Origin of the sequence: Afipia massiliensis (assembly GCF_014203115.1) — a bacterium.
In the GTDB taxonomy this organism is placed as follows: domain Bacteria; phylum Pseudomonadota; class Alphaproteobacteria; order Rhizobiales; family Xanthobacteraceae; genus Afipia; species Afipia massiliensis.
Genome location: NZ_JACHIJ010000001.1, coordinates 229163 through 286833 on the forward strand (window position 1 = coordinate 229163; position 57671 = coordinate 286833).

Sequence of the window (57671 nt, forward strand, 5' to 3'; positions counted from 1 at the left end):
GATGTCGCCCGGCTTCCGCCCGGCCAGCGGTGACTTTACGCCGGGCATGAGGCGCACCGGACGCAGGTTCACGTACTGGTCGAATTCCCGCCGAAACTGGATCAGCGATCCCCACAGCGAAACGTGGTCCGGGAGAATCGCGGGCATGCCGACCGCGCCGAAGAAGATTGCGTCGTGGCTGCCGATCTGGGTCTTCCAGTCGTCCGGCATCATCTGACCGTGCTTCAGATGGTAGTCGCAGGAGGCGAAATCGAAACTGTCGAGTTGCAGTTCGAAATTGAACTTCTTGGCCGCCGCCTCCAGCACCCGCAGCCCCTCCGGCACCACTTCCTTGCCGATGCCGTCGCCGGGAATCACGGCCAATCTATATTTTCGGTTGGTCGCGGTTCTGGTGGCAGACATACGGCGCTCCTCGGCTGAGTGCGGTTCAGATGCCGGGAATACTGTTGATCCCGGCATTTTCTAGGGGTACGCGGTGTTCCTACATGAAGCCGGACGGTTTCCAAAATAACGAACAAACAAGAACAGCAACGGCGCACCTTGACTTGGTATGTCCCCCCCTTTAAGTCCCACCACCTGCGGGCCGTTCATGGTCATGCGGGAGTAGCTCAGTTGGTTAGAGCGCCGGCCTGTCACGCCGGAGGTCGCGGGTTCGAGCCCCGTCTCTCGCGCCAGATTTTCTTCTGAAAACAAACACTTCAGCAAAACTGGTTCGTTTCCACCCCGCGTCTCGCGCGGCGTGACGTCTGCTGTCGGCGGCCCTGCTGTGCTGCGCCGCATCGGCGGAAAATCACGAATCCCTCTAAAAAACAGCTACTTTATTCCTGTCGATTCAAAAAATAGGCTATTTACGGGCAAAACTCGTAGGCAGAGCGCCCCCGAATCAAATAAGCCCTGATTTACAAGTAGTTCTACAGCCTAGTATCCACGAGGAGGGCCACACATGGCGAAGAAAGCAGCGACCCCAGCAACCGTTACCCTGAAGCACCTTGCCGCAGCACTGGCCGAAGAGCACGAGTTGTCGAAGAAGGCCGCCGAAACGATCCTCGGCGATCTCGTCACCAAGATCACCAAGCACCTCAAGAAGGGCGAGCGTATCCGCATCGTCGGCCTCGGCATTCTTCAGGTTCGCAAGCGCGCTGCCCGCATGGGCCGCAACCCCGCCACCGGCGAAGCGATCCAGATCAAGGCCAGCAAGAAGGTTGCCTTCCGCGCAGCCAAGGAATTGAAGGAAGCCGTCTAACACCGGCATTCTCGACCTGACGGCCCAACGCCATTCCGGTCCGCCGGGATGGCGTTTTTCTTTTTGTGGCTCCCGTCATTGCGAGCGAAGCGAAGCAATCCAGTCTGCGAATCGCAGAAGGCAAGGTGGATTGCGTCGTCGCAAGTGCTCCTCGCAATGACGAACGGGTGCTCGTACATTGCCGCAACCCCCAAGGTCGCGAAGATAACGGGATACGACATGCAGCCTCCGAACTTCTCCCACACCGTCCTCGAGCGATTCCTGCGCTACGTGCGAATCGATACGCAGTCGGACGCGTCGTCTCCCACCTGCCCCTCCACCGAAAAGCAGAAGGACCTCGGCCGCCTGCTCGCGCAGGAATTGCGCGACCTCGGGCTCAAAGACGCGCATCTGGATGAGCACGGCTACGTCTACGCCACGATCCCGGCGAATACCGACAAGACCGTTCCGGTGATCTGCTTCTGTTCGCACATGGACACCTCGCCGGACTGTACCGGCAAGGACGTCAAACCGCAGATCGTGAAGAACTATCGCGGCGGCGACATCGTACTGCCCGCCGATCCGACGCAGGTCATCCGCGTCACCGATAACCCGGCGCTTGCGGACCAGATCGGCAGCGACATCGTCACCACCGACGGCACCACCCTGCTCGGCGCAGACAACAAAGCCGGCGTGGCCGAGATCATGGATGCGGCACAGATCCTGATCGCCAATCCGCAGATCAGGCACGGCGCCATCAAGATCCTGTTCACCCCGGATGAGGAAATCGGCCGCGGCGCCGACAAGGTCGACCTGAAAAAGCTCGGCGCCGCTTTTGGCTACACCATCGATGGCGAAAGCGCGGGCCACCTCGAAGACGAGACATTCTCGGCGGACGGCGTGACCATCACCGTTCAGGGCGTCAGCATTCATCCGGGTTTCGCCAAGGGCAGGATGGAGCATGCGCTCAAGATCGCGTCCCGCATTGTCGACCGGCTGCCGAAAGACCTGGCACCCGAAACCACCGAAGGCCGCGAAGGCTTCCTGCATCCGGTCGGCCTCGAAGGCGGCCTCGACAGCGCGAGCCTGTCGCTGATCGTGCGCGATTTCACCGAGCAGGGTCTGAAGGACAAGGAAGCCCTGCTTGAGGACATCGTGCGCGGCGTCATGAAGGATTTTCCGCGCTCATCCTACACGTTCGAGGTCAAGCAGCAGTACCGCAACATGAAGGAGGTGCTGGACCGCCATCCGCAGGTGGTTGAGTACGCCCTGGAAGCGATCGATCGCGCAGGGCTGCAGCCTGTCCTCAGCAGTATCCGCGGCGGCACCGACGGCTCGCGCCTGTCATTCATGGGACTGCCCTGCCCGAACATCTTCGCCGGCGAACATGCGTTCCACTCGCGCCTCGAATGGGTCAGCGTTCAGGACATGGAAAGCGCCGTGCGGACGATCGTGCACCTCGCAGCAATCTGGGAAGAGAAAGCATGATCCGGGTTTTGAACCATCTTGTCGCAGTCCTTGCCTTTGCGCTTTTTGTGCCGCCAGGCGCACACGCACAGGAACAACGCTTCGACATCACGGTGACGGCGGACGCCACGAAGATCAACGGTAGCCCGTGGGACGGCGTGCCGCGGCTCGGCAATTCAAAACTCAACATCAACGCAGCGCCCGACATCGCGGTGTGCCTCGTGCGCGCGAATGCAAAGCCAGAATGTCTGTGGCGGCCACAGGGACGCCGCCTGCTCTCGATCTGCCAGAACGCATCGACCTGCACGTTCAGCAATGTCGCGTTGCAGCCGCTGCCGATCGGACTGGTGTTCGTCGATATCGACGCGCGCAACCACGACATCATCGACGTCGCCATCCTCACGGACAGGACCGACACCAAGGCGAACGAGGACATTAAAGATTCGCTGCGTACCGCGATGACGATGCTGACGCCGCACCGCTCTGAGGACACCAAGGAGCACCTCGTTCGCGGCGCGAAGCTGCTCGCCCTCACCGATTGTGCTGGCGGAAAGCCTTGTCGCCTGACGCAATCGCAATTCACGCTAACCAAGCGTTAGGGTACCTCTCTCCCTGCGGCGAATGGGTCCAGCGCTCAGGGCATGGAAGTTGCGGTGCGAGCCACCGCGCACCTCGCCGAGATATGGAAGGAAAAGGCGTGACCCAAACAATCGGAATTTTGCTAGCGCCGCCCCGATGAACAGAGGAAGATACGGTTCAATGGTTCGGCTAGCATCCTTAAAGGCACTCCGATGGATGACGAGGACAAAGACAAATCTATCCTACGGGTAGTGGCCGAAAATCCTCACGCGGTACGCGATAGAAAAATTCTGCATGCGAAGCGAGAAGCCAAACGTACCCTTGCTCTAGCTGCCGCAGAAATGTTGCGAGTAATTGCTGATGGGGGCAGTACCTTCGATTTGCGGCGCAAGATGATCGATGCGCTGGAGGCAGAAGATCATTTTAAAGATTTATCTGACCAATGGCTTTCGGAGGACGAAAAGAAAGAAATACTTGCGCAGCCACTTCGTTTCGATTGGAATTCAAAAACGCATTATGATGAATGGGAATTAAACCGAGAGATTGGATTTGCAAGGATACTGCAAGGATCGCTTCGGCTGGCTGCACACAAGATATTAGAAGAGCGCCCACATTTTGGAGGAAAACATTCAGAGCGACTAATCGAAGACGGCGCGAAAATGATCACGCCACCCCCAGCACCTAAAATCTCAAAAAAGAACAACGCGAAATAGAAGTGGCGCGAAGAGAGTTCCATAAAGCTTATTCACTACCAGCGGAAGAAACGCCGCCGCGCCGCAAGCCGTGGTCTTCGAGAGATTCCAATCCTATCGCGATACAAAGAAAGATAAACCAAGCGAACCGTAGTCGACGGTAGGCGGTAAGAGATTCCTTCTGACAACTGAGTAAAATTCCGCCGGTCCCTAGCCCCTCATCCGCAGCTGGAGCATCGGCAGCACGTCGTAGCGCGCGCCGATATTGGCCTTGATCATCGGGTCTTCCGCGACGATGGCGCGGACATCGTCCGCGCTCTCATCGTCCGCCATCTCGAACAGCGACATGCCCCAGCCGCCCGACGGATCGGCCACCGGCCCGTGCGCGACAACGCCGCCCTTCTCCAGCAGCGCCTGCAGGAACTCGCCGTGCGATTTCATCAGCAGCTTGTCGTCAGGCGTCATGGTCTTGAGGAAATCCGGCCCCGGCGGAACAAAGCGGCACATGAAATACTTCATCGGTCACTCCGCGCAGGAGAACATCGTCACGCGGTTTTCAGACAACATCACCGCGCGACCACAGCTAGATCGCCAAGATGGCGGCATGGTGACGTGACACCGTTTGCCAGACAGCACGGTAAACCGGCCATGAATCCGATCTACAACGGCACCGACTGAGGAACGGCCGGGACCACGCGCCCACGGCCCGTCAAACGATGCCCAAGACGGTTGAACGGCATTTCGATATAGGCCCACGACAGATAAGCCACCGGAATGGTGCATGCGGTCACGACGACTGCGACGCATACGCCCGTCTCCAGTGGATGCGCCACCGCCCACGGATACTGCCGCAGCCGATCGCAAATCAGCTCCAGAAACAGCACATTGAAAAGATAGAAGCTGTAACTGATCCTGCCCAGAAACTGCGAAATCCGGTTCGACAGAAACGTATCGATACCATCCGCCCGCCGGTAGTAGATCGTGGCGACAAGCAGGGCGATGCAAATCTCCCGCAGCGGCCAGCGCAGGATGATCATGACAATTAGCACGGCCGCCCACGACCACCGCGGCAGAATCGATGCCGCCATCTCGCCGATCCTCGTTGGGATCAGCACACCCAGCGCAAACCCCAGCCATGAGATTCTAAAGGAGACCAGGTAACCGTCGAACTGCGGCAGCGTCAGCAGATACATCAAGCCGAAAGCGACAATCGCAAGGCCCCACTCCTTGCCTACCCTGTATCCGGCGTAACACAGGAGGAGGAAGACCGGCGCGATCATCTCCGCGTTGATCGTCCACGTCGCGCCATTGATCTTGAAGTCGTAAAGCAACGCGTTCGCGACGAAATCCTGCATCGTCACGCCACGCCCGGCGACGGCGAACGCCAACCCGCACACGACGAGGCAGGCCAGCAGCGCGGGATAAATTCTGAAGAAGCGGCGAACGTAAAACTTCCCGGCGATGCCGCCGAGCCCGCCGTCTTCACGCATCAGGCTTCTGAAAAGAACAGCGCCGCTCAGGATGAAGAACAGCGTGACGGCCAGTTCGCCGTCGAAAACTTTGAAGAATATCTTTGTCGCGGCTTCGTAGGGGCCGAGATTCGACCAGGCCCCGCGGAGGATTCTATCGAGCTGCGTGCCGTCGAGCCCGAGTATCGAATGATAGATGACGACGACGATAGCGGCGTAGCCGCGAAGACCATCCAGCTCGATCTTTCGTTCGTTCGCCACGATGATCAGCCGTTAGTGAACGTGGCGAAGAAGAATTTCCGCCTGTTGTTTATGGGGGGATCTATCGGCAATCTGGTTCCAACGGCACCATATTGGTAGGCGGTGACGGATTCGAACCGCCGACCCTCTCGGTGTAAACGAGATGCTCTAACCAGCTGAGCTAACCGCCCTCTCGACTGTCATTTGGCGCCGCAGCGCCAGCCCCTCTTTAGCGCCGCCGCAATGTCCGGCGCAAGCCACTCATCGGCTCTTTTCCATATCCCGGTGCGTCAAAAAGAAACGGCGCCCGAAGGCGCCGTTTCCGCTCAATCAGCCGTTTTGTGTCAGTGTGCGGTCAGGCCGCCTGCAGCTTCGTCTGCGTCAGGCTTCGCCAACGCCTTCACATCCTCTTCCCAGACAATCGGGGTCGGGACCCGCACCAGCGCCTTCGCCAGCACTTCGTCCATCCGAGCGACCGGGATGATCTCCATGCCGCCCTTGATGGCGTCGGAAATCTCCGTGAGGTCCTTGGCGTTGTCTTCCGGAATGAAGACCGTCTTGATGCCGCCACGTCCGGCCGCAAGCAGCTTTTCCTTCAGACCGCCGATCGGCAGCACCCGTCCCCGCAGCGTGATCTCGCCGGTCATGGCGACATCATGCCGGATCGGAATGCCGGTCAGCACCGAGACGATGGCCGTCGTCATCGCAACACCGGCCGACGGACCATCCTTCGGCGTCGCGCCTTCCGGCACGTGCACGTGGATGTCACGACGCTCGAACAACGGCGGCTCGATGCCGTAGGTGACCGCACGCGAGCGGACATAGGATGCAGCAGCCGAGATCGACTCCTTCATCACGTCGCGCAGGTTGCCCGTCACCGTCATGCGGCCCTTGCCGGGCATCATGACGCTTTCGATGGTGAGCAGCTCGCCGCCGACGTCCGTCCACGCGAGGCCCGTCACGACGCCAACCTGGTCGTCGCTCTCGATCTCGCCGTAACGATACTTCGGCACGCCCAGGAACTCTTCGAGCGTCGCTTCCGTGACCTTCACCGACTTCTTCTTCGAGATCATCAGCTCCTTCACCGCCTTGCGGGCCAGTGTGGAGAGCTCACGCTCAAGATTACGCACGCCCGCTTCGCGGGTGTAGCGGCGGATCATCATCAACAGCGCGTCGTCGTCGATCGACCATTCCTTCGAGTTCAGGCCGTGCTTGCTGATCGCGTTCGGGATGAGATGCTTGCGGGCGATCTCAGCCTTCTCGTTCTCGGTGTAGCCGGCGATGCGAATGATCTCCATGCGGTCCATCAGCGGTCCGGGAATATTGAGCGTATTCGCGGTCGTGATGAACATCACGTTGGAGAGGTCGTAATCCACCTCGAGGTAGTGATCGTTGAACGTGCCGTTCTGCTCGGGGTCGAGAACCTCAAGCAAAGCCGACGACGGATCGCCGCGGAAATCGGCGCCCATCTTGTCGATCTCGTCCAGCAGGAACAGCGGGTTCGAGGTCTTCGCCTTCCGCATCGACTGGATGATCTTGCCGGGCATCGAGCCGATATAGGTGCGGCGGTGTCCGCGGATTTCCGCTTCGTCCCGCACGCCGCCCAGCGACACGCGCACGAACTCACGTCCGGTCGCCTTCGCGATCGACTTGCCAAGTGAGGTCTTGCCGACACCCGGAGGGCCGACGAGGCACAGGATCGGTCCGGTCAGCTTGTTGGCGCGGGACTGCACGGCGAGATACTCGACGATGCGGTCCTTGACCTTCTCAAGCCCGTAGTGATCGCTGTCGAGCACTTCCTGCGCGGCAACGAGGTCCTTCTTGACCTTGGACTTCTTGCCCCATGGAATCGACAGCAGCCAGTCGAGATAGTTGCGCACGACCGTCGCCTCGGCGGACATCGGAGACATCTGCCGCAGCTTCTTCAGCTCATGCTGGGCCTTCTCGCGAGCTTCCTTCGAGAGCTTGGTCTTGTTGATCTTCTCTTCCAGATCGGCCAGCTCGTCGCGACCTTCGTCGTCGCCGAGCTCCTTCTGGATCGCCTTCATCTGCTCGTTGAGGTAGTACTCGCGCTGGGTCTTCTCCATCTGGCGCTTGACGCGCGAGCGGATCTTCTTCTCGACCTGCAGCACCGAGATTTCGCTCTCCATCAGGCCCATCACCTTCTCAAGGCGCTGGGAGACGGACAACGTTTCCAGAATGGTCTGGCGGTCGGATATCTTGACGGCGAGATGCGACGCCACGGTGTCCGCGAGCTTCGCGAAATCCGTGATCTGCTGAACGACCCCCACCACCTCGGCGGAAATCTTCTTGTTCAGCTTCACATAGCTTTCGAAGTCGGACACGACCGAGCGCGACAAGGCTTCCGCCTCGACGCTCTTGGCATCGACGTCGGCGAGCGCTTCGGCGCTGGCTTCATAGAAGTCCGCACGGTCGGAATACTTGCCAGCCTTGGCGCGCTCGAGGCCTTCCACCAGCACCTTCACGGTGCCGTCGGGGAGCTTCAAGAGCTGCAGCACGCTGGCGAGCGTGCCGATCTCGTAAATTGAATCGGGAGCCGGATCGTCATCGGACGCGTTCTTCTGCGTCGCGAGAAAGATCAGCGCATCGTTCTTCATCACCTCTTCGAGCGCCTTGATCGATTTCTCGCGGCCGACGAACAGCGGCACGATCATGTGCGGGAAGACGACGATGTCGCGAAGCGGCAGCACCGGATAGGAGTGGCTTTCGCCGTGAACGATGACTGGACGAGGCTTTGAGGCAGTTGTCATGCCCATATTCCTTTTGTTGCGCCCCCTTGCACGCAGTCCGCCGTTCTGACGCGACCGCCACAAGGTGCCTTGTGTGCCGGATAAAGAAAGAGCTCTTTTGAGCCAGTGGCCGCGACGCGACCTCTCCCTGCCCGGGTCGATTTGCTGCGACTCGGAAGACTTTCCTTGCCGCAGCACATCATTAGGTGGCTATCGCCCATAGGGGTGTCAAGAGAGCGAAAACCCCCGCCAATCCAGTGTCCTGAATCCGAAGTTCGCTTCATTTTGCAGCACTTTCCGTAGCGAACTTCGGATTCACGAGGACACTGGCAATTATGGATTCCAGTGTGGCTTTGGTTCGCAAGTCCGCAAAAGAAAGCGCCGCAAAATGATGCGGACTTGCGAACCGCCACACTGGCTTATTCTAACGTCGCATAAGACGCAGAACCGGCTGCCGAGAGTGCTCGGCAGCCGGTTCCTGTTGAAAACCTCAACGGTTTCTATGGGCTCGTTCAGGCGCTCGCGCTGCTTTCCGCCTTGAGATCTGAGCGGTCCGCGTAAATGTACAGCGGACGCGCCGTCGCCTCGACCACTTCGCGCGAGATCACGACTTCCTCGACACCTTCCAGGCCCGGAAGATCGAACATGGTCTCGAGCAGAATGCTTTCGAGGATCGATCGCAACCCGCGCGCGCCGGTCTTGCGCTCGATGGCCTTGCGGGCCACCGCGCCAAGCGCCTCGTCGGCGAAGGTCAGCTCGATGTTCTCCATCTCGAACAGCCGCTGGTACTGCTTCACCAGCGCGTTCTTCGGATCGGTCAGGATCTTCTTCAGCGAAACCTCATCCAGGTCCTCGAGCGTCGCCACAACCGGCAGACGGCCGACGAATTCCGGGATCAGGCCATACTTCAGCAAATCCTCAGGCTCGACCTCGCGGAAGATTTCGCCGGTGCGGCGGTCTTCCGGTGCCATCACCTGCGCGGCAAAGCCGATCGAGGTTGAACGGCCACGCGCAGAGATGATTTTCTCAAGGCCCGAGAATGCACCACCGCAGATGAAGAGGATGTTGGTCGTGTCCACCTGCAGGAACTCCTGCTGCGGATGCTTGCGGCCGCCCTGCGGAGGAACGCTAGCCACGGTGCCTTCCATGATCTTCAGCAGCGCCTGCTGCACGCCCTCGCCCGACACGTCGCGGGTGATGGACGGGTTGTCGGACTTGCGCGAAATCTTGTCGATTTCGTCGATGTAGACGATGCCGCGCTGCGCACGCTCGACGTTGTAGTCGGCCGCCTGCAGCAACTTCAGGATGATGTTCTCGACGTCCTCACCGACGTAACCGGCTTCGGTCAGCGTCGTCGCGTCGGCCATGGTGAACGGCACGTCCAGAATGCGGGCGAGCGTCTGCGCGAGCAGCGTCTTGCCCGAACCGGTCGGACCGATCAGCAGGATGTTCGACTTCGCAAGCTCAACGTCGTTGTGCTTGGTCTGATGGTTGAGGCGCTTGTAGTGGTTGTGGACTGCAACCGAGAGCACCTTCTTGGCGTGCTGCTGACCGATCACATAGTCGTCCAGAACCTTGCAAATCTCCTTCGGCGTGGGAATGCCGTCGCGCGACTTCACCAGCGACGACTTGTTCTCCTCGCGGATAATGTCCATGCACAGTTCGACGCATTCATCGCAGATGAATACGGTCGGGCCCGCAATGAGTTTGCGGACTTCATGCTGGCTCTTCCCGCAGAACGAGCAATAGAGAGTGTTCTTTGAATCGCTCGTACCGACCTTGCTCATTCCAATCTCCGTCCGCCGCTCGATCTTGTCTCAGGGGTTTGCCCCATCCCGGCACACACCGGAATAATGTTTAGATAGAGCAAAAACCGTACCAAAAAAGACCCACCACTCCATTTGCCGCACGAATCACGGCTCAATCGAATCCCGATCATCGGTACCTAGCCAACCATGGTGCCACCCGACTATCAAGAATTCGCTAATCACCGAAGTACCCAACACTGTGATCTTGGCGCAATTTTGCGCGTTTTCAGGCGTTTGGGATGTCGAATTCATCGCAGCGTTGCGGGAATAACACGCGTCTTGGCCCGTTGGAACTCCGCCGGCGGCCACCGATGGGCTGCTATGTCCCCAGGATCCCCTTGAGGCCCGCATATATCGAACCTGCGGCTGTGGACAAGATGCCAATTAGGGGCCCTGCCGCCCTCATCAGTTCCTGAATAATCCTGGCGCGGCGGCGAAGCTGGTCCTCTCCGACATAGGGCCCGAGCAGCCGCGCCGCGCGATAGGCTGCGGCATTTGGCCTGTCGCCCTGCGACAGCGAACTGGCCAGAAGCTGCAGCATCAGAATGCCGAGGATGTTTCCGGTCAGGAACGCGAGCGCGATGCTCGCCGAGTATTCCAGCACCTCGCGCCACTCGATCCAGGATGCCGGCAAGATCGGAACGTGGTCATTCAGGCCGGTGACGGTCAGCATGCAGAACACGCTCAGCAGCGCCGTGATGATCCCGACGAGGGCTGCGCCGCGATATCCGACCTTCTGAACCGCGAAGATGGAAAACCCGAACGGAAGCGGAATCAGCACCGAAGCAATGCGCAGATACAGCGGCGACACGTTCAGCACGATGGTGACGATGATATGCGCCGCGACCAGCAGGATCGCCGGGATCAGGATGTAGCCGATGCTGTGGATGGCAAAGGATCTGACCGGATGGCGTCGCCGGTAGAGCCGCGCGCTGACGCTGTCGAACTCACGCCGGATCTTTTCGATGTCCCCAACGATGTCCTCGATTTCGAGGAGCACCGGGCGCACCACGCGCAGGTCGCGCGAGCAGTGCTTGCACACCAGCGCCTCGTCTTTCACCTTCTCGGCGCAGAACGGACACTCCATCAGACGGCCGAAGCGCGAGACGTGAGACTACAGAACTCGAAAGTGCCGACCCCGGACATATCAACTCCGCCGCAGTGAGATGCGCCGGCGGCGCGGGAGCCCTGCAAGCTCCGCTTTCGCCTGCTCCAGTTCCTCGCCGGCCATGGCACGCTTGCGGACAAGGTCGTCCCGTTCGGCAATCAGCGATTCCGGAATGGCGATGTCGCGCGAACAGGAACTGCACACGAGTGCGTGCAGGACATTTGGCTGAGCGCAAAAGGGACAGTCGGCCGGCATGCGCTCAGGGCGCGACTTTGAGGGTGAAGCTGGTGCTCGCGCTGCGGCCTTCGGAATCCTTCACGTCGACACGAATGACGTGATCGCCGGCCGGCAGTTCCGCATCGGGCATATCGATCCCGTCAGGCTTCACAAATGGCTTGAGCCGCGGCGTCAAATCGACCGACGGGCTCTTCACATAAGTCACTTTCAACGAGTCCGTATCGATCTTGGCTCCGCCAAAGGATTCGAACTTCAATTGCAGACGCATCGGCGATTTGGACGGGCTCGTGGCCGCGACATGTGCAACCTTGGGACCGCGCGTGATGCCGCGGGTGGCAACCGCGACCGCGCCTTTCGGCGGCGGCAGGTTGGCCTCTTCAGCGGAAATGAGGACCGTGCCGGCCTTCGCCTCTCCGATTGCCAGAAAAGCCGTAACGACCGCCGTGCACCCAAGAAAAATCCACAAACGTCGCATCGGAAATCTCCTTAACAATGCGGCAACTCTACAACACGCCGCAGCTTTGCGGAAGGCGGTTGCCGTGCTCCCGGAAGGTTGATGGGCCCCCTGTTGAAACCGGTTCGCCGCTCCTCTCCTTCTATGGCAAGATTTTTCTGCGGAACAGGAACGTCGCACCCGGAGAACGAACGATGTCTATATCAAGCAAGTTCGAGCGCAGCCTGCTGAGCCACGAGGAATACGGCGTGATTAAAGGTTCGCATCACCCTAACCTGTATGCCCTTGACCGCGACGGCCTGCTGTCGCTGCAAAGCCAGCTCCGGCAGATGCGCGACAAGGAGCGGACGCTGGCGCGCCAGAAACAGCGTGAGCGCCGCGGGAAAGCTGAGCCGCGGGGCGCTAGCTTTCCCGGCACCGGTGAACAGCCGCAGCAGCGCAAACAGGTTTTCGCCAATGCGTTAAAACGCGTGAACAAGGAAGCCACGCGCATCCGCAATCTTGAAGCGCGCGCAGCCAACGTCGATGCTGCCCATCGCGCCCTGGCACTGCGGCGAGCGGCGAATTTCACCAGTCATCCAGCCCAGGGCCAGACAGCTAACGACGGCATGAGCCCGCGTCCCAACCGTCGCCGCAGAACCATCATCTCGGGCAAGCGGATTGGCAGTACGTCTCAAGCGACCAAATCCGCGCAAGCCCGGCGCGACAACAAGACCTAAACCGGCAACGCCCGGCGGCGCGATTTTAGCGCCCGCCGCCGTCGCCGATAATCGAATACGGCGCCCAGAACAGCGGATGAGCGTAGGCGAATTCGGTCTTGCCGTCGGAGCCGAGGTAGCCCGGTCCATCCGCAAGCGCCATCATCGCCTGCCGCAGCGCCTCTCCGCGCGTCAATTTTGGATCGGTCGCCTGCCGCTTGAACAAATCGGTCACCAGTTCACGCGCCGACTGCGAATGCACCGACCAGTTCGTCACCAGCAGCGCGCGCGTGCCTGCGTAGAAGAACGCACGCCCAAGACCCGAGGCGGCCTCTGCGCCGGCGCCTGCTCCCGCAGCCGTGTTGCAGGCGGACAGCACCACCCAGTCGGCATCGAGCTTCAGCGACAGGATTTCTTCCATCGTCAGCAATCCGTCGCCGTCGGAATCCGACAGCGCGGGCGCGGACAGTGCCAGCGCCGGTTGCGTCAACCCGTCCAGTTCACCGGGCACCAGTCCATGGGTTGCGAAGGCGACGATCTTGAACCCCGAAAGGTCCATCGACTTCACCTTCTTCTCGTTCGCGTCCTTGCCGAGATTGAGAACCTTGGTCGGATCGGCCTGCAACGCCAGTGCAATGGACGTCAGTTCCTCGGACGTGTCGGGCAGACGCGGCAACTGCCCGAGTTGCGCGCTGTCGACGCCGTCAAGCTGCGGGCTGTTGCGCCGCTTCAGCGGCACGCCGCGTGTCGCGATCGATGCGTCGGCGACCTGGATCAGCTTGTCGGTCTTCGCCGCATCGTCAGCCTGCTCCTTGCTGAAGTAAGGATCGCCGAACGCAATCAGATCCTGCCGCGTGGCCTTGCCCGCCGGCAGCTTGCGCAAGGTCTGCAACGCGGATGCTGACGGCACCAGCGTCACCGCGTGGGTTCGCGCCAGCCACGGCACGTGGCGGTAGCTCGCAAACAGCGGATCGTCGTTCGTCTTGACCTCTGCGGCTGCGGTCGGCAGCAGCGACAGCGGGAGCAGACCGAGCGCGCCGTTGGTCACGACGATCAGGCTTTTCGCCGGCTTCCAGCTGCCCTCCAGCGGCTTGAGCAACTCGTCGTAGAGCTGCGCCGCCAGCTTCACGTCGAACGCGGGAATGTCCGAGATCATCGCCGCCTTCGGCTCCAGCGCCTCGCGCAGCTTGGTCACGGTCGTGTTCAGATCGCCAAGCGTCATCTTGATCCGGGCGAACTGCACCGGAGCGCCCTTTCGCACCACCCAGACGAAACTGTCGAAGCGGCCGAAATAGAACGACAGCAGCGCCTCGTCTTCCGTGAGCTGCTTTTGCAGATCGCCCGCGTTCGGCGGCGGCGGATTCACCAGATTGCCGTAGTCGGGGAACTTCTTCGCAATATCGGTCAACGTCTGCGCACGCGCAGCCTGCAACGCCGCGATTTCCGCCTGCGTTACCTTGACTGCCTTCTCCTCGCGTTCGGCAGGCGGAAGCGTCAGCAGGTTGTTCAACGCGGCAACCGCCGCACCGATCCGCTTTTCGCTGTCCTGCGACGCACGCATCAGCTTGGCAAGTTCGGGATTGCTGGTAGACGCGCGGGCCGACGATGCCTGCAAGGCGCGCTGCACCGATTGCCCGCGCAGCAAGTCCGCATAGCCGAAAGTTTCCTCTGCGGCGTTCGCAGGCGCGGCCGCCGGAACGAGCGCCAGCGTGCGCAGATAGCCTTCGACCACGAAACGCACGCGGCCTTCGCGCGCCGCGGCCGTCGATCCGCTGTCGTCGTCGCTCCCGCCGGACGCCGTCTGCAGCACCGGGATCGAGTCCTTGAACGCCTGCAGCGCTTCGGCAGTCTTGCCCTTGCGCGCCAGCGTCACGGCGTAATAGCCGCGCGCGACCGCCGTATTGAGGCTCTTGTCGCCGGAGCGTGCCTTTTCGCGCTCGTACGATCGCTGCGCAATCTCAAGCGCGTTGTCGTAGTTGCCCTGTGTGAGCATGATGGAAACACGGGCAAGACCGCCGCTGACGTTTTCGCGGCGCGACGGCTCCCACTTCGCGGTCCAGACATCGACCTGATCGTAGAGCTTCGTCGCCTCCTCGTACTTGCGTTGCAGGTTCAAAATCTGCGCGAGGAAGACATTGGCGTTGACCAGTTGGCCGGAGTCGTCGGCGTAACCGAGCCCCTTGTAGATATCGACGACTTCACGCTGAAGCTGCTCCGCTTCCGCGTAACGGCCCTGCTCCTGCACCACGTACACGAACACCGAGAGAATTCCCGCGGTATCCGCGTGGAATTTTCCGGACTTGCTGAGGCGGCTGAGAAGCGCGCGCCGCACCTCCGCCTCGCCCTCGCCGACACGCCCCTGCTTGACCTTGGTGCGGCCTTCAAAGGCCATGCCCCAATCGATGAACCGCTCCATCTCGCCTTCGGCGGGCTTGCTCTCCCATTGCGATGAGGTCGCGAGCGCGTTCGTGTAGAAAACGGCGGACTTGCGATACGCGGCCTCCGCGTCGGCATATCGGCCTCTGGCCTCGGCGACCCGCGCCGTGCCGTCCTCCAGAACGGCCTGCCAGGCCATTCCGTAGATCGGGAACACCGGCCACCGGCGCGCCTCTTCCATCAGGCTGCGATTGCGCGCGACGTAGGATTCCGCTGCGTTCACATCGCCGGACTGCAGCGCGAGGATCGTCAGGGCATTATGGAGTCCGAACAGGCGCCCCTTGCCCCTGGGCTGGGCGGAGAACGTGGCGATCTGCTTGGTGTACATGGCCATGGCGCGCTTGTTCTCGCCCTTGTCGCGCAAGCGGCGGATCAGGAACTCCTCATAGCGGCTCCCGACGGTCTTGTAGTCGGCGCCCTTGCCATGCGCGACCGCCAGTTCCGCATCAGCCAGCGCATCGTTGCTGCGGCCGACAAGCGTTCGCGCCTGTCCTCGCTTGTAGTGGAATGCGGCGAGTTCGTTCCCCTTCAAACCAGCCGGCACCGGGGCATCGGCCGTCGCCGTGAGTTCGGCGATCTTGGCCGGGTCCGGCTTCTGCTGGTCGAGAATGGCCGTGATGTCCGAAACGGTGCGCGGAGGCGCCACGAGAACCGCATTGCCCTTCGCCAAAGCCGCTGCGCCCGCGGCAATATCTTCCTTGCTCGGCGCCGACACCTTCGAGGCATCGAACAGCGCAGCCTTCGGCCGCGCGGCCATCATCGCATTACGCACGCACGGCGTCGCGGCAGCCTTCGCCCGCGCCATGCAGCCATCGTGTTGTCCGCCACTCTGCCTGCAGGCCATGTAGGTCGGCTTGCCGATGGAGGCGCGGCAGCGCTCTCGCGCCTGTTCGAGCTCAAGAGCGGAGGCCGGAACAATAGCTGTCAGTGAGCAGAGCGAAAAAAGGATCGCGGCTACGCCGCTTCTTGTGCCTGCAATCATGGCTTGCTCCCGGACATCGTGGTTCTCACCGAAATACGGCGTGTCCGGAGCGCAATTGGATGCCGCCCAAAAATAAACATCGAAAATAAGACGGGCCCAACAATCCCGGATCAATTGGAATAATTAGCTGCCAAGAACGGGAGCCGGTCAAGTACAGCGCGGGGACGGAATCTAAAAAGCCTGCGCCATACCCCAAATGGGTGAAGGCGTTCATGCAAAAACGGACGCCCAAGGGGCGTCCGTTTTTCAACTCGCAACCAGGCCGCGAGTTCGCGTTACGGCAGCTTCGGCGTCGCTTCCTCTGCGCGCTTTTCGATTACCTTGTCGACGATGCCGAAGTCGCGGGCCATCTCGGCGGTCAGGAACTTGTCGCGCTCCAGCGCATCCTCGATCGCCTTGAAGGTCTGGCCGGTGTGCTTGACGTAGATTTCGTTCAGCCGCTTCTTCAGGTTCAGGATTTCCTGAGCGTGCAGCATGATGTCGGTCGCCTGGCCCTGGAACCCGCCCGACGGCTGATGGACCATGATCCGCGAGTTCGGCAGCGAGAAGCGCATGTCCTTCTCGCCGGCTGCGAGCAGCAGCGAACCCATCGACGCCGCCTGGCCTGTGCACAGGGTCGAGACCGGCGGACGGATGAACTGCATGGTGTCGTAGATCGCCAGACCCGATGTCACCACGCCACCCGGCGAGTTGATGTACATCGAGATTTCCTTCTTCGGATTCTCGGCTTCCAAAAACAGGAGCTGCGCGACGACCAGCACCGACATGCCGTCCTCGACCGGACCGGTCACGAAAATGATGCGCTCTTTCAGGAGGCGCGAGAAAATGTCGTACGCCCTCTCGCCGCGGTTGGTCTGCTCAACCACCATCGGCACGAGGTTCATGTAGGTTTCAACGGGATCGCGCATTTATCACCTGAAGGTTGGCGGAGGCAGGGCGTAATGCCTCGTGATGCAGAAAGGTTGGGCACTACAGATATGGACCGGTGGCCCGGCCACAAGAGCGAAAAACCAGCATCGGCAAATGCCGACGGTGCACCAGTTGAAGCCGATTCGGCAGGGCCCGCAAAGCAGCGCGGGCTCGCCGCGCCGCTCATTTCGCCGGTATCGTTAATGCGAACCCAATCCCCGCAACGGGGACCGGGACTCACATTCAGGCGGCGGTCTTGTCTTCTTCTTCCTTGAGCAGATCGTCGCGCGTGACCTTCTTCTCGGTCACGTTGGCGAGTTCGAGAATGAAGTCGACGACCTTGTCCTCATAGATCGGCGCGCGAAGCTGGGCCAGCGCGTTCGGATTGCTGCGATAGAAATCCCAGACTTCCTTTTCACGGCCTGGCGACTGACGTGCACGGTCGATCAGCGCACGGCTGACTTCATCGTCGGTGACGGTGATCTTGTTCTTCTCGCCGATCTCGGAGAGCACGAGGCCGAGGCGAACGCGGCGATCCGCGATCTTCTCGTACTCTTCCTTGGCCTTCTCCTCGGTGGTGTCTTCGTCGGCGAAGGTCTTGCCGGTCGATTCCATCTCGGCCTTGATCGAGTTCCACATCAGCTTGAACTCTTCCTCGACCAGCGACGGCGGCGGACCGAACTTGTGCGTCTCGTCGAGCTTGTCGAGCAGCACGCGCTTGACGCGCTGGCGCGACGCGCCGGCGAATTCAGCCACCAGCCGCTCGCGCATGGCTTCCTTCAGCTTGTCGAGCGATTCCATGCCGAGGTTCTTGGCGAACTCGTCATCGACCTTCGACTCCTGCGGCGCCTCGATCAGGCTCGCGGTGGTTTCGAACTCGGCGTCCTTACCGGCCAGATGTTCCGCGGTGTAGTTCTTCGGGAACGAGGCCTTGACGTTGCGGGTCTCGCCCGCGGCGATGCCGATCAACTGGTCTTCGAAGCCCGGAATGAACGTGCCCGAACCGATCACCACCTGAATGCCTTCGCCGGTGCCGCCGTCGAACAGTTCGCCGTCGATCGAGCCCTTGAAGGCCACGGTGACGCGGTCGCCCTTCTCGGCCTTCGCGCCTTCCGCCTTCGCAGCATAGGGACGGCTCTGATCGGCAATGCGCTTCAGCGCTTCCTCGACGTCGGCGTCAGTGACTTCCGCCACCGGCTTCTCGACATTGAAGCTCTTGAAGTCTGCCAGTTCGATCGCCGGCACGACTTCGATGGCGACCGAGTAGTTCAGGTCGGACTTGCCGGCCAGAATGTCTTCGATTTCCTTTTCCTCGGTCGGCATCGTGACCTTGGGCTCGGTGGCGAGACGGAAACCGCGCTCGGTGAAGATCCCGGCGTTGGTGTCGCGAATCAACTGCTCGACGGTCTCGGCGGCAACCGAACGACCATAGACCTTCTTGAGATGGGCGACAGGAACCTTGCCGGGACGGAAACCGTTCAGCTTCACCTTGTCCTTCATGTCGACAAGACGGGCATCCACCTTGGCATCGATATCCGACGCGGGAACGCTGACCTTGAACTCGTGCTTCAATCCCTCGGCGAGGGTTTCTGTGACCTGCATGGCGTCGATCTTCTTCCAGCTTGACCCGGCGGCGCCGGGTCGTTGTCAATGTGTTGGACGCAGGACCAGTCGGCTATGAGGCCGAGCGGCATGCATCGGTGGCGCGGCGGACGCGTTCCCCGAGGGAACACCTCTTCCAGAATTACTGCGCGAATGCGCCGGGTGCGGGCGGAGAGCCCGGTGCCGCACCACAATCCTTTGATATTGTTGGGTTTTTTGACGGAAAAACGGTCAATCCATCCCAATTTGTATCGCAGTCTGTATCCAGTCTTCCGGCAAGCTGGAATACACGGATTCCGATGCTCATCGCATGATCCAAGCGTTGGTTCAAGCTGACATATGGCAACGTGCATCCGGCGCAAGATGCGATCTCCGGCGGCAAGACCGGCGGTTCCGGATCACGTTCCCGGCCTGTTGTCAGCCTGTCTGCCTCACAAACCGATCGTCACCTCCGCCCACTTGGCGATGGTGTCGCTGTTGAGGAATTCGATCACGCCAGGCTCGACCGCAGCGGGACGATCGTTCCCGACAATGGCCGTCGCAACGATAGCGTCGCAGCGGTCGTTGAACGCCACCGCGAGCGAGGATCTGCGCGTCCATCCGGACGTCGTGACCGTGTAGCCCCGGCTGCGGCCCTTCATCCAGCGGACGCTGATCGGCCGGCCCGGACCCGTTGCCGTCGGCTTCTCGCCCATCAGATTGAAATCACTCAGACGCGCAAGTTCGTCGTCATCCGATACGCCGGTCGTGCAATTGCAGAAGCCGATCTTGGCGCGGATGTAGAGATTAACTTCGACGCCACAGTTAGCAGCCGTGCAGCGGAATGCTTTCCCCTTCCCCCACTCGTCCGCCAGAAACGGCCATTGCACTTCGGCCCACGCCGGCTGGCTTTTCGGGGCTTGCGCCCCGCTCCGGTTCAACAGCGGCCAGGCATCAGACGTGTACGCTCCGGCCAGACCGCCGAGCGCAAGGCCCGCTATCGCGGCGATGGTGACAGTTCGTGTCATCCTCTAGTTGCTCGCAACAAATCTCCTCGCGTCCGCAAGCGCCGGCCTGTCGGAATTCGCGTCGGCCGCCTGCGTCAGCAATTTCCCGTAGACGTCCTTCGCCTTTGCCTTGTCGCCCAGCGCCTCCGCGGCCTTTGCGGCTCCGGCATAGCCGTTGAAGCGGTTAGGCTCCTTGGCCATCGTCGCTTCGAAGGCCACTAGCGCCTCCTTCGCCATGCCGCGATCGAGCAGCATGAAGCCGTAGAGTTCGCGTGCGGGCGCGAGTGGTCCCGGCGTGACCGGCGACTTTTCGGTTCTATCCTCCGCGGCGACGGCGACCGTCATCGCCTTCAGCGCATCTTCGTGCTTACCTTCGGCGTACAGAATCCAGGCGGACGCCACCTGCTCCTGCACATCGACCTGACCGGCCCAGTAATCATTCTTCGCGTTACGCAGTGCGTCGCGCAGTTCGGCAAGCTTTGCGGCATCCGCCTTCGCCGCAGCCGGATTGCCCGAATGCGCCGCGCCGAGCGCCCGCGCAAAATGCGTCACCGCAACCGCGTGCGGGAATTTACTCGGCTCCACTTCGAGATTGGCAGCCGCCGCCCAGTCACCGCGCTCTACAACATAACGCGCAGGCGACGCCGCTCGCGCGAACGCGGCAGGGAAAGCATCGAGGCCGAACTTCATCGCTTTGATATTCTCAACGATGTCACGCGCCTCCTTGTCCTGACCGAGTTGCAGGTAGGCGTACACGAGATAGTCCTCGCCGTGCATCTGGTCGCCGGCTTCCTTGCTGACTTTCGCGGCGGCGACCGAAGCCGCGTTCGCCCCGATCGAATCCCGCCAGTATCCGACACGCGTGAAAATGTGCGACGGCATATGCTGCGCATGCGGCGCGTTCGGCGCGATCTTGGCGTAACGCATCGCCGCCGGCAGACCTTTCTCCGCGATGGGCGGATAATCGTAGAGGTGGATCAGATAGTGGGCGGCGCCAGGATGCTGCGGCGCGCGTTCGAAAATGGGTTGCAGAATGGCCGCGCCCTTGAGCTGGCTCGCATATGTCTTGTCGGCAGGCGACGCACTGACATTCAGCGCGATGGCGTAGAAGATCTGAGCCTCGTCGTCGTCGGGATAACGCGCCGCCACCGCCTCCATCGCCTTGACGTACGACTGCACGCGCGCCTGATGTGGGGTCTTGTCGTAGTCGACAAACATCACCGCCAGTGCGTCGATGTAATCGCGCTCGCGCTGTGTCTTCGCGCCTATCGTCTTCGCCTTTTCAATCGCCGTAAGACCGAGCGGCAGATTTGGCGCGGGCACCGCAATGTGCGGATTGTTCAGAAGCGAGAGCGCGATGCCCCATTGGGCGATGGCGCATTCGGGATCGGCTTTAAGCGTTTCGTCGTAGATTTCCTTCGACGCCGCGTACCAGAACGAATGCTGGTAGCGCATGGCGCGATCGAACCGCCGCTGCGCCGTCTCGTTGCATGATGTGGCAAAGTGAACTTTGCCGAGTCTCTGTTCGGAGTCGTCCTGAGCAACAGCGGGCGCGGCGGATCCAAATAATCCAGCGCAGGCAAGAACAACGGCTATCGGCAATTCACGCATGGACGTTCTCCCTTGGCAGGTGAAGCGGTCGCGGATTTCCATTGCACGTGATGTCGCGAGTTTAGGCGCGAACGGTATCCGGCTCAACGCGCGCGGTGACTCATTTTTTCGGTCAAGGTCGCTGACGGACTTCTGCCACGCGCACGGCGCAGCGCGGCTGTTTGCAACCCCTCCGCGAGATCGATGAGCAAAGAAAGAGAGAGAGAGAGAGATGTGGTGCGGGCGGAGGGACTCGAACCCCCACATCTTTCGACGGCAGAACCTAAACCTGCTGCGTCTACCAATTCCGCCACGCCCGCACGGCGCTTGCATTCAACGGCACAGCCGCGAGCGGCGGGCTTATAACATGACGCAATCGCTTCGCGAGCCAAAAAATGGCTTTCGCTACGTGATGTTGGAAGGCAATTGCGCATCCCGCCAGCGACCAAGCGCCCGCTGGACATCGGGTCGGGAAAATGGTCCGCATCAGCCATGAAAACCACCATGACAAATCGGGTCTTTTTGCCCTCCAGACGCGCTCTGCTGGCAGGGCTCGGCGGTACTGCCCTCGCATCCGGGCTTCGGCTGCCTGCCTTTGCTCAGGGAAAAGCATTGGCCCAGACCGGTCCGGCCCTACAGTTGCGGGCGCGGCCCATGACGGCGACCCTCGGCGCGGGCCTGCCCCAAAGCCCGATCTGGGCGCTTGAACCCGCAACTGGAGTTCCCGCCACCGGTCCCTTCCGGTTCAGCAAGGGTGACCTCGCGGTTACGCTGTCAAATGAACTCCCGGCTCCTATCGTCCTGAGCTGGCTTGGAATTGACGGCGCTCAGGCCGCTGCCCCGCTCACGGGACAGGCACCGATCCCACCGGGCGGTCGCGCCTCCTTCACCCTGCCTCTGCGTCAGGCCGGAACGATTTTGGTCAATGCACAACTCCTTGGCGACGCTGCCGACCGGCCCGTGTCGGCCCGCGCACTCATCGTCGAGGACAGCCCACCGGTTCCGGCCGACCGCGACGAGGTGCTGCTGATCGAGGAATGGCGCGTGAAGCCCGACGGCAGCGCCATCGCGCCGGGCCGCAGCCCGGACGGCACCACCGCAGTCTTTACCGTCAACGGGCAGCCGCGTTTCGACCTGACCGCCAAGGTCAACGAACGGCTGCGCCTGCGCTTCATCAACGGCTGTGCGCGCTCGCCGCTCGGCCTGAGGATCGAAAATCATGATGTGCGCGTCATGGCGATCGACAGTCAGCCGTCCGAACCCTTCCCTGCGCGCGACGGCCAGCTGGTGCTGGCGCCCGGATCGCGTGTCGATGTTCTGATCGACGCTACCCGCGCGCCGGGGACGATCTCGCCGATCATCCTGCACGACGGCACCGGTCCACGGACCATCGCGCAGCTGACGATGTCGAATGATGCGCCGGTGCGCGCCGCGCCGCTGCCGCCCGCAGCCGCGCTTCCGTCCGGCAACCTGCCCGCGCGCCTCGACCTGAAGGGCGCGCTCCGCACCGACCTGCCGCTCGATCCGACCGCGCAGTGGATTGCGCCGGTCAAGTTCGATGCGGCGACCGCGCCCGCCTATCGCGTCAAGCGCGGACGCACCGTCGTGATGGCCATCACAAATCCAACGGCCGCGCCGGTCGTCTTCCGCCTGCACGGCCATCACTTCCGGCTGCTCGACCGGCTCGACGACGGCTGGAAGCCGTTCTGGCTCGACACGCTGATTTTCGACAAGGGCCAGACCCAGCGCATCGCGTTCCTTGCGGAATACACTGGACGCTGGCTGATGGAAGCGACCGCGCTGAATTGGGCCGCGCCGAAGCTCGTGCGCAGTTACGTAGTGGAGTAGCCCACAGCGTCATTGCGAGGAGCGTAGCGACGAAGCAATCCAGTTCTTGCTTGATGATACTTCAGTCTGGATTGCTTCGCTTCGCTCGCAATGACGAATGATATCCATTCGTTTTGATTAATACGCGATACCAAGTTCATCGTACAGATTGCGCAGCACCGCAGGCAGCACCTCGGGAAGATCTTCCGCGATCAGGCCCGGACCGAACTCATGTCCCGCTTCGCCGTGGATCCATGCCGCGATGCAGGCCGCCTCGAACGCCGGCACGCCCTGCGCCAGCATGCCGCCGATGATCCCGGCCAGCACGTCGCCCGATCCCGCTGTCGCAAGCCACGGCGGCGCGTTGGCCGTGATGGCCGCGCGGCCATCCGACGCGGCAATCACCGTGTCGGCCCCCTTCAGCAACACGATGGCACCGGATTGAACTGCAGCTAGACGCGCACGTTCAAGCTTCGACGCATGTGGATAACCAGACTGCAACCCGCTGAACAGCCGTCCGAATTCGCCCGTATGCGGGGTGAGGATAACCTGTGGATCGTTTTGCTTTTTGATCTCCGCAAACAACGTCGCGGGATCGTCCGCAAAGCTCGTCAGCGCATCGGCATCGAGCACCACGCCGCGCCGCGCGGACAATGCTGCACGGACCATGTCGCGCGTGCGCTCGCCGACACCGGCTGCGGGTCCAATCACGCAGGCATTGAGACGTTTGTCGGCAAGCAACTCCGCGAATTGCTGCGGCGTGTCCGCTTCGCGAACCATCACCGCCGTCAGCGCGGCCGCATTGACCGCGAGCGCATCGCGCGGCGAGGCCACCGTGACGAGCCCCGCCCCGGCACGCAGCGCCGCACGGGCAGCCAGCCGCGCCGCTCCCGTCGAGACCGTATCTCCGGACACGACCACCGCATGCCCGCGCGCATATTTGTGGCCGTCGGCCTGCGGCGACGGGAAGATGTCGGCCCACAGCTCAGGGATATTCTCGAACGCTTTCGGCGCGATCGCATCGAGCACATCGGGTTCAATGCCGATGTCGGCCACATCGGTCTCGCCGCAATACGCACGGCCCGGCAACAGCAGGTGCCCCGGCTTCCGCCGGAAAAACGTGACCGTGGCGGATGCCTCCACCGCAATGCCCATCACCTCTCCGGTGTCGCCGTTGATACCGCTCGGCAGATCGACGCTGAGGATCGGAACGCCGCTCGCATTCATCGCCTCGATCATCGCAAAGGGATCACCCTTCACCGGGCGATTGAGACCCGCGCCGAACAGCGCATCGATAATCAGGTTGGGCTGGCCGAGCGCCGCCGGATCGCAGGGCAGCACCGGGCCTTTCCACTCCGCAGTGGCAAGCGCCGCATCGCCCTTCAGCGTCGCGCGGTCGCACAGCAGGACGACGGAGACGTCCCGCCCCCGCGCGGCCAACTCCGCCGCCGCGACGAAACCGTCGCCGCCATTGTTGCCGCGCCCGGCCACCACCAGGATTCGTCCGCGCTCCGCCAGCGCTTCCGCAACCAGCGCCACCGCCTGCCCGGCGCGACGCATCAGCGAAAAGCCGCTGATGCCACCCGCAATCGCAGCCTGGTCGGCGCTTGTCATTTCCGAGACCGTTAGGATTTCCATTCGCCGTCCGCCTGTTCGCTTCGCCACATCTTGAGGCAAATCTGAGTGAGAGAGTCTGGGAGTGTCAGGCTATTTTTTGTGCAATTGCCTAATTGATAGCCTTCCACTCTGGCGGCAGAAGCCGCACAAAGAGGCAAAGCTACTACTAACTGTATGATGTTCTTGCGCAATCCAATGTCTTAATAAACTGGCACAGACCCTGCTTTTAGGGGGTGGCTTTCGGATTGTCTCGCCCACCTGCAAACGCTGGTGGGCGTGGCCGTCATTTCCCGGGCTGTTCACCGGCCCGCGACGATGATGCTAACGGACGAACCGACGTGACGAGCGCATGCATCGCGCGATATGGAAGTACAGACAGGCCAGTTGGAAGTGCCGGGGAGACGCTAAGTGAAAAAGATCGAGGCCATCATCAAGCCCTTCAAGCTCGACGAGGTGAAAGAAGCCCTTCAGGAAGTCGGAATTCAGGGCATCACGGTCACCGAGGCCAAGGGCTTCGGCCGCCAGAAGGGGCACGCCGAGCTTTATCGCGGCGCGGAATACATCGTGGACTTCCTTCCGAAGGTCAAAATTGAGATTGTGGTCGGCGACGATCTTGTCGAGAAAGCCATAGACGCGATAAGGCGTGCCGCGCAAACTGGCCGCATCGGCGACGGAAAGATTTTCGTATCCAACATCGAAGAAGCCATCCGCATCAGAACGGGAGAGTCCGGGCTCGACGCCATCTAACCTGATTTCGGCCTGACTTGATCCTCGCCTCGCCGGCGGCAGCCTCATGCCGCCCGAGGCTTCTCACTGCAATTCTCAGCGCACCTCATTCTCGGTGCATCCAATCCACGACACGACAAACGACCAAGCAGACATAAGGGGTATTCATGAAGACCGCCAAAGACGTCCTCAAGTCGATCAAGGACAACGACGTCAAGTACGTCGACCTGCGTTTCACCGATCCGCGCGGCAAGTGGCAGCACGTCACGTTCGACATCTCGATGATCGACGAGGAGATCTTCGCCGAAGGCACGATGTTCGACGGCTCATCGATTGCCGGCTGGAAGGCGATCAATGAATCCGACATGACGCTGATGCCCGACCCGACCACGGCGACGATCGATCCGTTCTTCGCCGAGACCACCATGGTCATCGTCTGCGACATTCTCGAACCGTCGACCGGCGAGCCCTACAACCGCGACCCGCGCGGCATCGCCAAGAAGGCGGAAGCCCAGGTCAAGGCGCTCGGCGTCGGCGACACCGTGTTCGTCGGCCCGGAAGCCGAGTTCTTCGTGTTCGACGACGTGCGCTTCCAGACCACGCCGTACAACACCGGCTTCAAGCTCGACTCCTCCGAACTGCCGACCAACTCGGACACCGAGTATGAAGGCGGCAACCTCGGCCACCGCATCCGCACCAAGGGCGGCTACTTCCCCGTTCCGCCGCAGGACTCGGTGCAGGACATGCGCTCGGAAATGCTCGGCTCGATGGCCAAGATGGGCGTCAAGGTCGAGAAGCATCATCACGAGGTCGCTTCCGCCCAGCACGAACTCGGCATGAAGTTCGACACCCTGACCCACATGGCCGACCAGATGCAGGTCTACAAGTATTGCATCCATCAGGTCGCGCACATCTACGGCAAGACCGCCACCTTCATGCCGAAGCCGGTCTACGGCGACAACGGCTCGGGCATGCACGTGCACCAGTCGATCTGGAAAGACGGCAAGCCGACCTTCGCCGGCAACAAGTACGCCGACCTCTCCGAGACCTGCCTCCACTACATCGGCGGCATCATCAAGCACGCCAAGGCCATCAACGCCTTCACCAACCCGTCGACCAACTCCTACAAGCGTCTGGTCCCGGGCTATGAAGCGCCGGTGCTGCTCGCCTACTCGGCGCGCAATCGTTCGGCCTCCTGCCGCATCCCCTACACCACCAACCCGAAGGCGAAGCGCGTCGAAGTGCGCTTCCCCGATCCGATGGCGAACCCCTACCTCGCCTTCGCGGCGATGCTGATGGCCGGCCTCGACGGCATCAAGAACAAGATCGATCCGGGTCCGGCGATGGACAAGGATCTGTACGACCTGCCGAAGGAAGAGTTGAAGACCATTCCGACGGTGTGCGGTTCGCTCCGCGAGGCGCTCGAAAGCCTCGACAAGGATCGCGGGTTCCTGAAGGCCGGCGGCGTGTTCGACGACGACTTCATCGACAGCTTCATCGAACTGAAGATGACCGAAGTCGAGCGGTTCGAGATGACCCCGCATCCGGTCGAATTCGAAATGTACTACTCGCAGTAAGCTGCGAGCTTTCACAGAAACTGAAAAGGCGCTCCAAACGGGGCGCCTTTTGTTTTTGAATGCAGCGGAGGCGTCAGACCACCGGCCACCTACTTTGGATTTCCTGAATCAGATGACCGTAGACGCTTCTCATACCGTGACACGTAATCGTCCGACTTCCATTTACAAGCTTAGATTGATGAAATGCGAATCCAACTATTTGTTTGTCTGATATAGACAGTCGGCCGTCGTTATCCTTGTTGATGTAAACGCGCCACAAGGCACCGCCACTCATGCCACCATAATCATATGGCGCCTTTGTATTTTCATCGTAGGTAACCTGAAAATCGACTAGGTCGTATCCGTCGCGCTCAGAGCTTCCAGATACGTAGCCGACACCAAACAATCCCCGAAATCCTTTTAGACGTCTAAACCCAGCCTCACCCGTCAGGTTTTCAATAGTCCACTCAGCAATCACTCCGGATAGACCTTCAAAGTAGTTTTCCGAACGAAGATTGCCTCCAAGAATCGATTCTTCGCGTTTTTTAAGATTGAAGAAGACATTTGTGGCGCTTAACGCCGCAGCTTGATTTGGCGCAAGACGCAAGAAACCCATATCAGGAGCGCGGGGTTCATCATCGTCTTTGTGATCTTCGCCAATGATCAACTTCTCAGCGAGACTCATATCAATGGTTTGTTTTTGGACTAAAGGAGACTTCGTGAATCGAATGAGACCTAGTTCGCCACTGTCAGGTAATTTTCTCAACACGTGTGCCGCCGTTAGAATTCCGCGAATTGATCCAACGGCTATCAAAGCTCCCGATCCCGCAGGCTCAGCATTCTCTTCGTTGCCCTGAACGCTGAGTTTCGCAAATGCTATCGAGAAGTCAGCAACCTGGGCCCCAACTTCCGGAATTAGGGAAGTAATATTGATTTCACTGAAATCTCCTTGCCTAAACTTTCCCCTCGGCTTTCGCTTTAGGCCTTCTTGCTTCGGTGCTTTCGTACGCGTGATCGCAGATGTCTTCTTCGCTACTTTGGCAACCGCTTTCTTCTTCGCTTTTTTGCTCTGATTGAATTCAATCGCCGCACGAACGAGTTTCTTCAGCGCACGCCCATCGATCTTGTCGCCTTCGAAAACATCGATCGCGCGCCACACCTTGCCATCAAGGCCCGCGTTGAACAGCTTGTCGGGATCGGGAAGACTCGCGCCGTGGGCAAAAGTCAGCTTCACCTTGTCCTTGTGGGCGTTACCGACCGCGATGATGCCGTCGCGCTCCCACACCGGGCTTCCCATCCACTTCCATTCCTCGATGATCTCCTTGTCGGCGTCGAGGATGGCCTTGCGGACATTGGCGAGCGTCACGCCCCGCCAATCGCCCAGCTTCCTGATTTTCGCATCGATCATCCGGGATGGAGAGTCCTCTCCGCTTCCGTCCTTCGCGGTCTTCGAGCTTGTCGCTGCTTTCGTCATAGTGACTCTCACATCCGTTCGCCGGGCAATCGGCTGGCTTGCTTCACCCAGTCGGCGAACTGGGCTTCGTCGAGTTCGCCTTCGTGGATGTCGAGGTAGCGCACGTCCTTTTGTTTGGAGGCGCCGGGCGGGACAGGACGCAGCGACGTGCCGCGGAAGAAAGCCACCTTGATGTACTTCGCGAAGACATGAAAGCTGAGGAACCAGACGTGGTCCTCAACTCCGTAGAACGGCGAATTCCATTTGACTGCCTTGCGTACGCCGGGAACGGCGCGCGCAATGAGCGCGTCGAGACGCCGGCCGACATCGCTTTTCCAGCCGGGCATGGCCGCGATGTAAGCCTGCACAGGCGCGTCGCCGTAGCCTTTTGCGATCTGCGGATTGCCGCCTGAAAGCAGTGCCGGCTTCGCCGCCGTCTTGCGCGGCTTGGCTGCTTTTGCAGCAGCCCGCTTGGGAGCGGCCTTCTTTGCAACCTTCGTTGGCTTCTTGGACGTCTTGCCAGTCATTGTGTTCGTTCCTGTCCGCCGCTGCGCCACCTGGCGGCATATGGCAGCATGAACATGTACAGGCCGCTAAACAGCAGCAGGAACAGCGGCAGCAGTGGCGAGTAGACCACCCATGCGGGAGGTTCTCCCATCGCCATGGCAACGAAGTTGGCGATCACGGTCAAGGTAAAGATCATCGACAGCCAACGGTGAATCTGCCGAACCCACATATTCCAGTTCAAATGTGACCTCCTCTTTGAAGACAAGCCAAAGCGCAGCGCGGCAAACGTCAGTCCGCCCGCGCCAGCATTTCATCCAGCTTCGTGAAGAACTGCTGCCAGCCGTGCTTCGCGCCGCCGAAGGCCTGCTTCTGATCCGGCCGGAAGCCCGATTGCTCCATGCGCAGGTGCGTCCCCGTGCTTGTCGGGGTGAGCGTAAAAGTCACCACGCTCGTCAGATTGAACGCCGCATCGTCGTGCGCAAAATTCCAGGTGTAGGACAGCGTCCTGTTCGGCTCGACGGCGAGGACCTCGCAGTCCAGCACGCCGCCCCAGTCTCCGCGAAGATTGAAGCTGTGGCCCACGACGGGCTTGAAGTCGTTCTTCATGAGCCACTCCTCGATCAGGTGTGGTTGCGTGAGCGCGCGCCAGAGCTTCTCCGGCGGAAAAGACATTTCACGTTCGACAACGACAGAGAGCGTTTCGGTCGCAGTGGTGCTCATTGATCCATCCTCTTGAGTAGATTTTCGAGATCGTCGAACCGGTTCTCCCAGAATCCGGCCATCTGGCTTGTCCAGTCGATCAGCGGGGCAAGCGCGCCGAGTTGCGCGCTGTAGTGGGTCTGGCGTCCTTCATGGCGATCGAGCACCAGCCCGGCCTGCTTCAGGACGCCGAGATGCTTGGAAACGGCCGGTTGCGAGACCCCGGCTTGAGCGGTCAGCGCCCCGACCGTCTGCTCTCCGCCGCGGCACAAGCGCTCGAAGATCGCCCGCCGGGTCGGATCGGCGAGCGTTCTGAACAGCATATCGTGAGCGTTTGGCATTCTTGATCAATAACTCTGTGGCTATGGATTGACGTATAACCATCGAGCTATGAGTCAGTCAAGCCGAAACATGGGTGGCGCAACCATCCCAGGACGAGATCACCTCAAACCATGGAACTCAGTGGTCTTCTTTGGCCACCCGCGAACAGAACATCGCCGTGTTTGTGCGGCATGAGCGTCGATTAATTCGATGAATCAAGGACGATAATGAATATCCGGACGATTGCCGTTTTTCTCGCGCTCGCATTGACGCCGTGCGCCACTCTTCAGGCTGCGACCCCTGCGCCGACGCCCGCTCCCCCGGCTGCGAAAGGAGCTGAAAGCCCCGCCACGGCAGCGCCCGCCCCTGCAACGCCCCCGGCGAAGGAAGCGCTTCCCGAAGTTCCGGCGCCGACCTATCCGAGCGCGGTCGCCAGTCTCAACGGCTGGAAGCAAACGCTCGACAGTGTCGAATGGCTTTTGCAGTTGGGCATCACCGACGAAGCCAGACTGACCCGAATCCGCGACGAGATTGCCGAGGCGCAAAAGGGAGCGCGTGACCTTATCGCCTCCATGACGCAGGGGCTCAACGAGGCGACTGAACGAGCTGCCGGATTAGCGCCGGGTGAAAAGGATACAACGCCACAGTCCGACGAGGTCAAACTGGAGCGTGCCAAGCTGCTGGCCGAGATTTCCGCGCGGCAGAGCATCGTTCAACAGGCCAACCTGATCAACGTGCGCGCCCAGCAATCGCTCGATCTTATCTCGGAGCGCCGCCGCGCCCGGTTCACGGACACGGTTTTCAAACGCTCCCCCAGTCTGATCAATCCCTCGTTCTGGGTGCGTGTTGCCGAGGAGATTCCGCCCGCAACAACCCGGCTGATCGAGCTTGCGTCCCGATGGGTCGGCGTCATGACGGAGCAGCCGCTTCGCGCCGCGTCGGGCTTCGCAATTGCCGTCGTTGTCTTGCTCGGCTTTTTCCTGTCGCCGTGGCGGCGTTGGCAAGCGCGCTGGACGACCCGCGATGCGGTGATCACCGAGCCTTCTGCGCTCCGTAAGACAAGTTCTGCGGCGGTCATCGTTCTCGCCAACACCCTGATCCCCGGCACCTGTTTACTGGTGCTCTATCAATCGCTGATTGCGCTGGGCGTTTTGCCCGACGAAGTCAGTGCGATCGCACGGCCGCTGTTTGGCGTCGTCACCTTTGCGTTCTTTTTCTATAGCCTCGCGACCGCCACGCTGGCGCCAGATCGGCCCGCCTGGCGCTTGATCGATCTTGACGACGAGATCGCCGGCAAGCTGGTTCCGGTGGCGGCCCTGCTCGGCATCGCGGCCTGCTTTGGCGTCCTGCTTCAGGGCCTCAATCGTGCGATTGGCGCTCCGGCCGAACTATCGGCAGCCAGCGAAGGCGTGGTCGCGCTGACCAAGGCTTTCCTGTTCATGGCCGCATTGCGCATCGCGGCCCACACTGGAAACGAAGACGACAAGGAAGAAGAGTTCGCAGCAAAGGCCGCCAAGCGCTCGGCATGGCATCTTTTGATTCCGCTCGGCTGGCTGCTCGCGGCAACCGCGGTGCTTGGGCCGCTGGCCGGCTTTGTCTCGTTCGGCGGGTTCGTCGCGGGGGAGATGACCCTTATTGTCGTCGTGCTGATGGCTGCTGTTCTGCTCAGCCGGTTTGCCGATGCATTAATCGCCGCGACGTTTTCCTATTATGGAACAGTGGGCCGCTTCCTGCGGCAGACGGCAGGACTCAGCAGCCCAGCGGTACGCCAGATTGCCGCCTTGCTGAATGGCTTGGTCCAGTTGGCCTTGATTGCATTGGCCGTGTTCATGGTCCTCGCCACGTGGGGAATCAATTTCGACGATGTGTTCGGATCGTTGTCGTCGGCGTTCTTCGGGTTTTCGATCGGCAAGTTCACGATCTCGCCGTCCGCAATTCTCGGCGGGATCATCGTGCTGATCGTCGGCGTGGTGGCCACCCGCGCGGTCCAGAGCTGGCTCGAATCCCGCTTTCTGCCCGAGACCAATCTCGACTTCGGTGTCCGCAGCTCCATTCGCACCGGCGTCGGCTACATCGGCATCATTCTCGCCGTCATCATTGCGCTATCGTATGTTGGCCTCAATCTGCAGAACATCGCCATTGTCGCCGGCGCACTGTCGGTCGGTATCGGATTCGGCCTGCAGTCGATTATCAATAACTTCGTATCGGGCCTGATCCTGCTGGTTGAACGGCCGATCAAGGTTGGCGATCGCATCGAGGTCGGCGCCCGCATGGGCGTCGTCAAGCGCATCAACGTGCGCGCGACCGAGATCGCCACCTACGATAACGTCTCGGTCATCGTTCCCAATGCCGACCTGATCAGCGGTCAGGTCGTCAACTGGATGCACGGCAGCTATATGGCGCGTCTGTCGGTGAAGGTCGGGACATCCTACAATGCCGATCCGGATCACGTCATCGCGGTCCTGCTCGATATAGCCAGCAACCATCCACGGACACTGAAATCGCCCGCGCCATTTGCGAACCTCGGCAACTTCGGCGCGGACGCGCTGGAATTTGCGGTGTTCTTTCATGTCGCCAATATCGGCGCGGACGGTGGCGTCGCAGACGATATACGGCTCGAAATCCTCAGGCGGTTTCGCAAGGAAGGCATCGAAATGCCTCTCGCCCAGCGCGATCTTCACCTTCGCGACCTCGACCGGATCGAAGCTCTGGTGCGTACGGTTGGCAGAGGCAACCGCTCCGGCTCCCGGCGTGAAAGAAATGAGGACGCCGACTTCGATCGGGCGGGGACCGACAACGGCAAGACCGATCGTGCCAGGAGTGATCGTGACAAGAGCGACCGTACCAAGGCTGATAGCGTCAAGACGGATGGCACAAGAACCGCCAAGGAAAGCTGGCAGTAAGCGTAGCTCTCGAAACATTTCGTGATGGGGACAGAAATCCCCGTGCTCTGAACCTCGCCTATTTTCGGCGTGTCCTGTTCGTGAGGGGCGCTTTCTAGAGGCGTCTTAAAGGCGGAGCAGGATGCGGCGCCTGCACGCGTGTCTCGCACACACGTCGTCCGGGAGGCTGGGGTCACCGTCCGGGCCAACTACGTGGCTCTGCCGTTCGCGGCTGGACGAGGCGGGGATGAAGGCGGCGAAAGCCGGCCGGATCGGGACGTGAAAGCGTCCGTCCTCACCCGGAAGTACGGTCCCCTCGCCCAAAATCGCCGCCAAATAGCAGTCAAGCTTGCGCAGACTGCGTAAACTTGTCTGCGGAGCGCCGCAAGGCGATGCGCTTCCGGAAGTTCATCGCCTCGCAAGCGATGCCGGAAGCGAAACAAGACAAGGTGCGCCTCGCGGCGCTCCATGCCCCTCGTCGTTGAGGGGGGGAGACTGAAAACGCAACTCGCGCGATGCGCGAGAGCAATCACGCGTGGCTGTTTGAAAATTGAATCGGGGTTAAGATCGCGACGCTTCTATGCCCACGATCGTCATCACCGGGCTTGTCCCGGTGATCCACGTCTTCTCTTCGGTGAAGTAAAAAGTAAGTCGTGGATGGCCGGGTCAAGCCCGGCCATGACGAGGACTACGCCGCCATCGTCTCGCGTGGCTGATAGATCGCCACATGCTGGCAATGCGCGATCGGCTTCGAGCCGTTCGCCACGATCAGACCGTCCAGCTCAACGAACTTGTGGCCCTTGCGATCGTAGTTGCCGGTGACCTTCGCGCGCGCGGTGAGTTCATCCTCGACAGACGCTGCCGCCAGGTAGCGGATGGTGCTGCCGACATGAATCCATGGACCCAGAATGGCGTTCTCCATCAGCGCCCAGTTCATCGTCCGCAGCAGCATGCCGGTGTGAACGATCTTCTCATCGGCATAGAGCGGATCGGTTTCGCGGGCATCGCGCAGATATTCGGACGAGCCCTGCGCGCCCAGCGTGAACGGCGGAATGGCGAGCCACTTGCCGGTCTGGTAGGTCTTTTCATCGGCGGGCGCATGCTTGCCGACGGGCTGCACAACCTGGAAGTCCGAGAGCGAGATCTTTGGCGTATCGGACGGCATCGACGCCGTGCCGCTCGCGCACAGTTCGCCGCGGCTCTCGACCTTGATGGCAAGGCCGCCATCAATTTCTTCAGCGGTCACCACGGCGGTCTCGCCGTCATACACCGGCTTGAAGAACCGACCGTCCATCAACCCGCGCTCCAGAAACGCCCGGCCCCATTTCGCCACCGGCATGTGGGTCATGTAGGCGAAGACATCGACGCCGGGGACCAGCCCGCCCTGAAACCCGAACCGGCGCGCGACCGAATCGTCGTGCATCTTGTTTTCGGAGTTCTTGGCGAGATTGTAGGCGTGGATGCTGTGGGGCTTGAGCGCGGTCATCGTTTCCTCGGATTATTGCGTTTCTCGGCTAAATGGACCGCAAAGCTGGCGCGAAAACAAGCCGTTCCCGTGCATGCCTCGCAGTCTGGTTTTCGCGCCTTTCGCTCGCCATTTTGGCTGGGTTGCGCTACCAGCAGCGCGAACACACATGGAACGATCTTGACCCCCACGACCCGCATTTACGTCGATGCCGATGCCTGCCCGGTGAAGGATGAGATTTACCGTGTCGCCGAACGGCACCGTTTGCCTGTCAGCGTCGTCGCCGGGAACTTCATCCGGGTACCGAACGACCCGCTGATCGAGCGGATCGCCGCCGGGTCCGGCATGGACGCCGCCGACGACTGGATTGCGGAACGCGCGCAAAAAGGCGATATCGTCGTCACGTCCGACATCCCGCTCGCGGCACGCTGCGTGAAGGCCGGTGCGGACGTGATCGCGCCGAACGGCAAGCCGTTCTCCGAAGAATCCATCGGCATGACCTTGGCGGTGCGCAACCTGATGACCGACCTGCGCTCCAGCGGCGAAGTCACCGGCGGGCCGCGCTCGTTTTCGCCGCGCGACCGCTCCGCGTTCCTGTCGGCGCTCGACCAGACCATTCGCCGCATCCAGCGCGCAAGAGACCAGAAGTAAGGTATTCCGACGAGATGGCGCCTCCCCTGATCCAGTTGAAAGACATCGCGCTGACCTTCGGCGGCACACCGCTGCTGGCCGGCGTGGAGCTTGCGGTGTCGGCGGGCGAACGCGTCTGCCTGATCGGCCGCAACGGCTCCGGCAAATCGACGCTGCTCAAGATCGTCGCCGGCCTCGTGGAAGCCGACCGCGGCAGCCGCTTCGTGCAGCCCGGTGCCACGATCCGCTATCTGCCGCAGGAGCCCGACTTCGACGGCTTCAGCACAACGCTGGCCTATGTCGAAGCCGGAATGAATCCGGGCGACGATCACTATCAGGCACAGTATCTGCTCGATCAATTGGGCCTGACCGGCACCGAAGACCCTGCCAATCTGTCCGGCGGCGAAGCCCGGCGTGCGGCGCTGGCGCGGGTGCTGGCGCCCTCACCCGACATCCTGCTGCTGGACGAGCCGACCAACCATCTCGATCTCACCACCATCGAATGGCTGGAAGGCGAACTCGCAAGCCGTCGTTGCGCACTGGTCATCATCAGCCATGACCGTCGCTTCCTCTCCAACCTCTCGCGCGCCACCGTCTGGCTCGACCGCGGCGAAACCCGCCGCATCGAGAAGGGCTTCAGCGCCTTCGAGGAATGGCGCGATGAAGTACTGGCGGAAGAAGAGCGCGACCAGCACAAGCTGGATCGCAAGATCGTCGCCGAAGAACATTGGCTGCGCTACGGCGTTTCGGGCCGGCGCAAGCGCAACGTCAAACGCCTCGGCAACCTGTTCGAGCTTCGCGATCAGCGCCGCGATTATCGTGGCGTCGCGGGCAAGGCAAACCTTGCGGCCGCTGAGGCTGAAAGCTCCGGTAAGCTGGTGGCCGAGGCGAAGCACATCAGCAAATCGTATGGCGAACGTCCGATCGTCGATGATTTCTCCATTCGCGTCGCGCGTGGCGACCGTATCGGCATTGTCGGTCCGAACGGCGCGGGCAAGACCACGCTCATCAGCATGCTGACCGGGGCCGATTCACCGGACACCGGCACGATCCGCCTCGGCGCCAATATCGAAATGGCGACGCTTGACCAGCATCGCGAAAGCCTCGATCCGAAAACGACGCTGGCTGATGCGCTGACCGGCGGACGCGGCGACAGCATCATGGTCAACGGCAAGCCGAAGCATGTCATCGGCTACATGAAGGACTTTTTGTTTCAGCAGGAGCAGGCCCGCACGCCGCTCGAAGTACTCTCGGGCGGAGAGCGCGGACGGCTGATGCTGGCCCGCGCACTGGCCAAGCCGTCCAACGTGCTGGTGCTGGACGAACCGACCAACGACCTCGATCTTGAAACGCTCGACGTTCTGGAAGAAATGCTCGGCGACTACGACGGCACCGTCATTCTTGTCAGCCACGACCGCGACTTTCTTGACCGCGTCGTAACGTCGGTGATCGCGCCTGAAGGCAACGGCAAGTGGGTGGAGTATGCAGGCGGTTACTCCGACATGCTGGCGCAGCGCGGAGCCGATCTGAAGCAGCGCGCGCTCGAGTCAGCGGCGGCCGACAAGCCGAAAGAAACCAGGGGATCAGCACCTGCGTCCTCGGCAAAGCGCCGTCTCAATTTCAATGAAAAGCACGCGCTGGAAACCTTGCCGAAGACCATGGCGAAGCTTCAGGCCGAGATCGCCAAGCAGCAGAAGCTGCTCGACGATCCAGAGCTTTATGCAAAGGACCGCAAAAAATTCGATGCCGCTTCCGCTGCGATTGCCAAGGCGCACACCGAACTGGATGCCGCCGAGGAAAAATGGATCGAACTGGAAATGCTGCGCGAGGAAATCGAGAGCGGGGTTTGATATGTCCCGTCATCCTGAGGCGCGAGCCGCCTTACGGCGAGCCTCGAAGGATGAAAGGGACATAATGCCAACACGCCGTCGCCCTTCGAGGCCTTCGCTCCGCTACGGCACCTCAGGGTGACGGCTTATGCGACATCCAAATACTTCAGCACACCCCGCCCAGCCGCTGCGCCTGTGGCGAAACAAGCCTGCAACAAATAACCGCCGGTGGGCGCCTCCCAATCCAGCATTTCACCGGCGACAAACACACGGGGCAGTTTGCGCAGCATGAAGTGCGGATCGATTTCGCCGAATGAAATCCCGCCCGCTGTCGAAATCGCACGCTCGATTGGCGCAACACCTGTGAGACGAACCGGAACAGCGTTGATGAAGGCCGCAAGCGTTTCAGGAGTCATCGCGAACAGGTTCAGCCCCTCAGCAATCGCCGCTTCCTGTAACAATCCGATGGCCACCGGCGAAAGACCTGCGGCTTTTCGCAAGTAGGTCGACATCGATTGCTTCAGTCGCGGCCTGCCGACACGCGCCGTCAGATCCGATGCTGCGAGATCGGGCCGCAGCGCGAGATGAACCAGAGCCGCGCCATGCGCAAGCACCGCATCGCGCAACGGAGCCGACAGCGCATAGATCGCACCACCCTCGATGCCACTGCGTGTGATCGTCACCTCGCCACGCATTGTCTCTCCGCCGAAAGACAATGCGACACCCTTCAGCGGCTGTCCCTCAAAGCGGTCGCGGAAAAGATCCGACCATGCGGCACGGAAGCCGGAGTTGGCAGGCCGCAGTGGTGCGATCTCAATGCCCCTCGCCTTGAACGAATCGATCCAGCCACCATCTGCGCCTAACTTGGGCCAACTTGCACCGCCAAGCGCGACCACCGTGGCGTCGGGTTTGAGCGATATCAGACCCTCCGGGGTTTCGAATTGCAATTCGCCCGTCGTACTCCACCCCCTCCAGCGATGCCGCAACGCCAGGCGAACTCCGGACTGATCAAGCCGCCGCAGCCAGGCGCGCAACAACGGCGACGCCTTCATGGCCTGCGGAAACACCCGCCCGCTTGAGCCCACGAAAGTAGATTGGCCCAGACCTTCGCTCCACGCACGCAGCGCTTCGGGTGGAAATGCTTCGATGGCTGGCCGCAGATGCGGCATCGCTTCGCGATAGCGCTGCAGAAAGTGATCGAGCGGTTCGCTGTGGGTGAGATTGAGGCCGCCGCGTCCGGCGAGCAGAAACTTGCGCCCCACCGACGGCATGCGCTCATAGACGGTGACTCGCGCACCGCCCGCCGCCAGAACTTCAGCCGCCATCAGCCCCGCTGGACCGGCACCGATGACGGCGACATCCAAGGTGCTTAACCGCCCATCGGCGGCAGCTTGATGCCCGCGGCCTTGGCGGCCTGTTCGACATACTTGAAGGTCTGGAAGAATGCACCGCCGAGATCACGCGCCGTCGACATATCGCCGATCTTGGCGAAGTTCGCCGCGATGGCGTCCGGCGTCCACTGATCCTGCGGCAGGTTGAGGCCTTCGGTCTCGACGACTTTGATGACCGCGAACGAACCCGCGCCCGCGCCCATGATGGTGCGGGTCGGCGCGTCTTCGCTCAGCAAGTACAGCACGGCAGGCGTGATCGCTTCAGGCTTCATCAGCGCGAGAATCTCCGGCCCGATCAGGCCTTCGGTCATGCGGGTCGCAGCCGTCGGCGAAATTGTGTTGACGCGGATGTTGGTCTTGCGGCCTTCCTCGGCGAGCACGTTCATCAGACCCACCATGCCGGCCTTCGCCGCGGCATAATTCGCCTGCCCGAAGTTGCCGAACAGGCCCGACGATGACGTGGTGACGACGATGCGGCCATAGTTGCGCTCGCGCATGCCGTCCCATACCGCGCGACAGCAGTTGAACGTGCCGGTCAGATGCACGGCGATGACCTTGGCGAAATCATCCGGCTCCATCTTGCCGAACGACTTGTCGCGCAGGATGCCGGCATTCGCGACCATCAAATCGACGCTGCCCCACTTCATCGACGCGCGGGCGACCATTTCCTTGACTTGCTCGAAGTTAGAGACGTCCGCGCCGTCGGCCATCGCCTCGCCGCCCGCCTTGCGGATTTCTTCCACAACCGCTTCAGCCGGACTGACCGAACCGCCGCTGCCGTCGCGCGCCGCGCCCATGTCGTTGACCACAACCCGCGCGCCCAGTTTTGCAAGACCGAGCGCATGCGCGCGACCGAGTCCTGCTCCAGCACCGGTCACAACCGCAACGCGTCCATCGAACCTGATTGCCATGATCGTCCCTTACATTATGCGAAGAAATGCATTCCGAGCCAATCCGCGACCAGCGCAGGCTTTGGCTCACCCTCGATTTCCAGCGTCGTATTGGTACGCGCCAGAAGTTCCTTTGGTGACTTCATGGTCGCCTCGGACAGCACGAACCGCGCGCGCACGCGCTTGCCGGCCCGCACGGGCGTGAGAAACCTGATCTTGTCGAAGCCGTAGTTGATCGACATCGCCGCGCCATTCAGCGTCGGCATGGTGGCATAGGCGAGCTTCGGCAGCACCGACAGCGACAGGAAGCCGTGCGCAATGGTCCCGCCGAATGGCGTTTCGCGCTTTGCACGCTCCGGATCAATGTGGATGAACTGAAAATCTTCGGTCGCATCGGCGAACGCGTCGATCTGCTTCTGATCGATCGTATGCCACTCCGAAACACCAAGCTCTGTGCCCACGAGTTTCAGGTAGTCTTCCAGATTCATCGCAGCGCCCACGAACCATCTCCCGGCTGAAATTCGAACTGGGTTGGCACATTCCACAGATCGGCGGTCCGGCCAAGCGAAATTTGCGGACAAGCACAGACAGGCGGGCGCGTTCGTCCCTTGCCGCAAACGGCGTCCGGACGCCATTTCAAACAGGCTTTTGGAGGGAATTATGCCTGAACGCGGCCTGAGATGTTACCGCGCCGCGCTCTGGGAAGCCTGTAATTCCGGGAAATCCTCCTCCCGGAATTCCTGACCACGCAGCGCATCCTTGCGGTCGTTGTCGTGCTCAAGACGGCGAAGCTGGACGCGGCGAATCTTGCCGGAGATCGTTTTCGGCAACTCCGTCACCAGCTCGATACGGCGGATACGCTTGAACGGCGCCAGCCGCGAGTGAACGTACTTGAAGATCGACAGCGCCGTATCCCGCGTGATCGCGGTGCCCGGCACCAGCGACACATAGGCCTTCGGAAGTGCGAGACGAATGGGGTCCGGCGTCGGCACCACAGCCGCTTCGGCGACGAGCTCATGCTCCAGCAGCACGCTTTCGAGTTCGAACGGACTGATGCGATAATCGGACGACTTGAACACGTCGTCGGAGCGGCCGACGAAAGTCAGGTAACCGTCGTCATCGAGAAACACCACGTCGCCGGTCTGATAGACCGCGCCGTCAGCACCCTTCGGTTTGCCGTCGTCGCCTTGATAGCCAAGCATCAGCCCTGCCGGACGATCCGCGCCGAGCACGAGGCGCACCTCGCCCTCTTTCGCCAGATTGCCGTCGGCGTCAGCCACCTGAACCTTGTAGCCCGGCATTGGCCGCCCCATCGAGCCGACTTTCACCGGCTGTCCCGGCGAATTGCCGGCCAGCGCCGTTGTCTCGGTCTGTCCGTAGCCGTCGCGAATTGTGAGGCCCCACGCCGCCTTGACCTGATCGATCACCTCCGGATTGAGCGGCTCGCCTGCGCCGCAGACCTCGCGCACGGAAACCTTGTAGTCCGCAAGCCGCTCCTGAATGAACAGCCGCCATACGGTCGGCGGCGCGCACAGCGTCGTTACGCCACAGCGCGCGACCGTGGCCAGCAGACCTTTGGCATCGAAGCGCGGCTGGTTGACGATGAAGATGGTTGCGCCGGCGTTCCACGGCGAGAAGAAGCAGCTCCACGCATGCTTGGCCCAGCCCGGCGACGAAATGTTGAGATGAATATCGCCCGGCTGAAGTCCGAGCCAATACATCGTGGACAGCGACCCGACCGGATAACTGCTATGGCTATGCAGCACGAGCTTCGGCTTGGCCGTGGTGCCGGACGTGAAATACAGCAGCATCGGATCGTTCGCGTTGGTCGCGCCATCCGGTGTGAACGTCGCCGGATAATTCGCTGCGTCCTCGAAACGCCGCCAGCCTTTGTGTTCGGAGGTTGCGCCCACGACAATCCGCGTAAAGCCCTCGCCGCCGAGACCTTCGAACTTTGCGACCTGATCCTGTGTCGCGACAACAATCTTCGCCTTGCCGCGATCGAGACGGTCGCGCAATTCGTCCGCTGTCAGCAGCGTCGTCGCGGGGATCACAATGACGCCGAGCTTCATGGCGGCAAGCATCGTTTCCCACAATGGCACCACATTGCCGAGCAGCAACAGCAGGTGGTCGCCGCGCTTGAGCCCCAGATCGTGCAGGAAGTTCGCGGTCTGATTGGATCGGCGCGACAGCTCCGCGAACGATAGCTTTGTCTCGGTATTCGTAGCTGCATCGACGATCCAGAGCGCCGTGCGGTCACGGCTTTCGGGATTGCCGGCCAGACCAGCATCGAACCAGTCGAGCGCCCAGTTGAACTGCTTCTCATCCGGCCAGCGGAACTCCGCAATGGCCTTATCGTAGTCGTTACGATGCTTGAGCAGGAAAGCGCGCGCGTCCTGGAATGTCGTCATCAAGAAATCCTATTTCGCCAGCCCACGAACATGCTTGATGATACCGGAGAAATCGACTCCGCCGTGGCCGGCTTTCTCGAAGGCGTCATAGATGCTTTCCGCATGTGCGCCGAGCGGCGTGGCCGCACCGGCGGCTTTCGCGGCTTCCTGCGACAGACGCAAATCCTTCAGCATCAGCGCCGCGGCGAAGCCCGGCTTGTACTCGTTGTTGGCGGGCGAAGCCGGAACCGGACCCGGCACCGGACAATACGTAGTCAGCGACCAGCACTGGCCCGACGAGGTCGACGCCACGTCGAACAGCGCCTGATGCGACAGGCCCAGCTTCTCGCCGAGCGCGAACGCTTCCGATACGCCGATCATCGAGATGCCGAGGATCATGTTGTTGCAGATCTTGGCCGCCTGCCCTGCGCCGGCCTCTCCGCAGTGGACGACCTTCTTGCCCATGTTTTCCAGAATGGGCTTTGCAGCCGCAAATGCCGCAGCGGTCCCACCGCACATGAATGTCAGCGTCGCGCCCTTCGCGCCGCCAGTACCGCCGGACACCGGGGCGTCGATCGAGGGCAAGTTGTGTTCGGTTGCGTGAGCGTGCGCAAGCCGGGCACTTTCGACATCGATCGTCGAGCAATCGATCATCAGCGTGTTCTTGCCGACCGAAGGAATGATCTCTTTCCACACGCCCAGAACATGCTTGCCTGCGGGAAGCATGGTAACGACGATCTGCGCGTCCTTCACGGCTTCCGCAGCACTCGCCGCAATGCCGACGCCATCCGCTTTGGCGGCGTCCTTCGACGCCTGCACGAGGTCGAAACCCTGAACCTTGTGACCTGCCTTGACGAGGTTGGCCGCCATGGGTCCACCCATGTTGCCAAGACCGATGAATGCAATGTTTGCCATTTCCTGCCCTCGTTATTGTTGGTTCAATGACTTCAGTCTGGAAAACCCAGCTTGTATTTTCCGTTCGGCGCGAAGTACTTCTCGACGATCTCGGGAGTGACATCCTCGATCCGCGACGGCGACCACTTCGGGTTGCGGTCCTTGTCGATAATGGCTGCGCGAACACCCTCGACGAATTCAGCGCTTGTGAACACCGCCAGCGCCGAGTTGTATTCGCGAACGAGGCTTTCCTTGAGCGATTTGGAAGTGCGCGCACGGCGCAGCAGTTCCAATGTCACCTTGAGCGCGGTCGGCGATTTTTCCGACAGCGCCTTGAGCGTCGCCAGCGCAAACTCCGAACCATCATCTTCCAACGCTGCTACGATGTCTTCCATCGTGTCATGCCCGAAAGCGCGGTCTATCTGCTCGCGATGGGCAGCAACCGGCGCCTGAATGTCAGCCGCTGCATATCGCCCCATGATCGCACGAACATCGTCGCTGGTCGCCCGCAGCGGCGCATTGGTCAACGCGTCACGCAGCGCCGGCCAGTTGCTCGAAGCAATCAGAACATCCGCCGCACCTGCATAGACCGCATCGGCACCGGTCATGGTTTGCCCCGTCAGGGCAAAGTAGGTTCCGATTTCGCCGGGCGCACGCGACAATAGCCACGTCCCGCCCACGTCCGGGAAGAAGCCAAGACCGACCTCGGGCATCGCCATCTTCGTCTTATCGGTCACGATCCGATGCGCGCCATGCGCCGACAGCCCAACGCCGCCGCCCATGACGAGACCGTCCATGTAGGCAACATAAGGCTTCGGAAACTCCGGAATGCGCGCGTTCAGAATGTACTCTTCGCGCCAGAAGACCGGCCCGAGATCGCCGCCCGCCTTCGCGCTTTCATAAAGCCCGCGAATGTCGCCACCGGCACACAGTCCGCGCTCGCCCGCGCCTTCCAGCAACACCAGCGACACACCAGGATCCGCCTCGAATTCATCGAGCGCAACCACGATCTCGCGCGTCATCTCGAGCGTCAGCGCGTTGATCGCCTTCGGACGGTTCAGCCGGATGATTCCCGCCGCGCCCTCGCGGCAGGTGATCAGGTCCTTTTCCGGTGATTCAGCCATCGCCGCATGCGCACTCATCGCGCACCTTCGATCAGCTTGCGCGCAACGATCACGCGCATGATTTCGTTGGTCCCTTCAAGAATTTGATGCACCCGCAGATCCCGTACAATTTTTTCGACACCGTATTCCGACAGATAGCCGTACCCGCCGTGCAGTTGCAGCGCCTGATTGGCAATTTCAAAACCGGCATCGGTGCCGAAACGTTTGGCCATCGCGCAAAGCATGGTCGCGTCGGGATCCTTGCGGTCGAGCGCAGCAGCAGCCCGCCACAGGAACGAGCGCGCGGCTTCAAGCTCTATGGCCATATCAGCGAGACGGAACTGCAGTGCCTGAAATTCGTCGAGCCGCTGGCCGAAGGCCCGACGCTCCTTCAGGTAAGCGAGCGACTTGTCGAGCGCCGATTGCGCGCCGCCGAGCGAGCAAGCCGCGATATTGAGGCGTCCACCGTCAAGGCCGGACATGGCGATCTTGAAACCAATGCCCTCTTCGCCAATGCGATTGGCGACAGGAACTCGCACATTCTCGAAGATCACCGCGCGGGTCGGCTGTGCGTTCCAGCCCATCTTGCGTTCATTGGCACCAAACGACAGGCCCGGCGTATCGCCCTCGACCACCAGCGTGGAAATACCGCCCGCACCATTGCCGCCGGTGCGTGCCATCACAACGTAGATGTCGCTTTTCCCCGCCCCGGAGATGAACTGCTTCTGACCGTTCAGGACATAATGATCGCCATCGCGCACCGCGCGCGTGCTGAGTGCCGCCGCATCCGAGCCGGCGCCCGGCTCAGTGAGGCAATAGCTCGCCAGAAATTCCATGGTGCAAAGACGCGGCAGCCATTTCTGGCGCTGCGCGTCCGAGCCGTAGTGGTCGATCATCCACGAAGCCATGTTGTGGATCGAGATGAACGCCGAAACGGTCGGACATCCGGTTGCCAGCGCCTCGAAGATCAGCGCGGCATCGAAACGTGTCAGTGCCGATCCACCGACATCGTCACGAATGTAGATGCCGCCGATGCCGAGCGCTGCCGCTTCACGCATCACGTCGACGGGAAAGAATTTTTCCTCGTCCCATTTCAACGCAAACGGCGCGATTTTCTCAGCCGCGAATTCGCGAGCCATATCGCGAACCGCAATCTGATCCTCAGTGAGTGCGAACTGCATCTCGCCCGCTTTGCTGCGTCAGCTGGTCGGTATCGAGAAATCAGCGCCTTCCTTGACGCCGGACGGCCAACGCGAGGTCACCGTCTTGGTCTTGGTGTAGAAGCGCACGGAATCCGGTCCATACTGGTTGAGATCGCCGAAGCCGGAGCGCTTCCAACCACCGAACGTGTAATAGGCCACCGGCACAGGGATCGGCACGTTGATGCCGACCATGCCGACATTGACCTTGGCTGCGAACTCGCGCGCGGCATCGCCGTCGCGGGTGAAGATCGCAACACCGTTGCCATACTCATGGTCGGACGGCAGGGCGACGGCTTCGTCGAAGTCCTTGGCACGCACCACCGACAGCACCGGGCCGAAGATTTCTTCCTTGTAGATGCGCATGTCCTTGGTGACGTTGTCGAACAGACAGCCGCCCATGTAGAAGCCCTTCTCGTAGCCCTGCATCTTGAAGCCACGGCCATCAACGGCGAGCTTGGCGCCTTCCTTGATGCCGATCTCGACATAATCCTTCACACGCTCCAGCGCGGCCTTTGTCACCAATGGGCCGTAGTCGGCCGTCGGATCGGTCGACAGGCCAATCTTCAGGCTCTCGACACGCGGGATCAGCTTTTCCATCAAACGATCAGCCGTGGTCTTGCCGACCGGTACTGCGACCGAAACCGCCATACAACGTTCGCCAGCCGCACCATACCCTGCGCCAATCAAGGCATCCACCGACTGGTCCATGTCGGCGTCCGGCATGATGATCATATGGTTCTTGGCGCCACCGAAGCACTGCGCGCGCTTGCCCGTCGCTGCGGCACGCTCATAGATGTACTGCGCAATCGACGAAGACCCCACGAAGCCGACAGCCGCGATATCGCGGTCATCCAGAATCGCATCCACCGATTCCTTGTCGCCGTTGACGACGTTCAGAATGCCTGGCGGAAGCCCTGCTTCGAGCATCAGTTCTGCAAGCTTCATCGGCACGCCTGGATCGCGCTCCGACGGCTTGAGGATGAACGCGTTGCCGCAAGCGATCGCCGGCGCGAACTTCCACATCGGGATCATGGCCGGGAAATTGAAGGGTGTGATGCCCGCAACCACGCCAAGTGGCTGCCGCATGGAATAGAGATCGATGCCGGGGCCAGCGCCTTCGGTGTATTCGCCCTTCATCAGGTGCGGGATTCCGAGCGCGAATTCGACAACCTCGACGCCACGCAAAATGTCGCCCTTGGCGTCGGGAATCGTTTTACCGTGCTCGCGGGCCAGCAATTCGGCCATGGCGTCGTTATCGCGCGCGACGAGTTCAAGGAACTTCATCAGAACGCGGGTCCGGCGCTGCGGGTTGGTCGCCGCCCAATCGGGTTGCGCCGCCTTTGCGTTTTCAATGGCGGCTCGGGTCTCGGCTTTGGAAGCAAGCGCAACCTGGGCCTGAACTTCACCGGTCATGGGCTCAAAGACGTCCGCAAACCGGCCTGACGTACCCTTAACGTGTTTTCCGCCGATAAAGTGCCCGATCGAACGCATGCGTAACCTCCAAAAGCGAATGTTTCGAAGGTTCTAGCACCGCAACAACTGGAATAGGAACCCGGTTCTGCGCACAGCACGGTGGCGTGCAATGCAAAGAGATATTGCCTGGCGTTCAGGCCTCGGTTTTCGGTTTGGGCTTCGTCGTGCGCGGTTTTGCCGCGTTCTCGCCCCGCAACGCTGCGTGGCGGCCCGCGCTAAGGATTTCGTCGGAGAATTCGCCCGTCCCTGCCGCGCGCGCCAGGATCATCGCCCCCATGATCGTCGAGAGCACAGCGATAGCTTCGCGGCGGGCCGTCTTTGTGGGCAGGCTTGGGGATTGCTCCGCCAGCATCGAGATCATGTCTTCGAGCTTGCTGGCGAATGCCTTGCGCGTTTTTGGATTGGCCCGCGACACCTCGACGCCCAGCGACGGCAATGCACAGCCGTTACCGACGTCGTCGCGATGCTCGGCGGACAGATAGCCGTTCACGATCGAAGCAAGGCGCTTGTCTTCCGGCAACTGCTCCGCGCGCTTGCGCCACCGCCCTGTGGTCTGCTGCATCGCATGGGCGAAGGCCTCGCTGATCAGCGCGTCGCGCGACGAAAAGTGGGCATAGAATCCGCCGTGGGTCAGACCGGCTTCCTTCATCAGATCAGCCACCCCGAGACTCGCCGCGCCGCGCTCGCGCAGACGCACGGACGCATTCTTCACGATCCGCTCGTGGGTTTCCGCCTTGTGATCCTTGGAGTAACGCATCACCGCCTCATCAGATGTCTCAGATCATATAATAACATATCTTAGCGAGAAAAATGCTTGTTTCGGGCGCAAAATGGCTGCCATGCACGGTATTTGACGAAGGATAACGGATCGCGCACCATCGCGCATACCGACACCTTCTCGCAACCGTCAGGCTTCCGAAAAATGCAAACGATCAACGACTATTGCAACGTCACCCGTCGCGACAACGGCATCGCACAATTAACGATCACCAACGCCGGTCCACTCAACATCATGAACTCGGCAGTAATCCATGGCGTTCGCGAAGGGCTGGAATTGCTTGGGAAGGACCGCGACGTCCGCGTGTTGATTGTCAGGGGTTCCGGCGAGACAAGCATGATCGGCGGCGCGGACATCAAGGAGATGGCGACACTCGATCAGGTCTCGGCTGAAAAATTCATCACCGGGTTGCGCGACCTCTGCGAAGCTGTCCGGCAGTTTCCAACGCCGGTGATTGCGCGGCTGCGCGGATGGTGTCTCGGAGGCGGACTTGAGTTTGCCGCAGCATGCGATCTGAGGATCGCATCGCAAGAGGCGAAGTTCGCAATGCCGGAGGTCAAGGTTGGTATCCCCTCGGTGATCCACGCGGCCCTGTTGCCAAGGTTAGTTGGCTGGGGACGTGCGCGCTGGCTAATCCTGACTGCGGCCACGATCGATGCGCCGACCGCATTGAACTGGGGACTTGTCGATCAGGTCGTCTCCGAAGCCGATCTTGACGAGGCGATCACAACCGCAGCCTCCGCCATCGCGGAATGCGGACCGGAAGCCATGCGAAATCAGAAGGCCCTCTTGAGGGAGTGGGAAGAACTCCCACTTACGGAATCGATCAATCTCAGTGTCGGCGTGTTCGGGAAGTCGTTCCTGACGGGCGAACCCCAGCGCCACATGCAGGCTTTTCTCGACAGACGAAAATAACTCATCCGACGCACGAAAATAATTCATGCGAATTTTGGCATACCAAGGCATGTTTTAAACGCTGGGCTGCTTGTCCGGACTCGATTCATGCTTTTATTGTCCGGACGCGGATTGCAATTTCCGCGTCCTTTCATATGATGCATGTCATCTAACACGGTCAGGCTCCGTGCGCGAACCAGGAGAGCAGTTGCATGTCCACGTCCGATCCCGTCGTCATCGTTTCCGCAGTTCGCACTCCCCTTGGCCGCTTTCAGGGCGACCTGTCATCGCTTAGCGGACATAATCTCGGCTCCCACGCCATCGGTGCCGCGCTGGAACGGGCCAAGCTGTCGCCCGACCGGATCGACGAGGTTCTGATGGGCTGCGTTCTTCCAGCGGGACAAGGACAGGCCCCTGCCCGTCAGGCTGCACGCGGCGCGAAGTTGCCGGACGCCACCGGCGCAACCACCATTAACAAGGTGTGCGGATCGGGCATGAAGGCCACTATGCTGGCTCACGACCTGATCAATGCAGGCTCGGCGAACATCGTTATTTCCGGCGGTATGGAAAGCATGACCAATGCGCCATACCTTCTTCAAAAGGCGCGCGGCGGCTATCGCGTCGGCCACGACCGCATCATCGATCACATGATGATGGATGGCCTCGAAGACGCTTACGAGACCGGCCGTTCGATGGGTGACTTCGGCGAAGCCGCCGCGGAAGCCTATCAGTTCAGCCGCAAGGACCAGGACGACTACGCTGTCGAGACGCTGACCCGGGCGCGTAACGCCGTCCAGAGCGGCGCTTTCAAGAAGGAGATCGCGCCGATTTCCGTCAAGGAAAAGGCAGGCGTTCGTGTCGTTGAAAACGACGAACATCCGCTGAAGGTCGATCCGGCCAAGATTCCCAACCTGAAGCCAGCGTTCCGACCGAACGGCACCATTACCCCCGCAGCCTCCTCAGCGAACGCCGACGGTGCGGCCGCGCTGATTTTGACCCGTCGTTCGATCGCGGAACGCGAGGGCCTGCCGATCCTTGCCGAGATTAAGGGTCACTCAACGCACAGCCAGGCTCCCGACTGGTTCACGACCGCTCCCATTCCCGCGATCCGCAAACTGCTCGAGAAGGTCGGCTGGAGCGTCAGCGACGTCGATCTTTTCGAAATCAATGAAGCCTTCGCCGTGGTGCCGATGGCAGCCGCCAAGGATCTCGGAATTCCGCGCGACAAACTGAACGTCAACGGCGGCGCGTGCGCGCTCGGCCACCCGATCGGCGCAACCGGCGCCCGGCTGATCGTGACGTTGCTGCACGCGATGGAGAAGAACAACGTTCAGCGCGGCATTGCCTCGCTCTGCATCGGCGGCGGCGAAGCCACCGCTATCGCTGTCGAGCGCAAGCTCAACTGATCGGCCTAGTGGTCCGATTCTAACATTCGCATCCCGTTTCATCCGGCATTCCTGCGAATGTTAGAATCAAAGGACCACCAGAAAATATGAATTTCTAGTGGAGTTTTGGATTTGACATTCGCTTTGAGGACTCGCTGCCGGCGGGTCGCGAATGTCAAATCCACTCCACTAGCGCCAACTTGCAATGCACCGGCGGGATTCCGCCGGTGTGCTAAGCCGCACACCCGGCAAGCGGGCTGCGTTGTCTCTCAGCAACCTGTGGTGAAATCGTGAAACGAAACAGCTCCATACGACGGATCGTTGTCACCGGAATGGGCGCCGTCTCGCCGCTCGGCTGCGGCGTCGAGAGCAACTGGTCGCGTTTGATTGCCGGTCAGTCCGGCATCCGCGCATTGTCTGACAATGTCGCCGCTGACCTGCCGGTGAAAGCCTGTGGCACTGTGCCCGACATCGTTGATGATCCGGAATTCGGCTTCGATCCGGACCGCGCTGTTCAAAAGAAAGACCAGAAGAAGATGGATCGCTTTATCCAGTTCGCCATGCTGGCGGCGGACGAAGCGATCGCACAGGCCGGATGGGCTCCTCAGGATGCGCGTTCGCGCGAACGCACGGCGACCATCATCGGCTCCGGCGTAGGTGGGTTTCCCGCCATTGTCGATGCGGTCCGCACGACTGATGAACGCGGCGTTCGCCGCCTGTCACCGTTCACTGTCCCATCGTTTCTCGTCAACCTCGCCGCCGGACAGGTTTCGATCCGTCACGGTTTCAAGGGCCCGCTGGGTGCACCGGTGACCGCATGCGCGGCCGGCGTGCAGGCCATCGGGGACGCCGCACGTCTTCTGCTCGCGGGCGAAGCGGATGTCGCAATCGCCGGCGGAGCGGAAGCGTGTATCGATCGCGTCAGCCTCGGCGGGTTCGCCGCCGCCCGCGCGCTCTCCACCAATTTCAACGATGAACCGCAGCGTGCCTCGCGTCCTTTCGACCGCGACCGCGACGGCTTCGTGATGGGTGAAGGCGCGGGTATTGTGGTCATCGAAACGCTCGACCATGCGCTGAGCCGCGGCGCAACTCCGATTGCCGAACTTGTCGGTTATGGCACGACGTCGGATGCCTACCACATGACGGCCGGACCGGAAGATGGCGACGGCGCGCGCCGCTCGATCGAAATCGCCCTGCGCCAGGCCGGCATTTCTCCAATCGAGGTTCAGCACCTCAACGCTCATGCGACCTCGACGCCGGTTGGCGATAATGGCGAGCTCGCAGCGATCAAGGCGGTGTTTGGTACCGATGGACGGGTCGCGGTCAGTTCAACGAAGTCTGCGACGGGCCATCTGCTCGGCGCGGCGGGTGGTCTCGAGGCCATCTTCTCGGTGCTGGCTTTGCGCGACCAGATCGCGCCGGCCACGCTCAATCTCGATCACCCGGATGCTGCCGCGGAAGGCATCGATCTTGTGCGCAGTGCCGCGCGGCCTATGGCGATAGAGCACGTGCTGTCAAACGGCTTCGGCTTCGGCGGCGTGAATGCGAGCGTTTTGTTCCGCGCTTGGTAACGGCGCGGATCAAGTCTTCCTGACTACCGCTCGCTTGTTCTTCGCAAGCAGATAGTCTCGCGTCACCGTCGTCGCGCCGCGCCCGGGTTTGTACATCAGCTCGTCGGAGGAGACCGCTCGGCCTGAGGTGCTCCGTACGATCAGTGGTTTGATCGCCGCGCCGCTTTCGCGATCAACAGCAACGACCGGCTCGTTGCCGGGTCCGGACACCCAGCGGTCGCCCCATTGCATGATCGCCATCAGCGGAGCCTGAAATTCTTTCGCCTTTTGTGTCGGAACGTACTCGAAACGTGTTCCGCGTTTGCCAACGTCCATTTGCGCCAGCATCCCCTCCTCGACGAGATGCCGCAACCGGTCGGTCAGCGTATTCCGTGCGATGCCGAGTCCGCGCATAAAGCCTTCGAACGTTCGAACACCTGCCAGCGCGTCCCGCAGGATCAGAAGAGACCACGCATCGCCGAGCACCGCGAGCGCACGCGCGACCGAGCAGTTCAGCCGTGCGAAAGAGGGTTCGCGCATACCAGTCATTTCCTTCATTTAGTTGCTGGTTCAGATTAGTTGTAATATCGGACTAAACAAAACATTTTTCGCTCAGCCGCAAGCGGCGACTTTGGGAGGACACCATGCATAGCGTTCAGCTCAATGCGTTCGGCAAGCCGTGGGAAGTGGTCGAAACCGTCACACTTCCCGATCCCGGCGCTCCCGGAGCCGGCGAAATCGTTATCGATATGGAGTTCTCACCGATCAACCCTTCGGATCTCGTGCTGATGCGTGGCCTTTATGGCGTGCAGCCAAAACTGCCCGCACCCGTCGGCACTGAAGGCGTAGCACGCGTGACCAAAGTTGGTTCTGGTGTTGCCGGAATCAGGGAAGGCGATCGCGTGCTGTTTCCAAGAGGAACATCGACGTGGCTGACGCGCAGCAAGGTCAAGGCCGACGGACTGTTTGCATTGCCGGCTGATGCGGACCCGCAGCAGCTTTCGATGCTGATGGTCAATCCACCGACGGCATACCTTCTGTTGACAGAGTACGTCTCTCTCAAGAAGGGCGACTGGGTCATTCAGAGCGCCGGCAATTCTGGTGTCGGTCGTGCGGTCATCGCCATCGCTAAACAGATGGGTGTTCATACCGTCAGCGTCGTGCGTCGTCCTGAGTTGGTCGACGAACTGAAAAAGCTCGGCGCTGACATTGTTCTCGTTGAAGGTCCTGATTTGGCCAAACGGGTCGCGGAAGCGACGGGCAAGGCGAAAATCATGCTTGCGCTCGACAGCGTTGGGGGCCCGGGTCTGATGTCGCTGAACGATTGTCTGGCCAACGGCGGTACGCTGGTCGCTTATGGTGTCATGAGCGGCGGGCCGGGTCCCTTCTTCACGGCGCCTAACATCTTTCGCGATCTCACGCTCAAAGGCTTCTGGCTGTTGAACTGGTTCAACAAGAATCCCCCGGCGCGCGTTGTTGAGGTTCAGAAGAGAATGGCCGGCTGGATCGCAGACGGAACAATCTTTACGCCCGTGGAAGCGACCTACCCGCTCATCGAGTCCGCAGCCGCGATTTCCCACGCCGCAAAAGGTACGGGAAAAATCCTCTTTAAGGGCTCCTGACGGTGCGCTTCAAGAACCTCTGGATGGACTTGAGCAATGCGCTCCCCGTCGAACCAGCGATGCATGGAAGGCTTGCCTGTTCAGCGCCGCCGGACTGGCCTAGAAAGAACGGGCATCACCGGAGCGCCCCATGACCCAGTCCGCCATCGACGACCGCAACGCCGATCAGATCGCCTACTGGAATGGTCCTGCCGGCCGTCACTGGACCGATCGGCAGCAACTTCAGGATGTCGTCCTTGGGCCTGTGTCCGAAGTCCTGATCGATCGTGCCGCCGTCAAAGCCGGTGAAACCGTGATCGACGTCGGCTGCGGCTGCGGAGCCACCTCTTTCGATCTTCTGAAAAAGGTTGGCCCCGCTGGGCGCGTCATCGGTGTGGACATTTCCGAGCCCATGCTGGGCCGGGCCCGAGAGCTTGCGCCCGCGGGTGCGCCGGTCGAATTCATACTGGCCGACGCGACGGTTTACCCATTCGCTCCGGCGAGCACGGATCTGCTGTTTTCCCGGTTCGGCGTGATGTTCTTTGCACACCCCTCGGACTCCTTCGCGAACATGCGCAAGGCATTGCGGCCGAACGGCCGCCTTGCGTTCGCTTGCTGGCGCACGCCGCGCGACAACCCCTGGATGATGCTCGGCCTGCAGGAAGCGTACAAACATGTGCCGAAGCTTCCGGAAATGAAGCCGGACGATCCGGGTCCCTTCTCGTTTGCCAGCGAGGACCGTGTTCGCCGCATTCTTGACGAGGCTGGCTTCGCCAACATCGGGATGGAGCGGATCGATCTATCGCTCGACATCGCGACCGGCCGCGGACTTGAAGCCGCCATTGAGACGACTCTTGCTATCGGCCCCACCAGCCGCGCGCTTGAGAACCAGCCGCCTGACAAGATCGAAGCGACCACGCAATCGCTTCGCTCCGCACTCGCCGCGCATCAAAAAGGCGACACGGTCCCGCTCGGCGGCTCGATCTGGATCGTGACCGCAGCAAACGGCCGCTAGCCTTCCAGCGTCGTCGCGGCCTTCGTCATCGTTGCTTGCCCACCGCAAATCGGAACCTATCGCCGCTTAGGGCGATTATCCGAGGGCAGTATCAATTGCGGAGACAGTTATGGCGCGGAAATATTCAAAGGCCGCAACGAAAAAAGTCGCGCGTGCATTGCACAAGCGAAAGGGCACGTTGAAGAGCGGAAGATCGGGCAAGACGGTCAAGAGTCGAAAGCAGGCAATCGCTATCGGCCTTTCCGAAGCGCGAAAGGAAGGGAAAAAAGTGCCCGCGAAGAAGTCCGTAAAGAAATCCCGCACAACAAAACCAGCGAAGAAAGCCAAGCGATCGAAATCATAGCTTGCGGCTCAACTCCTCCGACGATGGTTGAAAGCCACACCGCGCGGATAATACGAAGCATAGGAAGGGGTTATCCGCAGGAACGCGTCTCCCCCCGCTCGACAAGGCCAAAACGGGCTTTTAGTCTGCGCCAAACTCGAAACGGGGATAGGAGATGCGACGCGGGATCTGTTGTGCGCTGGCGCTTGCGGTTGCCTTGTTCTCGCAACCCGCAACAGGCTTCGCACAGACTGACTCCAGCGCGGAAATCACCTTCTGGAATTCGGTGAAGGACTCGCGGAATCCTGCTGAAATCGCGGCCTACCTCGACAAGTATCCAAACGGGAATTTCGCTCCGCTTGCCAAAATTCGACTTGAATCGCTCAAGCCGAAAGCTCCAGCACCGCCTGCCGAGCAATGGGCCGCTATCGGCTTTGCGGCGCGCGGAGCATGGGGTGCGGTGTGGCAAAAGGCGACGCGAGATGAGGCAGAGGCGCGCGCATTGACCCTTTGCGTCAACAACGGCGGCCGCGGCTGCAAGATTTCCTCAACAACCAAATGTGGCGCGATGGCCTTCTATACCACCCGCATTCGGCGGACCCGTTACTGGGGGGCATACACCGCCGAAGCCGCAACGCTCGGTCAGGCTATCGATGCCGCCTCGGCGCGCTGCCGCAAGGAGGGCCGCAGCCCCGCGGATTGCAACATCCGCGCCTCGTTCTGCGCCGACGGCAGCCACAAAAGCTGATCGCCCCGGCATCTACTCTGCCGGGATCACATCCACCGCTACAGCCAATTTTTGTTTGCGCGACCCGACGATCACACCATCAACCGGCGAAACATCCGTGTAATCGCGGCCGACGGCCAAAACGACATGGTCGTTGCCAATCACCAGATCGTTGGTCGGATCGAAGCCCATCCAGCCGATCTCCGCCCCGCACCAAACCGAGACCCATGCATGCGTGGCGTCCGCGCCCTGAAGCCGTGGTCGGCCCGGCGGCGGCGTGGTTCGTAGATAGCCGCTGACATAGGCTGCCGGCAGCCCAAGACCGCGCAGTCCTGCGATCATGACGTGTGCAAAATCCTGGCACACTCCGCGCCGGTTCTCGTAAACGTCCCGCAGTGGCGTGGAGATTTCCGTCGCTTTTGGATCGTAGACAAAATCCTGATTGATCCGCCACATCAAGTCTGCAGTCGAACCGAATATCCCGGCATCCGACGGAAAACTTGCCGCTGCATACTCCGTGACCGGTGACAGGATGGGCACCAGTGGGCTTGCGAACAGGTAGCCCACCGGAGAACTCGCCGCGAGGCCATTCGTCGTGAACGCCGCCTCGCGCACCTTCTCCCAGGGCGGAGATTTCATGTCGCGAGGTGGCGCGGCACGCGCGACATCCACGCGCGATCGCGCATCGATACGCAAAACACGATGAGCAGCCTCGATCACGATGCTTTCGGTACGGATTCCGAAAAAGTCCGTCCTCACCGTGCGCTCCAGCGGGCCCGGTTTAATCTCGACGCTATGCGAGATCAATTGCTGGCCATCACCAGTTTTCGGTTCAAGCCTTAGTGAACACCGCGCGAAGCTGACTGCGCTTTCGTAAGAGTACGTCGTGACATGACGGATGTCGTAAATCACGCGAACCCCGTCAGCTTCTCCGGGCGCAATGCGCTACTGCCGTGCGGGAAGTAATGCGAGCCGATGGCATCGGCGAGGTTGAGCAGATTTTGCTCGAGCGAGAACAACGCCTTGGTATCGAAGGCCTCCGCTTCACCGGCCGTCATGACGGCTTGAAGCGTCACGGCAAGACGATGCGGCCGATCGATTAGCCCGCCTTCTCCCATGCTCGGAAGACTGGCGATGTGCTCATTGAGCGCGGCGATCTGAAACGCGACGGAACGCGGATTGTATGTGTCCAGCACCACCAGATCGCGTACTGGCGCCAGCAGCGGTCCAACCAGATAGCGCGAGCGATAGGTGATCTGGCAATCGACCAGCGTCAGCAGCAGATCGAGATCCTCGCCGGTTGCAGCATCGTAAGCGAACTGGCGCGCGAAACGAGCGATGTTGATCGCGCGCTCCACGCGCCGTCCCATTTCCAGAAAACGCCAGCCAGCCGCGCGGTTCATGTTCTCCTGCGCAAGGCCTGCGAACGTCGCCAGCGATTGCAAAGTCCACTCGGCAGCCTCCAGCAGCGCCTCGTCGTCCTCGGCCTTTTCCGACAGGCGCTCCACCATGCCGGTGATGACATGCCATGCGTCGGGCGACAACCGCTCGCGCAATGTCCTCGCTGTGCGTTGCGCCGAACGGACCAGTGATAGCGCGGAGCCGAATTTGTCGTGCGCCTGCAACGACTGCGCGGCGGTAGTGGCCAGCTTGGCGCGCGCAGACGGCGTGGTCGCGCCCCAAGCAACGAGGAGGCGCTGTATCCGCTCGATCACCGGCTGCATTGGCGACGGGCCCTTGCCGGGCTCTCGCAACGCGCCGCCCAGTGCGCGCACCAGCCGTAGCGTAGCTTCGGCGCGCTCCAGATAGCGGCCGAGCCAGAACAGATTATCCGCCGCACGGCTCGGTACCCATCCGGCGATGCGCTTGATGCGAACGGCGTCGCTCGGCGGCAGCAGCGTCGAAGTGGCGACTTCCTTCTCTGACACCACCCAGACGTCGGCGGCGCGGGTGCCCTCGCCCATGGATACCGCCCGCGCATCGGGCTGATCGGCGATACGACAGAACCCGCCCGGCAGGATAGTCCAGCCGTTCGGCGTGGCAGCGGCAAACACCCGAAGCACGAACGGGCGCGGCGAGATGTGACCGTTATCCCACACCGGCGTGGTGGAAAGGCGCACCATCTCCTGCCCGACGTAGTCGATGCCGCGCTTGCCGATCGCTGCAACCAGTTGCGCGCGCTCGTCCCTGGACAGCGAGCCGCCGATAATCGGACCGCGCCCCGGAAAGCCGGGTACTGATTGGCCGTAAGCGCCTTCGATGGCCATATCGTCCAGACGTGACAGCACCTCCTCGCGCGCCGATTTCTGTCCGCACCACCATGTCGCGATGTGCGGCATCTTCAGCCCTTCGCCGAAGAAGCGCTGGCTGAGGCTCGGCAAGAATCCAAGCAGCGTTCGCGCCTCCATCACGCCGGATCCGGGCATGTTCGCCACCGCAACACCGCCCTTTCTGACGACGTCGATCAGGCCCGGCACGCCGAGCATGGATCGGGCGTCGAGCTCGAGCGGGTCGAGCGAATTGGAATCGACCCGCCGCAACAGCACATCGAGCCGTTTCAGGCCAGCCACGGTGCGGACATGCAGCCGGTCTTCGCTCACCGCGAGATCGTCGCCCTCCACCAACAGGAAGCCGAGATAACGCGCCAGTGTGGCGTGCTCGAAATACGTCTCGCTCAAATTGCCGGGTGTCAGCAAGCCGATACGCGGCTCGTCGCGATCCGAGATCCCCCGCAAGCTGTCGCGGAATGCTTCAAAAAAAGGCGCAACGCGCTCGACATTCATCGACGTGTAAAGATTTGTCAGCGCGCGAGACAGCACCAGCCGATTTTCCAGTGCATACCCCGCGCCGGATGGCGCCTGTGTGCGGTCGGACAAAACCCACCAGCGCCCATCCGGACCGCGACCGATGTCGGCGGCATAGAGATTGAGATACTGGCCGCCGGGCGGCGATACACCGGAGACGGAGCGCAGATATTCCGAGCTTCCTGCGATAGCGGCCGCGGGCAATGCGCCATCGGCAATCAACCGGCCCTCGCCATACAGATCGCGCAAGATCAGTTCAAACAATTGGGCCCGCTGGGCAACACCTTCAGAAATCTGCTTCCATTCGGCTTCGTCGATCAGCAGAGGCAGGTGACTGAGCGGCCACATCCGGTCTGCCGCATCCCCCGGCGTCCGATAGGTAACGCCGGCCTCGCGCATATGTTGATCGGCGGACGCAAAACGGCGCTCGATTTCGCCGGGCGCAAGCGTGGAGAATGCATCAAAGAACCGGGCCCAAACCTCGCGAGGCTGACCTTTGGCATCGAGAAAC

General features: G+C 61.2%; 48 protein-coding genes, 3 tRNA genes and 1 pseudogene (2 of these 52 running past the window's edge). 19 read left to right on the forward strand and 33 right to left on the reverse strand.

The window, feature by feature from the left end; genetic code table 11:
- Positions 1-402, reverse strand: the 5' portion of a protein-coding gene (locus HNQ36_RS01035) for a tartrate dehydrogenase (RefSeq protein ID WP_184082111.1). 690 nt of this gene lie to the left of the window's left edge; only the first 402 of its 1092 coding nucleotides appear in the window; the start codon lies at positions 400-402; the stop codon falls past the left edge of the window.
- A 195-nt stretch (positions 403-597) separates the two neighbouring features.
- Between HNQ36_RS01035 and HNQ36_RS01040 the strand changes: the two genes are divergently transcribed.
- From HNQ36_RS01040 to HNQ36_RS01060, 5 genes are all read left to right on the forward strand, one after another.
- Positions 598-674 (forward strand) — tRNA-Asp (locus tag HNQ36_RS01040).
- 269 nt (positions 675-943) lie between these two features.
- Entirely contained in the window at positions 944-1243 is a 300-nt protein-coding gene (locus HNQ36_RS01045) for an HU family DNA-binding protein (protein WP_184082112.1), read from the forward strand.
- 219 nt (positions 1244-1462) lie between these two features.
- The gene (pepT, locus tag HNQ36_RS01050; protein ID WP_184082113.1) at positions 1463-2710 is read left to right on the forward strand and encodes a peptidase T; all 1248 of its coding nucleotides are present in this window, start codon (positions 1463-1465) and stop codon (positions 2708-2710) included.
- A complete protein-coding gene (locus tag HNQ36_RS01055) occupies positions 2707-3288 on the forward strand; it encodes a hypothetical protein (RefSeq protein ID WP_184082114.1) in 582 nt (193 codons plus the stop codon). The genes pepT and HNQ36_RS01055 overlap by 4 nt, the downstream gene beginning before the upstream one ends.
- Before the next feature lie 192 nt (positions 3289-3480).
- Positions 3481-3981, forward strand: coding sequence for a hypothetical protein (locus HNQ36_RS01060; RefSeq protein WP_184082115.1), 501 nt, complete (start codon positions 3481-3483; stop codon positions 3979-3981).
- A gap of 189 nt (positions 3982-4170) precedes the next feature.
- Here the strand turns inward: HNQ36_RS01060 and HNQ36_RS01065 are convergent, their stop codons facing one another.
- From HNQ36_RS01065 to HNQ36_RS01095, 7 genes are all read right to left on the reverse strand, one after another.
- Positions 4171-4479, reverse strand: coding sequence for a YciI family protein (locus tag HNQ36_RS01065; protein ID WP_184082116.1), 309 nt, complete (start codon positions 4477-4479; stop codon positions 4171-4173).
- A gap of 140 nt (positions 4480-4619) precedes the next feature.
- Positions 4620-5690, reverse strand: coding sequence for an acyltransferase family protein (locus HNQ36_RS01070; protein WP_184082117.1), 1071 nt, complete (start codon positions 5688-5690; stop codon positions 4620-4622).
- Between the two features lie 93 nt (positions 5691-5783).
- Positions 5784-5860 (reverse strand) — tRNA-Val (locus HNQ36_RS01075).
- Positions 5861-6013: 153 nt separating this feature from the next.
- Positions 6014-8440, reverse strand: coding sequence for an endopeptidase La (gene lon, locus HNQ36_RS01080; RefSeq protein WP_184082118.1), 2427 nt, complete (start codon positions 8438-8440; stop codon positions 6014-6016).
- 491 nt (positions 8441-8931) lie between these two features.
- Positions 8932-10206 (reverse strand): ATP-dependent Clp protease ATP-binding subunit ClpX, encoded by a 1275-nt coding sequence (gene clpX, locus HNQ36_RS01085; protein WP_184082119.1) that lies wholly within the window; start codon positions 10204-10206, stop codon positions 8932-8934.
- Positions 10207-10546: 340 nt separating this feature from the next.
- Entirely contained in the window at positions 10547-11314 is a 768-nt protein-coding gene (locus HNQ36_RS01090; RefSeq protein ID WP_184082120.1) for a hypothetical protein, read from the reverse strand.
- A gap of 280 nt (positions 11315-11594) precedes the next feature.
- Positions 11595-12047: a hypothetical protein gene (locus HNQ36_RS01095; RefSeq protein ID WP_184082121.1), complete on the reverse strand. Its 453-nt coding sequence runs from the start codon at positions 12045-12047 to the stop codon at positions 11595-11597.
- A gap of 17 nt (positions 12048-12064) precedes the next feature.
- Here HNQ36_RS01095 and HNQ36_RS01100 point away from each other — a divergent pair, with 17 nt between their 5' ends.
- On the forward strand, positions 12065-12745 hold the full coding sequence (locus HNQ36_RS01100) for a hypothetical protein (protein WP_347339933.1): 681 nt from the start codon (positions 12065-12067) through the stop codon (positions 12743-12745).
- Between the two features lie 25 nt (positions 12746-12770).
- Here the strand turns inward: HNQ36_RS01100 and HNQ36_RS01105 are convergent, their stop codons facing one another.
- The 6 genes from HNQ36_RS01105 to HNQ36_RS01130 all read right to left on the reverse strand — a co-directional run bounded on the left by HNQ36_RS01105 (position 12771) and on the right by HNQ36_RS01130 (position 21549).
- Complete coding sequence (locus tag HNQ36_RS01105) at positions 12771-16142, reverse strand: CHAT domain-containing protein (RefSeq protein ID WP_184082122.1); 3372 nt, start codon at positions 16140-16142, stop codon at positions 12771-12773.
- 275 nt (positions 16143-16417) lie between these two features.
- On the reverse strand, positions 16418-17050 hold the full coding sequence (locus HNQ36_RS01110; RefSeq protein ID WP_046829991.1) for an ATP-dependent Clp protease proteolytic subunit: 633 nt from the start codon (positions 17048-17050) through the stop codon (positions 16418-16420).
- Between the two features lie 244 nt (positions 17051-17294).
- Positions 17295-18653, reverse strand: coding sequence for a trigger factor (gene tig, locus HNQ36_RS01115; protein ID WP_184082123.1), 1359 nt, complete (start codon positions 18651-18653; stop codon positions 17295-17297).
- Positions 18654-19084: 431 nt separating this feature from the next.
- Positions 19085-19660 carry a hypothetical protein gene (locus HNQ36_RS01120; protein ID WP_184082124.1) on the reverse strand — a complete coding sequence of 192 codons (576 nt, stop codon included), beginning with the start codon at positions 19658-19660 and terminating at the stop codon, positions 19085-19087.
- Positions 19661-19663: 3 nt separating this feature from the next.
- On the reverse strand, positions 19664-21250 hold the full coding sequence (locus HNQ36_RS01125; RefSeq protein WP_184082125.1) for a hypothetical protein: 1587 nt from the start codon (positions 21248-21250) through the stop codon (positions 19664-19666).
- Positions 21251-21464: 214 nt separating this feature from the next.
- Positions 21465-21549 (reverse strand) — tRNA-Leu (locus HNQ36_RS01130).
- Positions 21550-21733: 184 nt separating this feature from the next.
- Here HNQ36_RS01130 and HNQ36_RS01135 point away from each other — a divergent pair.
- Positions 21734-23077 (forward strand): multicopper oxidase family protein, encoded by a 1344-nt coding sequence (locus HNQ36_RS01135; RefSeq protein ID WP_184082126.1) that lies wholly within the window; start codon positions 21734-21736, stop codon positions 23075-23077.
- A gap of 117 nt (positions 23078-23194) precedes the next feature.
- Here HNQ36_RS01135 and HNQ36_RS01140 read toward each other — a convergent pair whose 3' ends face one another.
- Positions 23195-24694 carry an NAD(P)H-hydrate dehydratase gene (locus HNQ36_RS01140; protein ID WP_184082127.1) on the reverse strand — a complete coding sequence of 500 codons (1500 nt, stop codon included), beginning with the start codon at positions 24692-24694 and terminating at the stop codon, positions 23195-23197.
- 387 nt (positions 24695-25081) lie between these two features.
- On the opposite strand from HNQ36_RS01140, the gene HNQ36_RS01145 reads away from it, so the two are divergent.
- The gene (locus HNQ36_RS01145; protein WP_046829995.1) at positions 25082-25420 is read left to right on the forward strand and encodes a P-II family nitrogen regulator; all 339 of its coding nucleotides are present in this window, start codon (positions 25082-25084) and stop codon (positions 25418-25420) included.
- A 146-nt stretch (positions 25421-25566) separates the two neighbouring features.
- Positions 25567-26976: a type I glutamate--ammonia ligase gene (gene glnA / locus HNQ36_RS01150; protein ID WP_184082128.1), complete on the forward strand. Its 1410-nt coding sequence runs from the start codon at positions 25567-25569 to the stop codon at positions 26974-26976.
- A 994-nt stretch (positions 26977-27970) separates the two neighbouring features.
- Here the strand turns inward: glnA and HNQ36_RS01155 are convergent.
- From HNQ36_RS01155 to HNQ36_RS01175, 5 genes and pseudogenes are all read right to left on the reverse strand, one after another.
- Positions 27971-28429: pseudogene (locus HNQ36_RS01155) on the reverse strand (DUF1801 domain-containing protein); the annotation flags it as partial.
- Between the two features lie 8 nt (positions 28430-28437).
- Entirely contained in the window at positions 28438-28935 is a 498-nt protein-coding gene (locus tag HNQ36_RS01160) for a DUF1801 domain-containing protein (protein ID WP_184082129.1), read from the reverse strand.
- A complete protein-coding gene (locus HNQ36_RS01165; RefSeq protein WP_184082130.1) occupies positions 28932-29156 on the reverse strand; it encodes a hypothetical protein in 225 nt (74 codons plus the stop codon). Before HNQ36_RS01165 ends, HNQ36_RS01160 begins: the two co-directional genes overlap by 4 nt.
- 47 nt (positions 29157-29203) lie before the next feature.
- Positions 29204-29635 (reverse strand): SRPBCC family protein, encoded by a 432-nt coding sequence (locus HNQ36_RS01170; RefSeq protein WP_184082131.1) that lies wholly within the window; start codon positions 29633-29635, stop codon positions 29204-29206.
- Positions 29632-29955, reverse strand: a complete 324-nt coding sequence (locus tag HNQ36_RS01175; RefSeq protein WP_184082132.1) for an ArsR/SmtB family transcription factor — start codon at positions 29953-29955, stop codon at positions 29632-29634. The genes HNQ36_RS01170 and HNQ36_RS01175 overlap by 4 nt, the downstream gene beginning before the upstream one ends.
- Positions 29956-30162: 207 nt before the next feature.
- On the opposite strand from HNQ36_RS01175, the gene HNQ36_RS01180 reads away from it, so the two are divergent.
- Positions 30163-32838 carry a DUF3772 domain-containing protein gene (locus tag HNQ36_RS01180; RefSeq protein WP_184082133.1) on the forward strand — a complete coding sequence of 892 codons (2676 nt, stop codon included), beginning with the start codon at positions 30163-30165 and terminating at the stop codon, positions 32836-32838.
- A 667-nt stretch (positions 32839-33505) separates the two neighbouring features.
- On the opposite strand, the gene HNQ36_RS01185 is transcribed toward HNQ36_RS01180, so the two are convergent.
- On the reverse strand, positions 33506-34303 hold the full coding sequence (locus tag HNQ36_RS01185) for a hotdog fold domain-containing protein (protein WP_184082134.1): 798 nt from the start codon (positions 34301-34303) through the stop codon (positions 33506-33508).
- Between the two features lie 159 nt (positions 34304-34462).
- Here HNQ36_RS01185 and HNQ36_RS01190 point away from each other — a divergent pair, with 159 nt between their 5' ends.
- Positions 34463-34933: a YaiI/YqxD family protein gene (locus HNQ36_RS01190; RefSeq protein WP_184082135.1), complete on the forward strand. Its 471-nt coding sequence runs from the start codon at positions 34463-34465 to the stop codon at positions 34931-34933.
- Positions 34934-34947: 14 nt separating this feature from the next.
- Positions 34948-36762 (forward strand): ABC-F family ATP-binding cassette domain-containing protein, encoded by a 1815-nt coding sequence (locus HNQ36_RS01195; protein WP_184082136.1) that lies wholly within the window; start codon positions 34948-34950, stop codon positions 36760-36762.
- Positions 36763-36887: 125 nt separating this feature from the next.
- On the opposite strand, the gene HNQ36_RS01200 is transcribed toward HNQ36_RS01195, so the two are convergent.
- From HNQ36_RS01200 to HNQ36_RS01240, 9 genes are all read right to left on the reverse strand, one after another.
- A complete protein-coding gene (locus tag HNQ36_RS01200) occupies positions 36888-38105 on the reverse strand; it encodes a BaiN/RdsA family NAD(P)/FAD-dependent oxidoreductase (protein WP_184082137.1) in 1218 nt (405 codons plus the stop codon).
- 5 nt (positions 38106-38110) lie between these two features.
- Positions 38111-39043 carry an SDR family NAD(P)-dependent oxidoreductase gene (locus HNQ36_RS01205; RefSeq protein ID WP_184082138.1) on the reverse strand — a complete coding sequence of 311 codons (933 nt, stop codon included), beginning with the start codon at positions 39041-39043 and terminating at the stop codon, positions 38111-38113.
- 14 nt (positions 39044-39057) lie between these two features.
- Positions 39058-39522: a MaoC family dehydratase gene (locus tag HNQ36_RS01210; RefSeq protein ID WP_347339934.1), complete on the reverse strand. Its 465-nt coding sequence runs from the start codon at positions 39520-39522 to the stop codon at positions 39058-39060.
- A gap of 183 nt (positions 39523-39705) precedes the next feature.
- Positions 39706-41433 (reverse strand): AMP-binding protein, encoded by a 1728-nt coding sequence (locus HNQ36_RS01215; protein ID WP_184082139.1) that lies wholly within the window; start codon positions 41431-41433, stop codon positions 39706-39708.
- A 9-nt stretch (positions 41434-41442) separates the two neighbouring features.
- Positions 41443-42327 carry a 3-hydroxyisobutyrate dehydrogenase gene (mmsB, locus tag HNQ36_RS01220; RefSeq protein WP_184082140.1) on the reverse strand — a complete coding sequence of 295 codons (885 nt, stop codon included), beginning with the start codon at positions 42325-42327 and terminating at the stop codon, positions 41443-41445.
- A 32-nt stretch (positions 42328-42359) separates the two neighbouring features.
- The gene (locus tag HNQ36_RS01225) at positions 42360-43448 is read right to left on the reverse strand and encodes an enoyl-CoA hydratase/isomerase family protein (RefSeq protein ID WP_184082141.1); all 1089 of its coding nucleotides are present in this window, start codon (positions 43446-43448) and stop codon (positions 42360-42362) included.
- Positions 43445-44590 carry an isobutyryl-CoA dehydrogenase gene (locus HNQ36_RS01230; RefSeq protein WP_184082142.1) on the reverse strand — a complete coding sequence of 382 codons (1146 nt, stop codon included), beginning with the start codon at positions 44588-44590 and terminating at the stop codon, positions 43445-43447. Before HNQ36_RS01230 ends, HNQ36_RS01225 begins: the two co-directional genes overlap by 4 nt.
- Positions 44591-44608: 18 nt before the next feature.
- Positions 44609-46102: a CoA-acylating methylmalonate-semialdehyde dehydrogenase gene (locus HNQ36_RS01235; protein WP_184082143.1), complete on the reverse strand. Its 1494-nt coding sequence runs from the start codon at positions 46100-46102 to the stop codon at positions 44609-44611.
- A gap of 115 nt (positions 46103-46217) precedes the next feature.
- Entirely contained in the window at positions 46218-46841 is a 624-nt protein-coding gene (locus HNQ36_RS01240; RefSeq protein ID WP_184082144.1) for a TetR/AcrR family transcriptional regulator, read from the reverse strand.
- A 165-nt stretch (positions 46842-47006) separates the two neighbouring features.
- On the opposite strand from HNQ36_RS01240, the gene HNQ36_RS01245 reads away from it, so the two are divergent.
- From HNQ36_RS01245 to fabF, 3 genes are all read left to right on the forward strand, one after another.
- The gene (locus HNQ36_RS01245) at positions 47007-47777 is read left to right on the forward strand and encodes an enoyl-CoA hydratase (protein ID WP_184082145.1); all 771 of its coding nucleotides are present in this window, start codon (positions 47007-47009) and stop codon (positions 47775-47777) included.
- A 191-nt stretch (positions 47778-47968) separates the two neighbouring features.
- Positions 47969-49162, forward strand: coding sequence for an acetyl-CoA C-acyltransferase (locus HNQ36_RS01250; protein ID WP_184082146.1), 1194 nt, complete (start codon positions 47969-47971; stop codon positions 49160-49162).
- 287 nt (positions 49163-49449) lie between these two features.
- The gene (fabF, locus tag HNQ36_RS01255; RefSeq protein ID WP_184082750.1) at positions 49450-50712 is read left to right on the forward strand and encodes a beta-ketoacyl-ACP synthase II; all 1263 of its coding nucleotides are present in this window, start codon (positions 49450-49452) and stop codon (positions 50710-50712) included.
- A gap of 9 nt (positions 50713-50721) precedes the next feature.
- Here fabF and HNQ36_RS01260 read toward each other — a convergent pair whose 3' ends face one another.
- A complete protein-coding gene (locus HNQ36_RS01260; RefSeq protein ID WP_184082147.1) occupies positions 50722-51231 on the reverse strand; it encodes a winged helix-turn-helix transcriptional regulator in 510 nt (169 codons plus the stop codon).
- A gap of 104 nt (positions 51232-51335) precedes the next feature.
- Here HNQ36_RS01260 and HNQ36_RS01265 point away from each other — a divergent pair, with 104 nt between their 5' ends.
- The 4 genes from HNQ36_RS01265 to HNQ36_RS01280 all read left to right on the forward strand — a co-directional run bounded on the left by HNQ36_RS01265 (position 51336) and on the right by HNQ36_RS01280 (position 54377).
- Complete coding sequence (locus HNQ36_RS01265; RefSeq protein ID WP_184082148.1) at positions 51336-52313, forward strand: zinc-dependent alcohol dehydrogenase family protein; 978 nt, start codon at positions 51336-51338, stop codon at positions 52311-52313.
- Positions 52314-52443: 130 nt separating this feature from the next.
- Positions 52444-53307 carry a class I SAM-dependent methyltransferase gene (locus tag HNQ36_RS01270; protein ID WP_184082149.1) on the forward strand — a complete coding sequence of 288 codons (864 nt, stop codon included), beginning with the start codon at positions 52444-52446 and terminating at the stop codon, positions 53305-53307.
- 109 nt (positions 53308-53416) lie between these two features.
- Positions 53417-53650, forward strand: a complete 234-nt coding sequence (locus HNQ36_RS01275; RefSeq protein WP_184082150.1) for a DUF6496 domain-containing protein — start codon at positions 53417-53419, stop codon at positions 53648-53650.
- Between the two features lie 154 nt (positions 53651-53804).
- Positions 53805-54377, forward strand: a complete 573-nt coding sequence (locus HNQ36_RS01280; RefSeq protein ID WP_046830018.1) for a DUF4189 domain-containing protein — start codon at positions 53805-53807, stop codon at positions 54375-54377.
- 12 nt (positions 54378-54389) lie between these two features.
- Here HNQ36_RS01280 and HNQ36_RS01285 read toward each other — a convergent pair whose 3' ends face one another.
- Positions 54390-55268 (reverse strand): transglutaminase N-terminal domain-containing protein, encoded by an 879-nt coding sequence (locus HNQ36_RS01285; protein WP_184082151.1) that lies wholly within the window; start codon positions 55266-55268, stop codon positions 54390-54392.
- Positions 55265-57671, reverse strand: partial view of a circularly permuted type 2 ATP-grasp protein gene (locus HNQ36_RS01290; RefSeq protein WP_184082152.1) — the 3' portion only. It continues 101 nt past the right edge of the window; 2407 of the gene's 2508 nt are visible here — the last part of the coding sequence; the start codon falls outside the window, past its right edge; the stop codon is at positions 55265-55267. The genes HNQ36_RS01285 and HNQ36_RS01290 overlap by 4 nt, the downstream gene beginning before the upstream one ends.

Bases quoted from the DNA above. Each gene is read 5' to 3' on its own strand.
- HNQ36_RS01045 (WP_184082112.1), top strand. From the start codon at position 944: ATGGCGAAGAAAGCAGCGACCCCAGCAACCGTTACCCTGAAGCACCTT.
- pepT (WP_184082113.1), top strand. From the start codon at position 1,463: ATGCAGCCTCCGAACTTCTCCCACACCGTCCTCGAGCGATTCCTGCGC.
- HNQ36_RS01055 (WP_184082114.1), top strand. From the start codon at position 2,707: ATGATCCGGGTTTTGAACCATCTTGTCGCAGTCCTTGCCTTTGCGCTT.
- HNQ36_RS01060 (WP_184082115.1), top strand. From the start codon at position 3,481: ATGGATGACGAGGACAAAGACAAATCTATCCTACGGGTAGTGGCCGAA.
- HNQ36_RS01065 (WP_184082116.1), bottom strand. From the start codon at position 4,479: ATGAAGTATTTCATGTGCCGCTTTGTTCCGCCGGGGCCGGATTTCCTC.
- lon (WP_184082118.1), bottom strand. From the start codon at position 8,440: ATGACAACTGCCTCAAAGCCTCGTCCAGTCATCGTTCACGGCGAAAGC.
- clpX (WP_184082119.1), bottom strand. From the start codon at position 10,206: ATGAGCAAGGTCGGTACGAGCGATTCAAAGAACACTCTCTATTGCTCG.
- HNQ36_RS01090 (WP_184082120.1), bottom strand. From the start codon at position 11,314: ATGGAGTGTCCGTTCTGCGCCGAGAAGGTGAAAGACGAGGCGCTGGTG.
- HNQ36_RS01095 (WP_184082121.1), bottom strand. From the start codon at position 12,047: ATGCGACGTTTGTGGATTTTTCTTGGGTGCACGGCGGTCGTTACGGCT.
- HNQ36_RS01100 (WP_347339933.1), top strand. From the start codon at position 12,065: ATGCGGCAACTCTACAACACGCCGCAGCTTTGCGGAAGGCGGTTGCCG.
- HNQ36_RS01105 (WP_184082122.1), bottom strand. From the start codon at position 16,142: ATGATTGCAGGCACAAGAAGCGGCGTAGCCGCGATCCTTTTTTCGCTC.
- HNQ36_RS01110 (WP_046829991.1), bottom strand. From the start codon at position 17,050: ATGCGCGATCCCGTTGAAACCTACATGAACCTCGTGCCGATGGTGGTT.
- tig (WP_184082123.1), bottom strand. From the start codon at position 18,653: ATGCAGGTCACAGAAACCCTCGCCGAGGGATTGAAGCACGAGTTCAAG.
- HNQ36_RS01120 (WP_184082124.1), bottom strand. From the start codon at position 19,660: ATGACACGAACTGTCACCATCGCCGCGATAGCGGGCCTTGCGCTCGGC.
- HNQ36_RS01125 (WP_184082125.1), bottom strand. From the start codon at position 21,250: ATGCGTGAATTGCCGATAGCCGTTGTTCTTGCCTGCGCTGGATTATTT.
- HNQ36_RS01135 (WP_184082126.1), top strand. From the start codon at position 21,734: ATGACAAATCGGGTCTTTTTGCCCTCCAGACGCGCTCTGCTGGCAGGG.
- HNQ36_RS01140 (WP_184082127.1), bottom strand. From the start codon at position 24,694: ATGGAAATCCTAACGGTCTCGGAAATGACAAGCGCCGACCAGGCTGCG.
- glnA (WP_184082128.1), top strand. From the start codon at position 25,567: ATGAAGACCGCCAAAGACGTCCTCAAGTCGATCAAGGACAACGACGTC.
- HNQ36_RS01160 (WP_184082129.1), bottom strand. From the start codon at position 28,935: ATGACTGGCAAGACGTCCAAGAAGCCAACGAAGGTTGCAAAGAAGGCC.
- HNQ36_RS01170 (WP_184082131.1), bottom strand. From the start codon at position 29,635: ATGAGCACCACTGCGACCGAAACGCTCTCTGTCGTTGTCGAACGTGAA.
- HNQ36_RS01175 (WP_184082132.1), bottom strand. From the start codon at position 29,955: ATGCCAAACGCTCACGATATGCTGTTCAGAACGCTCGCCGATCCGACC.
- HNQ36_RS01180 (WP_184082133.1), top strand. From the start codon at position 30,163: ATGAATATCCGGACGATTGCCGTTTTTCTCGCGCTCGCATTGACGCCG.
- HNQ36_RS01185 (WP_184082134.1), bottom strand. From the start codon at position 34,303: ATGACCGCGCTCAAGCCCCACAGCATCCACGCCTACAATCTCGCCAAG.
- HNQ36_RS01195 (WP_184082136.1), top strand. From the start codon at position 34,948: ATGGCGCCTCCCCTGATCCAGTTGAAAGACATCGCGCTGACCTTCGGC.
- HNQ36_RS01205 (WP_184082138.1), bottom strand. From the start codon at position 39,043: ATGGCAATCAGGTTCGATGGACGCGTTGCGGTTGTGACCGGTGCTGGA.
- HNQ36_RS01215 (WP_184082139.1), bottom strand. From the start codon at position 41,433: ATGACGACATTCCAGGACGCGCGCGCTTTCCTGCTCAAGCATCGTAAC.
- mmsB (WP_184082140.1), bottom strand. From the start codon at position 42,327: ATGGCAAACATTGCATTCATCGGTCTTGGCAACATGGGTGGACCCATG.
- HNQ36_RS01225 (WP_184082141.1), bottom strand. From the start codon at position 43,448: ATGAGTGCGCATGCGGCGATGGCTGAATCACCGGAAAAGGACCTGATC.
- HNQ36_RS01230 (WP_184082142.1), bottom strand. From the start codon at position 44,590: ATGCAGTTCGCACTCACTGAGGATCAGATTGCGGTTCGCGATATGGCT.
- HNQ36_RS01235 (WP_184082143.1), bottom strand. From the start codon at position 46,102: ATGCGTTCGATCGGGCACTTTATCGGCGGAAAACACGTTAAGGGTACG.
- HNQ36_RS01240 (WP_184082144.1), bottom strand. From the start codon at position 46,841: ATGCGTTACTCCAAGGATCACAAGGCGGAAACCCACGAGCGGATCGTG.
- HNQ36_RS01245 (WP_184082145.1), top strand. From the start codon at position 47,007: ATGCAAACGATCAACGACTATTGCAACGTCACCCGTCGCGACAACGGC.
- HNQ36_RS01250 (WP_184082146.1), top strand. From the start codon at position 47,969: ATGTCCACGTCCGATCCCGTCGTCATCGTTTCCGCAGTTCGCACTCCC.
- HNQ36_RS01260 (WP_184082147.1), bottom strand. From the start codon at position 51,231: ATGCGCGAACCCTCTTTCGCACGGCTGAACTGCTCGGTCGCGCGTGCG.
- HNQ36_RS01265 (WP_184082148.1), top strand. From the start codon at position 51,336: ATGCATAGCGTTCAGCTCAATGCGTTCGGCAAGCCGTGGGAAGTGGTC.
- HNQ36_RS01270 (WP_184082149.1), top strand. From the start codon at position 52,444: ATGACCCAGTCCGCCATCGACGACCGCAACGCCGATCAGATCGCCTAC.
- HNQ36_RS01275 (WP_184082150.1), top strand. From the start codon at position 53,417: ATGGCGCGGAAATATTCAAAGGCCGCAACGAAAAAAGTCGCGCGTGCA.
- HNQ36_RS01280 (WP_046830018.1), top strand. From the start codon at position 53,805: ATGCGACGCGGGATCTGTTGTGCGCTGGCGCTTGCGGTTGCCTTGTTC.